General features: G+C 74.0%; 36 protein-coding genes. 11 read left to right on the forward strand and 25 right to left on the reverse strand.

Annotated elements, in window-relative coordinates; all coding sequences use genetic code 11:
- Positions 1 to 321: 321 nt before the first annotated feature.
- The 3 genes from ACIQBJ_RS34795 to ACIQBJ_RS34805 form a co-directional block, all read right to left on the reverse strand.
- Positions 322 to 1,113: a DUF3710 domain-containing protein gene (locus ACIQBJ_RS34795; protein ID WP_400718750.1), complete on the reverse strand. Its 792-nt coding sequence runs from the start codon at positions 1,111 to 1,113 to the stop codon at positions 322 to 324.
- Positions 1,114 to 1,267: 154 nt separating this feature from the next.
- Complete coding sequence (gene dut / locus ACIQBJ_RS34800) at positions 1,268 to 1,735, reverse strand: dUTP diphosphatase (RefSeq protein WP_400718752.1); 468 nt, start codon at positions 1,733 to 1,735, stop codon at positions 1,268 to 1,270.
- Positions 1,732 to 2,328: a PaaI family thioesterase gene (locus ACIQBJ_RS34805; protein ID WP_400718753.1), complete on the reverse strand. Its 597-nt coding sequence runs from the start codon at positions 2,326 to 2,328 to the stop codon at positions 1,732 to 1,734. Before ACIQBJ_RS34805 ends, dut begins: the two co-directional genes overlap by 4 nt.
- Positions 2,329 to 2,422: 94 nt before the next feature.
- On the opposite strand from ACIQBJ_RS34805, the gene ACIQBJ_RS34810 reads away from it, so the two are divergent.
- On the forward strand, positions 2,423 to 2,872 hold the full coding sequence (locus ACIQBJ_RS34810) for a DUF3093 domain-containing protein (RefSeq protein ID WP_400718754.1): 450 nt from the start codon (positions 2,423 to 2,425) through the stop codon (positions 2,870 to 2,872).
- Between the two features lie 261 nt (positions 2,873 to 3,133).
- Here ACIQBJ_RS34810 and ACIQBJ_RS34815 read toward each other — a convergent pair whose 3' ends face one another.
- From ACIQBJ_RS34815 to ACIQBJ_RS34830, 4 genes are all read right to left on the reverse strand, one after another.
- Complete coding sequence (locus ACIQBJ_RS34815) at positions 3,134 to 3,433, reverse strand: DUF4193 domain-containing protein (RefSeq protein WP_014138508.1); 300 nt, start codon at positions 3,431 to 3,433, stop codon at positions 3,134 to 3,136.
- Positions 3,434 to 3,982: 549 nt separating this feature from the next.
- A complete protein-coding gene (locus ACIQBJ_RS34820) occupies positions 3,983 to 4,960 on the reverse strand; it encodes an acyl-ACP desaturase (RefSeq protein WP_400718755.1) in 978 nt (325 codons plus the stop codon).
- Between the two features lie 156 nt (positions 4,961 to 5,116).
- On the reverse strand, positions 5,117 to 6,418 hold the full coding sequence (locus tag ACIQBJ_RS34825; protein WP_400718756.1) for a sensor histidine kinase: 1,302 nt from the start codon (positions 6,416 to 6,418) through the stop codon (positions 5,117 to 5,119).
- 43 nt (positions 6,419 to 6,461) lie between these two features.
- A complete protein-coding gene (locus ACIQBJ_RS34830; protein WP_099903185.1) occupies positions 6,462 to 7,115 on the reverse strand; it encodes a response regulator transcription factor in 654 nt (217 codons plus the stop codon).
- 467 nt (positions 7,116 to 7,582) lie between these two features.
- On the opposite strand from ACIQBJ_RS34830, the gene ACIQBJ_RS34835 reads away from it, so the two are divergent.
- The gene (locus ACIQBJ_RS34835; protein ID WP_400718757.1) at positions 7,583 to 7,768 is read left to right on the forward strand and encodes a hypothetical protein; all 186 of its coding nucleotides are present in this window, start codon (positions 7,583 to 7,585) and stop codon (positions 7,766 to 7,768) included.
- A gap of 111 nt (positions 7,769 to 7,879) precedes the next feature.
- Here the strand turns inward: ACIQBJ_RS34835 and ACIQBJ_RS34840 are convergent, their stop codons facing one another.
- Together ACIQBJ_RS34840 and ACIQBJ_RS34845 are read right to left on the reverse strand one after the other, a co-directional pair.
- A complete protein-coding gene (locus tag ACIQBJ_RS34840) occupies positions 7,880 to 8,680 on the reverse strand; it encodes an inositol monophosphatase family protein (protein WP_400718758.1) in 801 nt (266 codons plus the stop codon).
- 71 nt (positions 8,681 to 8,751) lie between these two features.
- Positions 8,752 to 9,894, reverse strand: coding sequence for a ferrochelatase (locus ACIQBJ_RS34845; RefSeq protein ID WP_400718759.1), 1,143 nt, complete (start codon positions 9,892 to 9,894; stop codon positions 8,752 to 8,754).
- A gap of 161 nt (positions 9,895 to 10,055) precedes the next feature.
- Here ACIQBJ_RS34845 and ACIQBJ_RS34850 point away from each other — a divergent pair, with 161 nt between their 5' ends.
- Together ACIQBJ_RS34850 and ACIQBJ_RS34855 are read left to right on the forward strand one after the other, a co-directional pair.
- Positions 10,056 to 11,303 carry an MFS transporter gene (locus ACIQBJ_RS34850; RefSeq protein ID WP_400718760.1) on the forward strand — a complete coding sequence of 416 codons (1,248 nt, stop codon included), beginning with the start codon at positions 10,056 to 10,058 and terminating at the stop codon, positions 11,301 to 11,303.
- 313 nt (positions 11,304 to 11,616) lie between these two features.
- Positions 11,617 to 12,918, forward strand: a complete 1,302-nt coding sequence (locus ACIQBJ_RS34855; protein WP_400718761.1) for a D-arabinono-1,4-lactone oxidase — start codon at positions 11,617 to 11,619, stop codon at positions 12,916 to 12,918.
- 7 nt (positions 12,919 to 12,925) lie between these two features.
- Here the strand turns inward: ACIQBJ_RS34855 and ACIQBJ_RS34860 are convergent, their stop codons facing one another.
- Entirely contained in the window at positions 12,926 to 13,756 is an 831-nt protein-coding gene (locus ACIQBJ_RS34860; RefSeq protein ID WP_400718762.1) for a hypothetical protein, read from the reverse strand.
- A 438-nt stretch (positions 13,757 to 14,194) separates the two neighbouring features.
- On the opposite strand from ACIQBJ_RS34860, the gene sepH reads away from it, so the two are divergent.
- Positions 14,195 to 15,289: a septation protein SepH gene (sepH, locus tag ACIQBJ_RS34865; RefSeq protein WP_400718763.1), complete on the forward strand. Its 1,095-nt coding sequence runs from the start codon at positions 14,195 to 14,197 to the stop codon at positions 15,287 to 15,289.
- Positions 15,290 to 15,545: 256 nt separating this feature from the next.
- On the opposite strand, the gene ACIQBJ_RS34870 is transcribed toward sepH, so the two are convergent.
- The 5 genes from ACIQBJ_RS34870 to ACIQBJ_RS34890 all read right to left on the reverse strand — a co-directional run bounded on the left by ACIQBJ_RS34870 (position 15,546) and on the right by ACIQBJ_RS34890 (position 21,785).
- Entirely contained in the window at positions 15,546 to 16,376 is an 831-nt protein-coding gene (locus ACIQBJ_RS34870; RefSeq protein ID WP_400718764.1) for a sulfurtransferase, read from the reverse strand.
- A gap of 80 nt (positions 16,377 to 16,456) precedes the next feature.
- Entirely contained in the window at positions 16,457 to 17,104 is a 648-nt protein-coding gene (locus ACIQBJ_RS34875) for a thymidine kinase (RefSeq protein WP_400718766.1), read from the reverse strand.
- Between the two features lie 44 nt (positions 17,105 to 17,148).
- Complete coding sequence (locus ACIQBJ_RS34880; protein WP_400718767.1) at positions 17,149 to 18,303, reverse strand: alkaline phosphatase family protein; 1,155 nt, start codon at positions 18,301 to 18,303, stop codon at positions 17,149 to 17,151.
- An 8-nt stretch (positions 18,304 to 18,311) separates the two neighbouring features.
- Positions 18,312 to 18,896 carry a DUF5998 family protein gene (locus ACIQBJ_RS34885; RefSeq protein WP_400718768.1) on the reverse strand — a complete coding sequence of 195 codons (585 nt, stop codon included), beginning with the start codon at positions 18,894 to 18,896 and terminating at the stop codon, positions 18,312 to 18,314.
- A 114-nt stretch (positions 18,897 to 19,010) separates the two neighbouring features.
- Positions 19,011 to 21,785 carry a GNAT family N-acetyltransferase gene (locus tag ACIQBJ_RS34890; RefSeq protein WP_400718770.1) on the reverse strand — a complete coding sequence of 925 codons (2,775 nt, stop codon included), beginning with the start codon at positions 21,783 to 21,785 and terminating at the stop codon, positions 19,011 to 19,013.
- A 155-nt stretch (positions 21,786 to 21,940) separates the two neighbouring features.
- Here ACIQBJ_RS34890 and ACIQBJ_RS34895 point away from each other — a divergent pair, with 155 nt between their 5' ends.
- A complete protein-coding gene (locus tag ACIQBJ_RS34895) occupies positions 21,941 to 22,219 on the forward strand; it encodes an HPr family phosphocarrier protein (RefSeq protein ID WP_400718771.1) in 279 nt (92 codons plus the stop codon).
- Positions 22,220 to 22,280: 61 nt separating this feature from the next.
- On the opposite strand, the gene ACIQBJ_RS34900 is transcribed toward ACIQBJ_RS34895, so the two are convergent.
- The 3 genes from ACIQBJ_RS34900 to ACIQBJ_RS34910 form a co-directional block, all read right to left on the reverse strand.
- A complete protein-coding gene (locus tag ACIQBJ_RS34900) occupies positions 22,281 to 23,474 on the reverse strand; it encodes an RtcB family protein (protein ID WP_400718773.1) in 1,194 nt (397 codons plus the stop codon).
- Positions 23,475 to 23,795: 321 nt separating this feature from the next.
- Entirely contained in the window at positions 23,796 to 25,163 is a 1,368-nt protein-coding gene (locus tag ACIQBJ_RS34905) for a M16 family metallopeptidase (protein WP_400718795.1), read from the reverse strand.
- 17 nt (positions 25,164 to 25,180) lie between these two features.
- On the reverse strand, positions 25,181 to 26,506 hold the full coding sequence (locus tag ACIQBJ_RS34910) for a M16 family metallopeptidase (RefSeq protein WP_400718775.1): 1,326 nt from the start codon (positions 26,504 to 26,506) through the stop codon (positions 25,181 to 25,183).
- A 237-nt stretch (positions 26,507 to 26,743) separates the two neighbouring features.
- Between ACIQBJ_RS34910 and ACIQBJ_RS34915 the strand changes: the two genes are divergently transcribed.
- Positions 26,744 to 29,191 carry a DNA topoisomerase (ATP-hydrolyzing) subunit A gene (locus tag ACIQBJ_RS34915; protein ID WP_400718777.1) on the forward strand — a complete coding sequence of 816 codons (2,448 nt, stop codon included), beginning with the start codon at positions 26,744 to 26,746 and terminating at the stop codon, positions 29,189 to 29,191.
- Between the two features lie 62 nt (positions 29,192 to 29,253).
- The gene (locus ACIQBJ_RS34920; protein ID WP_400718779.1) at positions 29,254 to 30,153 is read left to right on the forward strand and encodes a sucrase ferredoxin; all 900 of its coding nucleotides are present in this window, start codon (positions 29,254 to 29,256) and stop codon (positions 30,151 to 30,153) included.
- Between the two features lie 7 nt (positions 30,154 to 30,160).
- Here the strand turns inward: ACIQBJ_RS34920 and ACIQBJ_RS34925 are convergent, their stop codons facing one another.
- A complete protein-coding gene (locus ACIQBJ_RS34925) occupies positions 30,161 to 32,455 on the reverse strand; it encodes an ATP-binding protein (RefSeq protein WP_400718781.1) in 2,295 nt (764 codons plus the stop codon).
- A gap of 217 nt (positions 32,456 to 32,672) precedes the next feature.
- Here ACIQBJ_RS34925 and ACIQBJ_RS34930 point away from each other — a divergent pair, with 217 nt between their 5' ends.
- Both ACIQBJ_RS34930 and ACIQBJ_RS34935 read left to right on the forward strand, forming a co-directional pair.
- The gene (locus tag ACIQBJ_RS34930; protein WP_400718783.1) at positions 32,673 to 34,589 is read left to right on the forward strand and encodes a PP2C family protein-serine/threonine phosphatase; all 1,917 of its coding nucleotides are present in this window, start codon (positions 32,673 to 32,675) and stop codon (positions 34,587 to 34,589) included.
- Positions 34,586 to 35,005, forward strand: coding sequence for a response regulator (locus tag ACIQBJ_RS34935; protein WP_400718785.1), 420 nt, complete (start codon positions 34,586 to 34,588; stop codon positions 35,003 to 35,005). Before ACIQBJ_RS34930 ends, ACIQBJ_RS34935 begins: the two co-directional genes overlap by 4 nt.
- Positions 35,006 to 35,108: 103 nt before the next feature.
- On the opposite strand, the gene ACIQBJ_RS34940 is transcribed toward ACIQBJ_RS34935, so the two are convergent.
- From ACIQBJ_RS34940 to ACIQBJ_RS34965, 6 genes are all read right to left on the reverse strand, one after another.
- Positions 35,109 to 36,713 (reverse strand): cation acetate symporter, encoded by a 1,605-nt coding sequence (locus ACIQBJ_RS34940; RefSeq protein WP_400718787.1) that lies wholly within the window; start codon positions 36,711 to 36,713, stop codon positions 35,109 to 35,111.
- Positions 36,710 to 37,132 carry a DUF485 domain-containing protein gene (locus ACIQBJ_RS34945; RefSeq protein ID WP_400718789.1) on the reverse strand — a complete coding sequence of 141 codons (423 nt, stop codon included), beginning with the start codon at positions 37,130 to 37,132 and terminating at the stop codon, positions 36,710 to 36,712. The genes ACIQBJ_RS34940 and ACIQBJ_RS34945 overlap by 4 nt, the downstream gene beginning before the upstream one ends.
- A 113-nt stretch (positions 37,133 to 37,245) precedes the next feature.
- Positions 37,246 to 37,911 (reverse strand): response regulator, encoded by a 666-nt coding sequence (locus ACIQBJ_RS34950; protein ID WP_400718796.1) that lies wholly within the window; start codon positions 37,909 to 37,911, stop codon positions 37,246 to 37,248.
- Between the two features lie 62 nt (positions 37,912 to 37,973).
- Positions 37,974 to 39,134, reverse strand: coding sequence for a sensor histidine kinase (locus ACIQBJ_RS34955; RefSeq protein WP_400718790.1), 1,161 nt, complete (start codon positions 39,132 to 39,134; stop codon positions 37,974 to 37,976).
- A gap of 100 nt (positions 39,135 to 39,234) precedes the next feature.
- Positions 39,235 to 39,717 carry a DUF1453 domain-containing protein gene (locus tag ACIQBJ_RS34960; RefSeq protein WP_400718792.1) on the reverse strand — a complete coding sequence of 161 codons (483 nt, stop codon included), beginning with the start codon at positions 39,715 to 39,717 and terminating at the stop codon, positions 39,235 to 39,237.
- 140 nt (positions 39,718 to 39,857) lie between these two features.
- Complete coding sequence (locus tag ACIQBJ_RS34965) at positions 39,858 to 42,005, reverse strand: type IIA DNA topoisomerase subunit B (RefSeq protein ID WP_400718798.1); 2,148 nt, start codon at positions 42,003 to 42,005, stop codon at positions 39,858 to 39,860.
- Positions 42,006 to 42,458: 453 nt separating this feature from the next.
- Between ACIQBJ_RS34965 and ACIQBJ_RS34970 the strand changes: the two genes are divergently transcribed.
- On the forward strand, positions 42,459 to 42,689 hold the full coding sequence (locus ACIQBJ_RS34970; RefSeq protein WP_400718794.1) for a hypothetical protein: 231 nt from the start codon (positions 42,459 to 42,461) through the stop codon (positions 42,687 to 42,689).
- The last annotated feature ends 154 nt before the right edge of the window (positions 42,690 to 42,843 follow it).

The following is a 42,843-nucleotide window of genomic DNA, read 5'->3' on the forward strand; positions in this document are numbered from 1 at the left end:
CAACCAACCGATACCGGCTGGCCGGGGATGTCAACATATCTGGCGTTGACTTTTGGCACGCTGTTGAGTTCTCAAGGAACGGACGCTTCCTTCGAGCCGCATTCCTGCGGACCCTCCGGGCGCTTCGTTCTTTCGTGTTCCCAGCTTATCAGAGGTTTTCGCCACCGTTTCACCGGTGTTTCCTCGAACTCGCTTTCGTTCGCCCCTCTCGGCGCGACTCCGGAACTGTACGGGGACCGGCGCCCGCAAAGCAAATCCGCCCCCGCGCCGTTCGGGCGCGGGGGCGGGGGCGGAGCTGTCGTACGCGGGGCGTCCGGGAGGTCAGTGGACCTCGGTGATCTCGGGGCCGCGGGAGAACGGGTCGATCGAGCCGCCGGCGTAGGGGGACTCGACGTCGGCCGAGGTGGCGGCACCGTCGGCGACCATCTGGGCGTCCTCGGGGAGCTTGAGGACGATGGGGTCGCGGGGGGCCATCGGGGACTCGCCGCGGACCACGACGGTCTGGCGGAAGACCTCTTCGAGCAGGCCGGCCATCTCGGGCTGGACCGCGGCCTGGCCGGAGATCACGCCGCGGAGGAACCAGCGGGGGCCGTCGCAGCCGACGAAGCGGACCAGCTGGACGCCCTGGGTGCCGTCCGGGAGCTGGACCGGGACCTGGGCGCGGAGGTGCCAGCCGAGCGTGCCCTCCTCCTCCTCGACGGCGCCGCCCTGGCCGGTGATGCCGCCGGCGATCTCCTCGCGGACCTCGCCCCAGATGCCCTCGGACTTGGGGGCGGCGAAGGCCTGCAGCTGGATGGCGCTGTTGCCGAGGACCAGGGTGGCGGCGACGATCGCGTCACCCGCGACCTCGACCCGTAGCTCCATCCCCTCGACGCCGGGGACCAGGAGGCCGCCCAGGTCGACGCGGCCCTCTTCCGGCTTCTCCAGCTCGGAGATGTCCCACGGCCCGTCCGGACGCGGGGCCGGCGGCAGGCCGATCCGCTCGGCCGGGTCGGGTTCGGTGTCGTTCTCGCTCTCGATGGAACCCTCGACGTCATCGGCCGTCTCGTCGGCGCTGATGGCGTCCTCGGCGAGCTGCTCGACAGCGTCCTCGCTCTTGCGACGACGGAACACGGTCACTGTCCTTCCCGGTCCAAGACCGAATCCAAGACCGAACACGAATACCTGTGCTACCTGCTACCCATCGGACCGGCCGAAAACCGTTGCTACCGCACCGCTTCCACCCGCTCGTCGTGCCGCCCGGCCGGAGCCGGGGCCGCGGCGCATGCTAGACCGCGGCATGACCGCCGGTCGAGCCGAACCCGCCTTCGGCGCGGACCGAGCCCGGGAGTTCGCCCACTTCGTGGAAGCGGGCCTTCTCGACCTGCTGGACGACCAGCTGGGCGATCCGGTCGCCCCGCTTGAAGACGACGGGCTCTCGGGGGTCCAGGTTCACGACGATCACCTTGATCTCACCACGGTACCCGGCATCGACCGTCCCCGGGGCGTTCACCAGTGCAACTCCGCAGCGGACGGCGAGTCCGGACCGCGGGTGCACGAACGCCGCGTAGCCGTCCGGTAGCGCGATCGAGATGCCGGTGGGGAGCAGGACCCGTTCGCCCGGCTGGAGTTCGGCGTCGACGGTGGTGCGCAGGTCGGCTCCGGCGTCCCCGGGGTGCTCGTAGGCGGGGAGCGGGATCTCCGGGTCGAGGCGGCGGATCAGGATGTCGACGGGCGGGCGGACGGGGTCGGTCACGGGTTCACCTCGAAGGCTCGGGCACGCTTGATCTGGTCCGGGTCGTCCAGGATCTTCTGCACGTCCTCCGGACGACCGTGCGTGGTGAAGTGTTCCAGCTTCACCTGGATGAAGAGTGCCTGTGCCCGAATGGCGACCGGTCCGTCGGGGCCGCCGATCCGGCCCTCGGCGGCGCTGTAGACCTTGCGGCCGTGGACGCCCGTCACCCGTGCGTGGATGTGCAGCACGGAGTCGACGGGGACGGGGCGGACGAAGTCGGTCTCCAGGCGGCCGGTGACGGCGGGGGCGCCGAGCAGCCAGTTGAGCGTGCCGAGGGTCTCGTCCATGGCGGTGACCAGGACGCCGCCGTGGGCCAGGCCGGGGCCGCCCTGGTGGGCCGGCTTGACGGTGAACTGCGCGGTGACGTCGAGGTGTTCGCCGGCCACGGCGGTGAGCTGGAGGCCCTGGGGGTGGTGCGGACCGCAGCCGAAGCACTCATCGTAGTGGGAGCCGATGACGGTGCCGGGCGCGGGCGCCAGCGGGGAGCGCTCGGGCAGCCGGGCGTCCGCGGGCGGGGTGGTGGGGGTGGTGGGGGTGGTGATGGGTCCGTTCACGGCGCCGACCCTACCTGCCGGTAGCTTTCCGGGACAGGCGCGGCGAGGGGGCCCTGCGGGCCGGGGCGGTGTGGGGCGTGCCCACAATGGGGGCATGTACGAGGAACGTCTCACCGTCCCGCGGTCCTGGTGGCTGCTGTCCGTGGCGCTCGGGCTCTCGCTCGGGCTGATCCTGCTCCGGTTCAGCGGGGTCGCCGCGCTGCTCGGGCTGGTGGTGGGGGTGGCCGCGGGGGCGGCGGCGCTGAGCAGCTACGGCTCGGCGCGGATCCGGGTGGTGCAGGGGTCGCTGGTGGCCGGGCAGGCCCGGATCCCGGTGAGCGCGCTGGGGGAGGCCGAGGTGCTGAACCCCAAGGAGGCGGTGGCCTGGCGTTCGGTGAAGGCCGATCCGCGGGCGTTCATGCTGCTGCGCAGCTACGTGCCGACGGCGCTGAAGGTGGCGGTGACCGATCCGGCCGACCCGACGCCGTACCTGTACCTGTCGACCCGGTCCCCGCAGCGGCTGGCGGACGCCCTGGAGGCCGCGGCCGGCGGCCGGGGGCGCTGAGCCCGGCGGGTCGAGAGTCTCCCCGCGCGACGGCCCCGAGAAGGCCGGAAGGGACGGTCCCACCTGCTGGTGGGACCGTCCCTTCCGGTTTCGGTCTGTCGGCGGGCCCCGTGAGGGTGCTCGGGGGCTCGCCCGCTGCCGGGTGCGACCGCTCGGGGCGGTCGCTGTTGCTGCCTCCGGTACTGCTGCTCAGTACCGGACGGGGCGGCGTTCCGGGCCGACGGAGGGGTCTCGCCCGCCCGGGCAGGTGCCGCTCCGTTTTCAGGCCCCGCAGTCCCGGCAGATCGGCTGGCCGTTCTTCTCGCTGTAGAGCTGGCTCCGGTGGTGGACCAGGAAGCAGCTCATGCAGGTGAACTCGTCGGCCTGCCGGGGCAGGACGCGCACCGAGAGTTCCTCGTTGGAGAGGTCGGCGCCCGGAAGCTCCAGACCCTCGTTCGCGTCGTACTCGTCAACGTCGACGGAGCTGGAGGCCTTTTCGTTCCGGCGGGCCTTCAGTTCCTCGATGCTGTCCTCGTTGAGGTCGTCATCGGTCTTGCGTGGGGTGTCGTAGTCCGTTGCCATTGTTTTCGCTCTCCCCCTTTGGGTGTGTGCGGTATCTCCAGCGCACGTAACGCCTGGGGGGCCGGTCTTGTGCCCGACCCGAGGCCGAGATTGTGCCTTACTTCAAGCCCTGTTACTCAATCGACACTCATCCGGAAGCCCGCGAGGGCGTTCGAACACCGCCCGAACGAGACCCCCCGTGCGGGTGAACCCGTGCAGGCCGGAGGCTCTCCGCCGTCACGGTCCGTGGTGGTTCGAGAACGTCCGACCCCTCAATTGGGCGGCGGCGCGGGCTTCTTGACGGGGGATCGGATCTTCGTCCGCGCAACGGGGCCGTGACCGAGCGCGATCGGCCCGCCCGAACGGGTGATCACTCTTCCGGGTCGCCCGGATGGCCCCGCCGGGCGAGTGTGAGGTTCGTCACATTGGACGCGCCGGCGGGCTTTTCCTGCGAAAACGGGCCTTTCGGCCCGACCTCGTCGGGCCGGATTGTCCGCATACCGATCGGAACGTCCACCGGGGCCGGTCCGGGTGGGTCCGGACCGGCCCCGGTGGGCGGTGGCGGCGGGGTCAGCCCCGGGCGGCGGCCGCGGCGGCGCGGCGGGCCAGCAGGGCGGCCTGGCGCTCGTCGAAGCGGGTGGCCTGGGTGTCCAGGCCCGCCAGGAAGGCTCCCAGCTCCTCCTGGGCCTGCAGGCCGACCGGGCCGAGGCCGGTGACCTCCATGACCTTCAGGTGGCGCAGCACGGGCTGCAGGACGTCGTCGTGGTGGATCCGCAGGTTGTAGATCCCGCCGATGGCGATCTGGACCGCGGAGCGCTCGAAGCCGGGCATGCCGTGGCCGGGCATCCGGAAGTTGATCACCACGTCGGCGACGGCCCGCATGGCCTGGTCGGGGGCGAGTTCCAGGGCGGCCTTCAGCAGGTTCCGGTAGAAGACCATGTGCAGGTTCTCGTCGTTGGCGATCTTGGCCAGCAGCTGGTCGCAGAGCGGGTCGCCGGAGTGGTGGCCGGTGTTGCGGTGGGCGATCCGGGTGGCCAGCTCCTGGAAGGCGACGTAGGCGACGGACTGCAGCATGCTGTGCGCGTTGTCGGACTCGAAGCCCTCCGACATGTGCGCCATCCGGGCCCGCTCCAGCTCGACCGGGTCGACGGCGCGGGTGGCCAGCAGGTAGTCGCGGATCGCTATTCCGTGCCGGCCCTCCTCGGCGGTCCAGCGGTGCACCCAGGTGCCCCAGGCGCCCTCGCGGCCGAACATGCTGGCGATCTCGTGGTGGTAGCTGGGGAGGTTGTCCTCGGTCAGCAGGTTGACCACCAGGGAGATCCGGCCGAGCGGCGTCACCTTGGACTGCTCGATCGACCACGCCTCGCCGCCCAGCACGCCGTCGAAGTCCCGCCCCTGGCTCCACGGCACGAACTCGTGCGGCATCCACTCCTTGGCCACCTTGAGGTGGCGGTTGAGCTCGGTCTCCACGACCTCTTCGAGCGCGAGGATCAGCCTGGCGTCGGTCCAGGCGGTCGTGGCGGTGCGCTGCACGGGGGCGATGGTCACGGCGTTGCTCCTGCGGAGGGGGCGGGCTGACCTACGGCTGCGTAGGTTACGACACCGTAAGTTGTTCCGGCCGGAAATGACAAGCCGCCCCTGTCCAGCGCTTATGTCGCTTTGACACGGCTGGGCGGGGGCGGCGGGGCGGAGGCGCCGGGCGGGCTAGGGGATGCGGACCTGGACCCGCAGGCCGCCGCCGGGGCGGGCGGTGGCCTCGATGGTGCCGCCGTGGGCGCGCACCACCGAGCGGACGATCGAGAGGCCCAGGCCGACGCCCTTGTCGCTGCGGGTGCGGTCGGTGCTCTTCAGGCGGCGGAACGGCTCGAAGATGTGCTCCAGCTCGTAGCCGGGGACCACCGGGCCGGTGTTGCTGACCACCAGCTCGCCGCCCCCGCCGCGGACGGCGGAGCTGGTGATCTCCACCCAGCCGCCGGGGCTGTTGTAGCGGACGCCGTTCTGCAGCAGGTTGAGCGCGATCCGCTCCAGCAGCACGCCGTTGCCGTGCGCGGGCGCGGGCGCCAGTTCGGCGCGCAGCTCGACCTCGCGGTTGTCCGCCTCCGGGCGGGCCTGCTCCATGGCCCGCTGGGCCACCTCGGCGAGGTCCACCGGGCGGCGCTCGGTGAGCTCGTTCTCGCTGCGGGCCAGCAGCAGCAGGCCCTCGACCAGCTGCTCGCTGCGCTCGTTGGTGGCCAGCAGGGTCTTGCCGAGCTGCTGCAGGTCGGGCGACGCCTCCGGGTCGGCGAGCTGGACCTCCAGCAGGGTGCGGTTGATCGCCAGCGGGGTGCGCAGCTCGTGCGAGGCGTTGGCGACGAAGCGGCGCTGGGAGTCGAAGGCGCGGTCCAGCCGCTCCAGCATCTCGTCGAAGGTGTCGGCGAGCTCCTTGAGCTCGTCGTCGGGGCCGTCCAGGTCGATCCGGCGGTGCAGGTCGCTGCCGGCCACCTCGCGGGCGGTGCGGGTGATCCGGCCCAGCGGCTGGAGCACCCGGCCGGCCACCGCGTAGCCGACCGCGAAGGCGATCACCGCGAGGAAGACCAGCGCGGTCAGGGCGCGGCGCAGCAGGGTGGACAGGGCCTGGCTGCTGTTGACGTCCTGGAGGTTGCTGATCGCCCGGTCCAGGGCGGCCTGGTCGCTGATCTCCTGGCCGTTGACGGAGATCGCCACGCCGCGGCCGACGGTCAGGTGCGGCAGCTGGGGCTGGTCGAAGGCGGAGCGGACGAAGTAGTACATCAGCAGCAGCAGGACGACGCCGGCCATCAGGAACATCCCGCCGTACAGCAGGGTGAGCCTGATCCGGATGGTGGGGCGCAGCGACAGCCAGGCGAGCAGGCCGTCGCCGGGGTGGTAGGTGTCGTCGGCGCGGTCGCGGGCGGGGCGGCGCGGGGGGCGCGTCGGCCGCGGGGGCACCTGGGCCGGGCCCGGGGCGGGCGCGCCGGGGGCCCCGCCGGGGAGTGGCGGGGTGGTCATGGCCGGAAGTCCTCTCAGACGGTGGGTGGTTCGGTACCCGGGGTCACACCCGGTAGCCGGAGCCGGGGACGGTGACGATCACCGGCGGGTCGCCGAGCTTGCGGCGCAGGGTCATCACGGTGACCCGGACGACGTTGGTGAACGGGTCGGTGTGCTCGTCCCAGGCCTTCTCCAGGAGCTGCTCGGCGGAGACCACGGCGCCGCCGGCCCGCATCAGGACCTCCAGCACCGCGAACTCCTTGGGAGCGAGCTGGACGGGCTTGCCGTCCCGGATCACCTCGCGGCGGCCCGGGTCCAGGCTGATCCCGGCGCGTTCCAGCACCGGGGGCAGCGGGACGGTGGCGCGGCGGCCCAGCGCCCTTACCCGGGCGACGAGTTCGCTGAAGGCGAACGGCTTGGGGAGGTAGTCGTCGGCGCCGATCTCCAGGCCCTCGACCCGGTCGCTGATGTCCCCCGAGGCGGTCAGCATGATCACCCGGGTGGCCAGGCCCTGCTCGACGATCCGGCGGCAGACGTCGTCGCCGTGGACGAGCGGAAGGTCCCGGTCGAGCACCACCACGTCGTAGTCGTTGACCGCGATCCGCTGGAGCGCGGCCTCCCCGTCGTAGACGACGTCGACCGCCATGGCCTCCCGGCGCAGGCCGGTGGCGACGGCTTCGGCGAGCAGCTGCTCGTCCTCGACGACGAGTACCCGCACGGTGGTTGTCCCTTCTGCTGGAGCGGCCCAGGCCGTGGGTTGCCCGTGCGGGCCGTGGTGCGCCGGGCGCGGATTCGGGCAGACGAATCCGACGGTGTCTCCATCCTGCCTGGTCGCGCGGTAAAGCAGTCGTAAGTCCGGGACACGGGTGGCGAAAACGGAGGCGGCGGCTGCCGATTGGACTGTGACCCGGGCAACTTTCCCGGGGCGCGAGGTTTCCCGGGGCCGGTGGTGGGGAGGACAGCTGACACACCGCGGTGCCCTCCTGTCGGAGCATCGTGGCCACCACCCGCCGAGTGCCCCATCCGCACCGGCCAGGTATCGAAAGCCACCGGGTCGCGGCTCCAGCGCCGCACGAGTGCAGGACCGGACAGTCCCGTCCGGTCCGGGCACCCGGCCGGGGTTTGCCCGATTCCGGCCGGGGGGCCGCTCGGGCCGTGCCCGTCCGACACAGTAAGGGGGCCCGTATGGACGCCTTCACCACCGGAATCCTTCAGCGGATCAAGAACGCCGAGCAGGATCTGAACCGGGCGATCGAGTCCGGGGACGAGTTCCTGGCCGAGGTCGAGCAGTCCGAGCTGGAGGACCTCCAGCGCCTCGCCACCGAACACGGCGTGGACCCGGCCATCGGCATCCACCGCTCCGCCGCCTGATCCCTTCCCCTGCACCGGCGAGCCCTGGCACGGTCCCCGTGCCGGGGCTTCTCGCTGTCCGGGGCCGGTCCGCCGGGGCCGGACGGTCGGGGCGGACCGGCCGGGGCCCGGTCAGTCGTGCCAGGCGCCGAGTTCCTCCAGCCGGGCCCGGAGCGGCTCGAACACGCCGGGCGGGGCGGCGACCGTCAGCTCGCCGTCGGCGGGGAGGCCGGGGCGGGAGCCGGTGAGCGCGCCGGCCTCCTCGGCGATCAGCAGGCCGGCGGCCCGGTCCCAGGGGGCCAGGCCGCGCTCGAAGTAGCCGTCGAAGCGGCCGGCGGCCAGGTCGCACAGGTCGACGGCGGCCGCGCCGCCGCGCCGGATGTCGCGGACCTCGCCCATCAGGGCGTGCAGCACCTCGGCCTGGTGCACCCGGCGCTCGCGCAGGTAGCCGAAGCCGGTGGCGACCAGCGCCTGCCCCCAGGCCGGGGCCGGGCGGACCGCGAGCCGGCGGTCGCCCAGGAAGGCGCCGCCGCCGCGGACCGCCCGGAACAGCTCGCCCCGGGCGGGCACCGCGACCACGCCGACGACCGCCTCGCCGTCCAGTTCGGCGGCCACGCTGACGGCCCAGGAGGGCAGCCCGTACAGGTAGTTGACGGTGCCGTCGAGCGGGTCGACCACCCAGCGGACCCCGCTGGTGCCGGGGCGGTCGGCGCCCTCCTCGCCGAGGTAGCCGTCGTCCGGGCGGCGGGTCGAGATCAGTTCCAGCACCAGCTTCTCGGAGGCCAGGTCCATCTCGGTCACCACGTCCACCGGGCTGCTCTTGGTGGCGGCCACCCCGAGGTCCGCGGGGCGTCCGTCGCGCAGCAGTTCACCCGCCCGGGTGGCGGCCTCGACGGCGAGGGCGAGCAGGTCCTGCAGCAGGTGGTCGGTCACGGGTCTCGGTCCTCCGGGGCGGTGCGTCGGGCGCGGGGTGGTGCGGGGCGGTACGGGGCCGGTGCGGGGGCTCAGCGCTGGGCCGCGGCCGGGCGCGGGGCGCGCGGGTTGGGGCAGCAGGCGGTGGCGCACACGTCGTGGCCGGGGCCGAACCCGCCCAGGGCGCACCGGGTGACCGGCTCCCCCCGCTCGACGGCGGCCCGCTCCAGCACCAACTCCCTTACGGCGGCGGCGAATCGGGGGTCGGCGCCGACGGTGGCGGCCCGGGCGACCGGCAGGCCGAGCTCGGCGGCCCGGGCCACCGCCTCGGTGTCGAGGTCGTACTTGACCTCCATGTGGTCGGAGACGAAGCCGATCGGGACCATCACCACGGCCGCGGCTCCGTCCGCGTGCCGGGCCGCCAGGTGGTCGCAGATGTCGGGTTCCAGCCAGGGGATGTGCGGGGCGCCGGAGCGGCTCTGGTAGACCAGCTCCCAGGGCCGTCCGGTGACGCCGGTCCGTTCGGTGACCGCGGCGGCGATCAGCCCGGCCACCTCCAGGTGCTGGGCGACGTACGCGCCGCCGGGGGTGCCGCGGGCCGGGTCGTCGGGGGCGCCGGAACTCTCCGCCATCGCGGTCGGGATCGAGTGCGTGGTGAACGCCAGCTGGGCCTTCTCCCGTACCCCGTCCGGGAGTTCGGCCAGGGCGGCGAGGGTGGCGTCGATCATCGGCTCGACGAAGCCGGGGTGGTTGTAGAAGTGCCGCAGCTTGTCGACGACCGGTTCGGGCCGCCCCTCGGCGGCCAGCGCGGCGAGCGCGTCGGCCAGGTTCTCCCGGTACTGGCGGCAGCCCGAGTAGCCGGCGTACGCGCTGGTGGCCAGCACCAGCACCCGGCGGTGCCCGGCGTCGGAGATCTCCCGCAGGGTGTCCACCAGGTACGGGGCCCAGTTCCGGTTGCCCCAGTACACCGGCAGGTCCAGGCCGTGGTCGGCGAAGTCCGCGCGCAGCGCGGCCAGCAGGTCGCGGTTCTGGCCGTTGATCGGGCTGACGCCGCCGAACAGGAAGTAGTGCTTGCCGACCTCGGCCAGCCGCTCCTTCGGGATGCCCCGCCCCCTGGTGACGTTCTCCAGGAACGGGACCACGTCCTCGGGGCCCTCCGGCCCGCCGAAGGAGAGCAGCAGCAGGGCGTCGTACGGCGCCGGATCGGTCGGGCTCGGGGTGCTGGTGTCGGACATGCTCCGATCCTGCCACTCGCCGGGGCCCGGTCGGCGCACCGCCGGGGCGGGCGGGATTTCGGGGTGCGGGTCACGGATCGCCGTTCGTAAGCTGTCCGAGGGATAGTTGTGCATTACCGATAGTTGCGTCTTCCCCCCATCCGAGCCGACGGAGCCACCCCGTGCTGTCCAGTTACCGCCAGATATTCGCCGCCCCCGGCTCACTGGCCTTCTCCGCGTCCGGGCTGATCGCCCGGCTGCCGATCTCGATGACCGGGATCGGCATCGTCACGATGCTCTCCGAGATGCGGGGCACCTTCTGGCTCGGCAGCGCGCTCTCCGCCACCCTGGCGGTCGCCGCGGCGGTGCTCGGCCCGTGGGTCTCCCGGCTGGTCGACCGGCACGGCCAGCGCCGGGTCGCGCTCCCCGCCACCCTGGTCACCGTGCTCTCCGCCGCCGGGCTGCTGCTCGGCGCCCGCGCGGGCGCGCCGGACTGGACCCTGTTCCTGTTCGCCGCGGGCATGGGCGCGATGCCCAGCACCGGCTCGATGGTCCGCGCCCGCTGGGCCCACCTGTACCGCGACGAGCCTCCGAAGCTGCACACCGCGTACTCCTTCGAGGCCGTCGCCGACGAGCTGTGCTTCATCGTCGGCCCGATCCTCGCGGTCGCGCTGGCCACCACGGTCTTCCCCGAGTCCGGCGTGCTGCTCGCCGGGGCCTTCCTGGTGGTCGGCATCCTGCTGTTCACCGCGCAGCGCCGCACCGAGCCGCCGGTCCACCCGGCGGCGCGGCACACCAGCGGCTCCGCGATCGCCAACCGGGGCCTGCAGACCCTGGTGCTCACCCTGGTCGCCACCGGCGGCGTGTTCGGCTCGGTCGAGGTGGTCACCGTCGCCTTCGCCAAGGCCCAGGGCCACACCGGCGCGTCCGGCCCCGTGCTGGCCGTGTACGCCGCGGGCTCCTGCCTGGCGGGCGCGGTCTTCGGCACCCTGAAGCTCGCCGGGTCGATGGCCCGCCGCTTCCTGGTCGGCGTCACCGCGATGGCGGTCAGCATGGTGCCGCTGATCCTGGCCGCGCAGCTGCTGCACGGCACCGCCGCGCTGATCGGCGTCGGCGCCGCCCTGTTCCTCTCCGGCCTGGCCATCTCCCCCACCCTGATCACCGCGATGGCCCTGGTCGAGCGGCTGGTCCCCGCGGCCCGGCTCACCGAGGGCATGACCTGGACCACCACCGGCCTCGCCATCGGCGTCGCCCTCGGCTCCTCGGCCGCCGGCCTGGTGGTCGACGGCGCGGGCGCGGTCCACGGCTACTGGGTCCCGGTGGCCGCCGCGGCCGCCGGCGGCCTCGCCGCGTACGCCGGCCTCCCCCGGCTCCGGCGGCAGCTCGCCGCGGTGGAAACTCCCGCGGCGGCGGAGCCGGTCGCGCGGTAGGACTTTTAGGGGCCCGCTGGGAGCGAAGCTCCAGGGGCCCGGGGAACGGCGGAGCCGAGAGGCGGGTGACCGACGGGCCGCGAGGTGCCACCCCGTTTCGGGCCGAAGGTCCTCGGCGAAAGCCCCGTTGCGCCCCCCTGTGTTCCGGCGATCAGCCACTCGGCCCCGCCGTTCCCCGGGCCCCTGAATGCTTCGCCTGCCGCAAAGTTCCCCGGGTCTGCACCCGTAGACCTGTGAGTGGGTTGTGACTACGCTCCCCGTACCCACCGGTAGAACCGGAAGGTAGGACACGCGCGAGCGGGAGGCTCTGGAGATGACCGAGGTCTGGCGGAACTGGGCGGGGAACCAGAGCGCGCGGCCCGCGCAGGTGGTGGCGCCCGGGTCGGTCGAGGAACTCGCGGCGGCGGTGGTCGCGGCCGGGCGGGCCGGTCGTCCGGTGAAGGCGGTCGGTTCGGGCCACTCGTTCACGGCGATCGCGGCGGCCGGGGACGCGGTGATGGTGCGTCCGGACAACCTGACCGCCGTGCGCGGGATCGACCGCGGGGCCGGGACGGTCACCGTCGAGTCGGGCCTCCCGCTGCACCGGCTGAACCGGCTGCTCGCGGCGGCCGGCCTCTCGCTGACGAACATGGGCGACATCGAGGTGCAGACGGTCGCGGGGGCGACCAGCACCGGCACCCACGGCACCGGCCGGGACTCCGGCTCGCTGGCGGCGCAGATCCGGGAGGTCGAGATCGTCCTCGCCGACGGCTCGGTGCGGACCTGCTCGGCGACCGAGGACGCCGAACTGTTCCAGGGGGCCCGGCTGGGCCTGGGCGCGCTGGGCGTGGTGAGCGCGCTGACCTTCGCGGTGGAGCCGATGTTCCTGCTGTCCGCGCACGAGAAGCCGATGGGCTTCGAGGAGGTGCTGCGCGGCTTCGACGACCTGACGGCCGTGAACGAGCACTTCGAGTTCTACTGGTTCCCGCACACCGACCGCTGCTCGACCAAGCGCAACAACCGCAGCCAGGGCCCGGCCGATCCGCTGCCGCGGTTCAAGGCCTGGCTGGACGACGACTTCCTCTCCAACACCGTCTGGGAGGGCGCCTGCCGGGTGGGCCGGGCCTTCCCGGCCGCCGTCCCGACGATCGCCGGCCTCGCCAGCCGGGCCTGGTCGGAGCGCCGGTTCACCGACCAGCCGTACAAGGTCTACACCAGCCCGCGCAAGGTGCGGTTCGTCGAGATGGAGTACGCGGTGCCGCGCGAGGCGGCGACCACCGTGCTGCGCGAACTGAAGGCGCTGGTCGAGCGATCGGACTGGCGGATCAGCTTCCCGGTGGAGGTCCGGATCGCCCCGGCGGACGACCTGTGGCTGTCCACCGCGAGCGGGCGGGACAGCGTGTACATCGCCGTCCACCTGTACCGGGGCACCCGGGAGATGGGCTACTTCACCGAGGTGGAGCGGCTGATGACGGCCCATCAGGGCCGCCCGCACTGGGGCAAGCTGCACACCCGGGACGCCGAGTACCTGGCCTCGGTCTACCCGCGCTTCGCGGACTTCACCGCGCTGCGCGACAAGGTCGACCCGGAGCGCCGGTTCGCCAACGACTACCTGCGCCGGGTGCTCGGCGCCTGACCGCCCGTCAGCCCGCGGCCGCTCCCCCGGTCGGCGGGGCTTCCGCCCCGGCCGGGGTCGCCGCCGGGGCGGACGGGGCCGCGGTGGCGGCCGGGGGCGTGCCACCGGCGCTCGGCGAGGGCTGCGCGGAGCCGGACGGCTCGGGCGAGCGGCTGGGCGCGACCGGTCCGCGCGAGGCCGGGCTCGACGGGGACGGGGACGGGGCCGGGTCGGCCGTCCGGGAGCCGCTGCCGGGGGACGGCTCGGCCGGGGTCTTCGGCGTCCGGTCCGCGCCACCGCCGGACGGGCGGGACGGGTTGAACGAGGTTCCGCCGCCGCCGTCCTGACCGGTGGTGATGTCGTGCAGCGGTTTTCCGGCCGCGAGTTCCACCCCCACGATCGGGACCATCGCCACCGCGAACACCAGCGCCGAGACCGCCGTGACGGACTTCCAGGTCCAGCGGCGTTTCGCCCGCAGCACCTGCGGCGCGTTCCACTCCGCGGAGATGGCGGCCGAGTTGCCGGCCGAGTTGTCGGCGGGCATTCCGTTCGCCGCGCCGGCTCCCGGCGGTGTCGCGGTCCGCGATTCGGCGCCGCGTTCCACCGCGTTGCGCAGTTGTTCCCCGGTGCGTTTGAACAGGTGCTGGAAGAGCGCGCTTCCGGTCGTCGCCCCCACCGAGACGACGGCCGCGCCGAGTATCGTTCCGTACACTCCGAGTTCCGACGCGAGTACGGCGCCGACCACCGTCGCCAACGCGCTCGCCGCGACCTGGGTGACCGTCAGATCGAGCCGCCTGCCGCCCTCCTTCTCCACCGCACCGGCCGGTGCGTGGTCGAACTTCTCCCTCTGCTGCGGCATCCCTGTCCCTCGGTCGGCGTGTCGGAATTTCGAACAAGTCGCTCCATCTTGCCCAAAGAAGGACACAAGGGTCGAAAATCCGGTTCTCGCCGGTCGATATATGTGAAGATGATCACCGTCCGTTGATCACAGGCCCGCCAATGGGGTGCTCGCTCTTGAGATTCCGCTGATTCGCGGGAGACTTGAGCGGCGAGCCGCCCCTCCGGATGCCACGAATGGAGTACTGTTCGTGGAGCCTGAGCCTTCGGTACCCCCTGTCGACGACCCGTCGAACAGCGGCCCGGGCGCCCGGGTGCGATGTCGACCGTCGACGTGGCAAACAGGCAACCGTGCCACAGCGGCGCGCCCGGGCGAAAGCCCGACACGCCGGGTAACTCTGCAAGGTTGTGGCCACTCGCCAGCGGGCAGGCCACACTCAGTACGGGAGCAGCGACGCAGGTGACGTCGGCAGGCACCACCCGGGAGGTAACCGTGCCCGAACTGCGCGTCGTGGCCGTCAGCAACGACGGCACACGGCTGGTGCTCAAGGCTGCCGACAGCACGGAGTACACCCTTCCGATCGACGAGCGGCTGCGCGCCGCCGTCCGGGGTGACCGGCCGCGGCTCGGCCAGATCGAGATCGAGGTGGAGAGCCACCTCCGCCCCCGTGACATCCAGGCGCGGATACGAGCCGGTGCGTCCGCGGAGGACGTCGCCCAGGCCGCCGGCATCTCGGTGGACCGGGTCCGCCGCTTCGAGGGCCCCGTGCTCGCCGAGCGCGCCTTCATGGCGGAGCGCGCCCGCAAGACCGCGATCCGCCGCCACGGCGAGTCCACCGGCCCCCAGTTGGGCGAGGCCGTCGCCGAGCGGCTCGCGCTGCGCGGCGCCGAGAAGGACACCGAGCGGTGGGACTCCTGGCGCCGGGACGACGGCACCTGGGAGGTCATCCTCGGGTACCGCGCCGACGGCGAGGTGCGGCGGGCCAGCTGGTCCTACGACCCGCCGCGGCGGCTGGTGCAGCCGAACGACGACGAGGCGCGGGCACTGATCGGCGAGAACGTGGAGCGCGAGGAGGACTCCGTCTTCCCGTTCATCCCGCGGATCGCCCGGCTCCCGCACGACCGTCCGGCCCGCCCGATGATCGAGCGCCCCTCCCCCGACCGCATCATGCAGGTGCGCGAGGTCCGGGAGGCCCGCGAGGCGGTCGCCGCGGCCTCCGCCGCGCCCGAACGCGACTCCCTCACCAGCCTGTTGGACGTGGTGCCGTCCTACCGCGGCGACCTCACCCCGATCGGCCCGAACGTCGAGACCGCGGTCGCCGAGGAGGTCGAGGAGATCGTCGTCGAGGAGACGGCGGCTCCCGCCGCCAGCATCGGCGCGGGCTCCGCGTACGCGGACATCCTGATGCCGCGCTCGGTGGCCCCGCACCGGGACCGACTGGTCGGCACCACCGACCGCCAGGCCGAGGCGGACGGCGTCCGGCCGGGGCGGCGGGCGACGGTGCCGAGCTGGGACGAGATCGTCTTCGGGTCGCGCCGCAAGAAGCCCGAATAAGCACTGCCGCCCAGGGGCCCGCAGGGCTTCGCGTTCCCCGGGCCCCTGGGCTCCGCGGGAGCGAAGCTCCAGGGGCCCGGGGAACGGCGGGACCGAGGGGCGGGTGACCGACGGGCCGCTGTGCGCCGACCCCGTTTCGGGCCGAAGGTCCTTGGCCGACGCCCCGTGGCGCCCCACTCTCCTCCGGCCCTCAGCCCCTCGGCCCCGCCGTTCCCCGGGCCCCTGTTGTGTTCCCCTGTGTGTGCCTAGAAGTTGCTCATGAGGTCTCGACCGGGTTGGCCGGGTTCGCGGACCACTCGCTCCAGGAGCCCGGGTAGAGGGCGATGCCGTCGTGGCCGGCCAGGGCGAGGGCGAGGAGCTGGTGGGCTGCGGTGACGCCGGAGCCGCAGTAGACGGCGGTGCGGGCGGGGTCGGTGACGCCGAGGGCGGTGAAGCGGGCTGCCAGGGCGGGGACGGGGAGGAAGTGCCCGTCGGCGGTGAGGTTCTCGGCGGTGGGGGCGGAGGCCGCGCCGGGGATGTGGCCGGCCCGGGGGTCGATCGGCTCGGTCTCGCCGCGGTAGCGCTCCCCCGCCCGGGCGTCCAGCAGCAGGCCGGTGCGGGCGAGTTCGGCCGCACCGCCCGCGTCCACGGTGGGCAGGTGGCCGGGGTCGACCTTGAAGTCGCCCGCGCCGGGGGCGGGGGTGTCGGTGGTGAGCGCGTGCCCGGCGGCGCGCCACGCGGCGAGGCCGCCGTCGAGGACCCGGACGTCGGGGTGGCCGGCCCAGCGGAGCAGCCACCAGGCGCGGGCGGCGGAGAGCGCGGGGCCGGCGTCGTAGGCGACGACGGGGCGGTCCGCGGTGACGCCGGCCCGGCGGAGGGCGGCGCCGAGGCGGTCGGGGTCGGGCAGCGGGTGGCGGCCGGCCGGGCCCGGCGGGTCGGCGAGTTCATGGTCGAGGTCGACGTAGTGCGCGCCGGGCAGGTGGCCGGCCGCGTACTCCTCGGCTCCGGGCGGGCCGCCGAGCGCCCAGCGGATGTCGAGCAGGACGGGGGGCCGGTCGGAGTCGAGGGCGGCGGCGAGTTCGGCGACGCCGATCAGGGGCGAGGTCATGCCGCCATTGTGGCGTGCGGGCACGGCCGGTGGGGCGGGGTCGGCGTTCGCGTCACCGGGGGAAACGTCCCGGCGGGACGTCAGCCCTCGAAGGGGAGGACGTCCGGGGAGAGGACGGCGGCGCGGGCGGTGGCGGCGGTGAGGCGGCGGCGGTGGTGGCGGCGGCAGAGCACCTCGTAGCCGATCTCGTCCTCGTTGACGGCGACGTCGCCGACCACGACCTGGGCGCCCTCGACCACCATGACGCCGCCGACGGTGCGGGCGTTGTGGGTGGCCCGGGCGCCGCACCAGCAGAGGGCCTCGACCTGGAGGACCTCGACCCGGTCGGCGAGTTCGATCAGACGCTGGGATCCGGGGAAGAGCCTGGTGCGGAAGTCGGTGGTGATCCCGAAGGTGAACACGTCGATGCCCAACTCGTCGACGATGCGGGCGAGTTGGTCGATCTGCCCGGCGGAGAAGAACTGGGCCTCGTCGCAGATCAGGTAGTCCACCCGGCCGCCGGCCGAGAGCAGCTGGACCACGTACGCCTGGAACTCGAAGTCCTCGCCGACCTCGACCGCGTCGGCGCGCAGGCCGAGGCGGCTGGAGATGGTGGCGGCGCCGGCCCGGTCGTGGCGGGTGAAGATGATGCCCTGGCGGCCGCGGGCGGTGTGGTTGTGGTCCATCTGCAGGGCCAGCGTCGACTTGCCGCAGTCCATCGTGCCCGAGAAGAACACCAGTTCAGCCATGGTGGAGCGTCAGCCTTTCGGGCGAGGGGGTCGGCGGGCCGGGCTCAGCCGCGGACTTCGAGCAGCGGGACGAGCTGTTCGACGGGGGTCATCGAGCCGTGCAGGCCGATCATCTGGGACTCGCCGGGCTCGCTGCGGGTGGCGATGATCGCCACGTCGTCGCGGGCGGCGGCGACCACGTCGCCGATCCGGGGCAGCACGCGCTCGTCCACCTCGGGGCCGAACCACCCTGCGGCGACGGCCTGTTCGCGGGTGGCGACCCACATCTGCTCGCCGAGCACCTCGCTCCAGACGGCGTACACGTCGCCGGCCGCGCCGGGGTGGGCGTAGACGTGCCGGGCCCGGCCCTCGCCGCCGAGCAGGGCGACACCGGCCGACAGCTCCCAGTCCTCGTCGAAGTCGATCCGGTTCTCCGGGGCGATGTCGATCATGCCGTGGTCGGCGGTGACGTAGAGAGCGGAGCGCGGCGGGAGCTGGTCGGCGAGGCGGCGGGCCATCCGGTCGACCGTCGAGAGGGTGAGCCGCCACTCGTCGGAGTCGACGCCGAACCGGTGCCCGGCGGCGTCGAGTTCGCTCAGGTACGTGTAGACCAGGGCCCGGTCGTGCTCGGCCAGCCAGGCGGCGGCCCGGTCCATCCGCTCTTCGGCGGTGGTGCGGCCGAGGAAGGTGCCGCCGGAGAGCGCGACCCGGGTCAGCGGGGTGGAGGCGAACAGCGGCGAGGAGACCTGGGCGGTGGCGATGCCCGCGAGGTGGGCCTGCTCGAAGACGGTGGGGTAGGGCTGCCAGGCCTGCGGGTCGACCGGCGGGTTCCAGCGCAGCTGGTTCATCAGCCGGCCGGTCTCCGGGATCGCCACGGTGTACCCGGCCAGGCCGTGCCGGCCGGGCGGCAGGCCGGTGCCGACCGAGGCCAGCGAGGTGGCGGTGGTGGACGGGAAGCCCGCGGTGATCGGGGTGCCGCCGGGCATCAGCGAGGTGAGGAACGGCGCCCAGTCGGGGTTGGCCCGGATCAGCTCCCAGCCGAGGCCGTCGACCAGGAAGACGCAGACCCGGTCGGCGGGTTCGAGCGGCAGCGTGCCGTGGAACCCGGGAACGCCGAGGCCGGCCGCCAGCGTGGGCAGCAGGTCGCTGAGCGCGGCGCTGCCGTAGCGCGGGGCGGGGGCGTCGGCCGGGTCGAGCAGCTCGTAGACGTCGTCGTGCATGTCCCGGCTCAGCCGTTGGCCACGGTGGCCTCGGACAGTGCCCGGGCGAACACCAGCGCCTGGGCGACCGTCTCGGGGCCGTCGCCGGCCTCGCTGACCCGCAGCGAGAGGTCGTCGGCGGTGGCGGAGCCGGTGTAGCCGTGGTCCGCCTCGCAGTTGGGGTCGGAGCAGCCGGCCGGCTCCAGGTCGAGGCGCTGGACGGCGCCCCAGCCGATGGTGAGGACGACCTCGCGCGGCGGGGTGCCGGGGGTGTACGTCTCGGGGTTGGCGACCATCCGGCTGACCACCACGGAGTTGATCCGGTCGAGCCGGACCGTCTCGGTGGAGGTGGTGGCGTAGGGGACGGGGGTGGCCGCGTCGCCGTTCTGCTCGTCGGTGTGGCTGACCACGAACCGGGACGCGGTGAGCACCAGCACGGTGACGTGCCGGCGGACCTCGTTGGCGTCGAAGGTGGTCTCCTGGTGCACCAGGTACGAGCTGATCGGCTCGGGGCCCACCGCGGACTCCACCGCCTCGGAGACCAGCGCCGGGTAGTAGCCGCTGCGCTCGATCGCGGACCGCAGGTCCTGCGTGGTGGTTCCGGTCTTCGCCATATCTCCATCCTGGCATGTCCCGCCGCTCCGGCGGGTGGCACTGCGCCGGGTCGTTCCGGTCCGCCGCCGGGCCGGTGGTCGCCCGCTCCCGGCCGGGCGGGCAACCACGCAAGATTACAGGGTGCTCATGACGCGCGGCCCCAGATCGGTGCGGACCGGCAGCGGGGCGATCCGGACCCGGGCGCCGAGCACCGCGAGGCCGTGCGGGGCGACCACGACGGGCTCCAGGTCGACCGAGGCCACCTCGGGGAGGTCGTCGACCAGCCGGGAGACCCGGAGCAGCAGTTCCTCCAGCGCGCCGGTGTCCACCGCCTCGGCGCCGCGCCAGCCGAACAGCAGCGGGGCGGCCCGGACCTCGCGGATCAGTTCGGCCACGTCCCGGTCGGTGGCGGGCACCAGGCGGTGCGCGACGTCGCCGAGCAGTTCGGCGGGGGCGCCGGCCAGGCCGAAGGACAGGATGGTGCCGACGGCGGGGTCGACGGCCGCGCCGATCACGGTGTCGACGCCGCGCGGGGCGAGCCGCTGCACCACCAGGCGGGCCTCGGCGGCACCGCCGAGCAGCGCGTCCAGTTCGCGGTGGGCGCGGCGCAGCTCGGCCTCGCCGGTCAGGTCGAGCCGGACGCTGCCGAGGTCGGGGCGGTGCCGCAGGTGCTCGGCGGTGGCCTTGAGCGCGACGGGGTAGCCGAGCGTGGCGGCGGCCCGGACGGCGCTGTTCTCGTCCGGCGCGGAGAGCGTGGGGCTGACCGGGACGCCGTAGTGGCGGAGCAGTTCGGCGGCCTCGGCGTCCGGCAGGGTGACCCGGGCGCCGCCGGCCTGCAGCCGGGCGGCGGCGGCCTCCCGGCCGGCCAGCACCCGCTCGACCAGGGCCCGGGCGGCGGCCTCGTCGACGCCCTCCAGTTCGGGGACCCGGGCGGTCTCCTCGGCCTCGGCGTTGCGCCGGCGCCACTCGGCGTAGCGGACGGCGTCGGCGAGGGCGTGCACGGCGCGTTCGGGGGCGGGGTAGGCGGGGACGCCGCCGGCCCGCAGCCGGGCGACCAGGCCGGGCAGGGCGAGGTGGGCGAGCAGCAGCGGTTTGCCGAGTTCCCGGCCGCGGTCGGCGGCGTCCAGCAGGGCCTGGGCGATCTCCGGGTCGTCCTCGACCTGCTCGGGGGCGGCGGCGGGGCCGTGCACGCCGATCGGCGGGATGGCGACGGCGATGACGGCGTCCACCCGGGGGTCGGCGAGGGCGGTGTGCAGTGCGATCCGGAAGTTCTCGCCGCTGGCGCCGGTGGTGAGGTCGACGGGGGTGCGGGGGTGCAGTCCGGCGCTCAGGCAGGTGTCGTAGGTGAGCAGGCCGAGCGAGTCGGAGTTGCCGACCACGGCGACCCGGCCGCCGGCCGGGAGCGGCTGGCCGGCCAGCAGTTCGCCGGTGTCGAAGAGTTCGGTGATGGTGTCGACCCGGATCACGCCGGCCTGCTGGAACAGCGCGTCGACGGTGCTGTCGCGGAGCCGGGTGGCGGCGGGCTGGACGGCGTGGCCGGGCGGCAGGCTGCCGGTGTGCCGGGCGCCCTTGAGCACCACGACGGGCTTGCCGGCGGCGAGCCGGCGGGCGATCCGGGTGAACTTGCGCGGGTTGCCGAAGGACTCGAAGTAGAGCAGCACCACGTCGGTGGCCGGGTCCTCCTCCCAGTACTGGAGCAGGTCGTTGCCGGAGACGTCGGCGCGGTTGCCGACCGAGGCGAAGGTGGAGAGGCCGAGGCCGCGCCGGTGGGCGGCCTCCAGCAGGGCGACGCCGATCGCGCCGGACTGGCAGAACACGCCGAACCGGCCGCGGGCGGGCAGCACGGGGGCGAGCGAGGCGTTCAGCCGGTGCTCGGGGTCGGTGTTGATCAGGCCGAAGGCGTTCGGGCCGATCACCCGCATCCCGGCGGCCCGGGCCTGCCGGACCAGGGCGCGCTGCTGCTCGCGGCCGTCGGGGCCGGTCTCGGCGTAGCCGGCGGTGACCACCACCAGGCCCCGGACGCCGTGCGCGCCGCACTCGGCGACGACGGCGGGGACGGCGGGTTCGGGAACGGCGATCACCGCGAGGTCGACCGGTCCGGGGATGTCCAGCACGGAGCGGTGGGTCGGGACGCCGTCCAGCACGGTGCCGGGTTCGGCGCCCCGGTTGACGGCGTGCACGGGGCCGTCGAAGCCGGCCAGGGCGTCCCGCAGCAGGGCCCGGCCGACGGACTGCGGGTTGCGGCCGACGCCGATCACGGCGATCGAACGGGGTGTCAGCAGCCGCTGCACGGACCGGGCTTCGGCCCGGTGCTCGCGGGCCCGCATGACGGCGAGCGAGGCGGCGGTGGGCTCCAGGTCGAACTCCAGGTGCACCACGCCGTCGGCGAAGCTGCGCCGCTGGGTGTAGCCGGCGTCGGTGAAGACCTTGACCATCTTGCGGTTCTCCGGCAGCACCTCGGCGGTGAACCGGCGGATGCCGCGCTCCTGGGCGACGGCCGCGATGTGCTCCAGCAGCGCGGAGGCGATGCCCCGGCCCTGGTGGGCGTCCTGGACCAGGAAGGCGACCTCGGCGTCGGTGCCGGTGGTGGACGGCATGCCGTCCTTGTCGGTGCGGTCGTAGCGGACGGTCGCGACGAAGCGGTCCCGGACGACCAGGGCCAGGCCGACCCGGTTGACGTAGTCATGGTGGGTGAAGCGGCGGACGTCCTTGTCGGACAGCTGCGGGTAGGGGGCGAAGAAGCGGAAGTACTTGGACTGGTCGGAGACCTGTCCGTAGAACTCCACCAGCCGGTCGGCGTCGTCGGGCGTGATCGGCCTGATCCGGGCCGTCCCGCCGTCGCGCAGCAGGACGTCCGCCTCCCAGTGCTGCGGGTAGCCGTTGTCCTCGGGTGCGTGCTCGTGCTCCACGGTCGTCAGGGTAGTCGTCGGCGAGCCTGATGGCGCCGGGCGTGCCGGGCACGGCACTCTGGCGGTGCCGCGCCGCCGGGCCGTCTCCGGGCCGGCGTGCAACACTGGTCTAGACAACCCTGCACCACCTGCACCACCGGAAAGGCACCTCTCTCATGGCTGAGCGCCGCGTCACCATCGGTTGGGCCGAGGGCCTGCACGCCCGTCCCGCCTCCGTCTTCGTCAAGGCCGTCACCTCCACCGGCGTCCCGATGACCATCGCCAAGGAAGGCGGCACCCCGGTCAACGCCGGCTCGATGCTGGGCCTGCTCGCGCTCGGCGCGGCCGGCGGCGACGCCGTGGTGCTGGCCTCCGACGCCGAGGGCGCGGACGCCGCGCTGGACCGGGTCGCCAAGCTGGTCCAGGAGGGCCTGGACGAGCTCCCCGCGGCCTGACGCGACCGGGCGCCGCCGGGGGCCCGGCCCCCGACGGCGCTCCTTCGTTCCCGACGGGCCGTCAGCCCTTGACGCAGATCACCTGCTTGAGGTGCGCGACCACCTCGACCAGGTCCCGCTGCTGGGCGATGACCTTCTCGATCGGCTTGTACGCGCCCGGGATCTCGTCGACCACGCCGGAGTCCTTGCGGCACTCCACGCCCGCGGTCTGCTCCACCAGGTCCCGCGTGGTGAAGCGCTTCTTGGCGGCGTTCCGGCTCATCTTCCGGCCGGCGCCGTGCGAGGCCGAGTTGAACGAGGCCGCGTTGCCGAGGCCCTTCACGATGTACGAGCCGGTGCCCATCGAGCCCGGGATGATGCCGTACTCGCCGGAGCCGGCCCGGATCGCGCCCTTGCGGGTGACGAGCAGGTCGACGCCGTCGTAGCGCTCCTCGGCCACGTAGTTGTGGTGGCAGGAGATCATCTCGCCGAACACGGCCCTGGCCTTGGGCAGTTCGCGGCGGACCGCGTCCTGGAACAGGGCCATCATCAGCGCCCGGTTGTGCTGGGCGTACTCCTGCGCCCAGAACAGGTCGGAGCGGTAGGCCGCCATCTGCGGGGTGTCGGAGATGAAGACCGCGAGGTCGCGGTCGATCAGGCCCTGGTTGTGCGGCAGCGACCGGGCGATCGACATGTGGTGCTCGGCGAGCTCCTTGCCGATGTTGCGCGAGCCCGAGTGCAGCATCAGCCAGACCGCGCCGTCGTCGTCCAGGCAGAGCTCGATGAAGTGGTTGCCGCCGCCGAGCGTCGCCATCTGCTGGGCGGCCCGCTCGCGCCGCCAGCGGACGTCCGGCGCGATGTCGTCGAAGCGCCGCCAGAAGTCGTCCCAGCCGGCGGTGGACAGGCCGTGCAGCCTGCCCGGCTCGACCGGGTCGCTGTGCAGGCCGCGGCCGACCGGGATGGCCCGCTCGATCCGGTTCCGCAGGTGCGACAGGTCGTCCGGCAGGTCCTTCGCGGTCAGCGAGGACTTGACGGCCGTCATCCCGCAGCCGATGTCGACGCCGACCGCGGCCGGGCAGACCGCGCCCTTCATCGCGATGACGGAGCCGACCGTGGCGCCCTTGCCCAGGTGGACGTCCGGCATCACGGCGAGGCCGTGCAGCCAGGGCAGCGTGCTGATGTTGCGCAGCTGCTCCATCGCCTGGCCCTCGACGGTGGCCGGGTCGGTCCACATCCGGATCGGGACGCGGACGCCGGGAACCTCGGTGTACGACATGGGGGGTTCGACCTCCTGGGCCGGTGGGTTCGGGGTGCCGCACGAGAACGCCCGGTGCGGCGGCGGGGAAGCGTGAAGGGGGACGGCGCGAGACGGCCGCGGGGGACGGCTCAGGCCGCGGAGGCACAGCGCAGGGGCAGTCTCGGGGAGCGTCGTCGTGGCTCGACCCGCATGGTGACCGCCTCCTTCCGCGTGCGTTCCGACCGCGCGCCGATCGCGCCGTCGGGGGATATCTACCCACGCGGCGCCGACCGCGGGCAACGGATTAAAACAGCGAGGGGCCCGACGGGGCGGACGCTCCGTCGGGCCCCTCGGGGCGGGTCAGTTGGAGATGACCGTGACGTCCCCGATGCCGAGTTCCTTGACCGGCTCGGCGATCACCGAGGCGTCGCCGACCAGCACGGTGACCAGGCGGTCCGGCGGGAAGGCGGCGACCACCGCGCGGGTGGCGGCCTCGGTGTCCAGCTCGGCCAGCCGCCGGTAGAAGTCGGCCTGGTAGGTGTCGGGCAGGTACTGCTCGACCTGGTCGGCCAGGGTGGCGGCGACCGAGCCGGCCGTCTCGAACTTGAGCGGCGCGACGCCGACCAGGAACTGCACGGCCTCCTCGCGCTCGGCGTCGGTCAGGCCCTCGGCCGCCAGCGTGCGCAGGATGGTCCAGGTGTCCCGCAGCGCGGGCGCGGTGGACGCGGTGTCGACCGAGCCGCTGATCGCCAGCAGGCCGCGGCCGGAGCCGTCGGCGGCGGAGCGCAGCGGCTGGGCGAACGCCCGGACGCCGTAGGTGTAGCCCTTCTCCTCGCGCAGGACGCGGTCCAGCCGGGAGGTGAGGGTGCCGCCGAGGCAGTAGGTGCCGAGGACCTGCGCGGCCCACAGCGGGTCGTGCCGGTCGGGGCCGATCCGGCCGATCAGCAGCTGGGTCTGGACCGAGCCGGGCCGGTCCACCACGATCACCCGGCCGGTGTCGTCGCCGGCCACCGGGCCGTGCGCCGAGGGCTCGGCGGGCTCGGCGGTCCACCGGCCGAGGGTGGACTCCAGCAGCGCGGCCAGGTCGGTGCCGGTGAGGTCGCCGACCACCACCGCGGTGGCGGTGGACGGGCGCAGGTGGGCGTCGTAGAACGCCTTGACCGCGTCCCGGTCGATCCGCTTGACGGTGTCGGTGGAGCCCGGGCGCGGCCGGGACAGCCGGTCCTCGGCGGCGAACAGCGCGGCGTAGAGCGCCTTCGCGGCCCGGCGGGCCGGGTTGGCCTGCTCGTGGACGATCTCGTCGAGCCGGTTGGCGACCAGCCGCTCGATCTCGTCGGCGGGCAGCGCGGGGGCGCGCAGCGCGTCGCCGAGCAGGGTCAGGCCGCGCTCCAGGCGGGAGGCCGGGACCTCCAGCGAGACCCGGATCGCCGGGTGGTCGGCGTGCGCGTCCAGGGTGGCGCCGGCCCGCTCCAGCTCGCCGGCGAACTCCTCGGCGGTGAGCGTGTCGGTGCCCTCGGACAGCGCCCGGGCCAGGATCGAGGCGACGCCGTCCAGGCCCTCCGGCTCGGCGGCCAGCGGCGCGTCCAGCACCACGTCGACGGCGACCAGCTGCTGGCCGGGGCGGTGGCAGTGCAGCACCGTCAGGCCGTTGGCCAGGGTGAGGCGTTCGGGCGCCGGGAACGCCCACGGGGTGGGGGTGCCGGGCTGCGGCTGCGGGTGGAACTCCATCGCGGGGGTGTAGTCGCTCACGCCGCCGCCTCCTCGTCGCTGTCGTTGCTGTCGTCGTCACCGGTCGGTTCGTACACCAGGACGGCCCGGTTGTCGGGGCGCAGCCGGGCGGCGGCGACCGCCCGGACCTCCTCGGCGGTGACGTCGAGGACCTTCGGCAGCGCGCTGTTGACCAGCTTCGGGTCGCCGAACAGCACGGCGAAGCGGCAGAGTTCGTCGGCCCGGCCGGCCACCGTGGTGAGCCGGTCCAGCCACTCGCGCTCGATCTGGGCCTGGGCGCGCTCCAGCTCCTCGGCGGTGGGGCCCTCGGCGGCGAACCGGGCGAGCTCCTCGTCGACGGCGGCCTCGATCCGCTCCAGGGTGGCGTCGCCGCCGGCCTTGACGTCCAGCCAGCCGAGCGAGGGCGCGCCGGCCAGCCGGAGCAGGCCGAAGCCGGCCGAGACGGCGGTGCGGTCGCGGCGGACCAGCCGGTTGTAGAGCCGGGAGGACTCGCCGCTGCCGAGGATGGTGAGCGCCAGGTCGGCGGCGTCGGCCTCGCGGGTGCCGTCGTGCGGGAGGCGGTAGGCGGCCATCAGGGCGCGGGACGGGACGTCCTCGCGGATCAGCTCGCGCACCTCGGCGCCGAGGGTCTCCGGCAGGGTGCCGTCGCGCGGCGGCTGCTTGCCGTCGTGGCCGGGGATCGAGCCGAAGTACTTCTCCACCCAGGCGATCGTCTGCTCCGGGTCGAGGTCGCCGACGATCGACAGCACCGCGTTGTTGGGCGCGTAGTAGGTGCGGAAGAACGCCCGGGCGTCCTCCAGCGTGGCGGCGTCCAGGTCGGCCATCGAGCCGATCGGGGTGTGGTGGTAGGGGTGGCCCTCGGGGAAGGACAGCGCGGTGAGCTTCTCGAACGCGGTGCCGTAGGGCACGTTGTCGTAGCGCTGGCGGCGCTCGTTCTTCACCACGTCGCGCTGGTTCTCCATGGAGGTGTCGTCCAGGGCGGCCAGCAGCGAGCCCATCCGGTCGGCCTCCAGCCAGAGCGCGAGCTCCAGTTGGTGCGCGGGCATGGTCTCGAAGTAGTTGGTGCGCTCGAAGCTGGTGGTGCCGTTGAGCGAGCCGCCGGCGCCCTGGACCAGTTCGAAGTGCCCGTTGTTGGAGACGCTCGCCGAGCCCTGGAACATCAGGTGCTCGAAGAGGTGGGCGAGCCCGGTGCGCCCCTTGACCTCGTGCCGGGAGCCGACGTCGTACCAGAGGCAGACCGCGGTGACCGGGGTGAGGTGGTCCTCGGAGAGCACCACCCGCAGGCCGTTGGCCAGGCGGTGTTCGGTGATGGCGAGGCCGCTGGTGGGCGCGGGGTTGGCCATGCGGGGTCCTTCCCGTCGTCGGTTCCGGAGTGTCCGGGCCGGGGGCGTGTGACGCCCCCCATTGTGGTGCAACGCCGGGCGGTGCCGTCAGGTGTCCCGGCCGGGGACGCGTTCGCCAGCGGCGGAAGCGGCCCGGGTGACGGAGGGTGTCCCACCGAGGGTCCACAATGGGGGGCGTTCACGCCCGCGTCCGCCCACCCCCATGTCCCGCATGTACCGCAAGGGAGCCCCGCAGCGATGGCCCGCCGCAGTTCGCCCACCCCGCCGCCCGGTGACTTCGAGGAGCGGATCCTCGACGTCGATGTCGTGGACGAGATGCAGGGCTCGTTCCTGGAGTACGCCTACTCGGTGATCTACTCCCGGGCCCTGCCGGACGCCCGTGACGGCATGAAGCCGGTGCACCGCCGGATCCTCTACCAGGCCAACGAGATGGGGCTGCGCCCGGAGCGCGGCCACGTCAAGTGCGCCCGCCTGGTCGGCGAGGTGATGGGCCGGCTGCACCCGCACGGCGACGCCTCGATCTACGACGCGGTGGTGCGGCTGGCCCAGCCGTTCTCGATGCGGCTGCCGCTGATCGACGGCCACGGCAACTTCGGCTCGCTCGGCAACGACGACCCGCCGGCCGCGATGCGGTACACCGAGTCCCGGCTGACCGCGGCCTCGATGTCGATGGTCGAGTCGATCCACGAGGACACCGTCGACTTCGGCCCGAACTACGACGGTTCCGAGCAGGAGCCGCAGGTGCTCCCCGCGGCGTTCCCGAACCTGCTGGTCAACGGCGCGACCGGGATCGCCGTCGGCATGGCCACCAACATGCCGCCGCACAACCTGACCGAGGTGGTCGCGGCCGCCCGGCACCTGATCAAGCACCCGACCGCGGACCTCGACACGCTGATGCGGTTCGTCCCCGGCCCGGACCTGCCGACCGGCGGCCGGATCGTCGGCCTGAGCGGCATCCGGGACGCCTACGCGTCCGGCCGCGGCACCTTCAAGATCCGGGCCACCGCCTCGATCGAGGACGTGACGCCCCGCCGCAAGGGCATCGTGGTCACCGAACTGCCGTACACGGTGGGCCCGGAGAAGGTGATCGGCAAGATCAAGGACCTGGTCAACGCGAAGAAGCTGCAGGGCATCGCGGACGTCAAGGACCTCACCGACCGGGCGCACGGCCTCCGGCTGGTCGTCGAGGTGAAGAACGGCTTCGTCCCCGAGGCGCTGCTGGAGCAGCTCTACAAGCTGACGCCGATGGAGGAGACCTTCGGCATCAACAACGTGGCGCTGGTGGACGGCCAGCCGCTGACGCTGGGCCTGAAGGAGCTGCTGGAGGTCTACGTCGACCACCGGTTCACGGTGGTCAAGCGGCGCAGCGACTTCCGGCGCCGCAAGCGCCAGGACCGGCTGCACCTGGTCGAGGGCCTGCTGATCGCGCTGGTCGACATCGACGAGGTGATCGCGATCATCCGCAGCAGCGAGGACGCCGGCCAGGCCAAGGACCGGCTGATGGAGCGCTTCGGCATCTCCGAGACGCAGACGGCGTACATCCTGGACACCCCGCTGCGCCGGCTCACCCGCTTCGACCGGGTCGAGCTGGAGAGCGAGCAGGAGAAGCTGCTCAAGGAGATCGCCGAGCTGACCGAGATCCTGGAGTCCGACACGAGGCTCCGCTCCGTGGTGTCCTCCGAACTCGCCGCCGTCTCCAAGCAGTTCGGCACCGAGCGGCGCACCGTGCTGCTGGAGGCCGGCGCCGCGCCGGCCGCCGCGCCGGCGGTGCCGCTGGAGGTCGCGGACGACCCGTGCCGGGTGCTGCTCTCCTCGACCGGCCTGCTGGCCCGCACCTTCGACCTGGAGCCCGCCGACGGCGAGCCGGCCCGCGCCCGGCACGACGTGCTGCGCTCCGCCGTCCCCGCCACCGCGCGCGGCGACATCGGCGTGGTCACCTCGGCCGGCCGGGTGCTCCGCCTGCCGGTGATCGACCTGCCCGCGCTGCCCCCGGGCACCGCGACGCTGTCCGGCGGCGCGGCGGTCTCCGAGTTCCTCCGGCTGGAGGCGGACGAGCGGGTGCTCGCGCTGACCACGCTGGACGAGTCCTCGCCCGGCCTGGCGCTCGGCACCCTCCAGGGCGTGGTCAAGCGGGTGGTGCCCGAATGGCCCGCCAACAAGGACGAGTTCGAGGTGATCGCGCTCAAGGACGGCGACACCGTGATCGGCGCGGTCGAGCTGCGCACCGGCGAGGAGGACCTGGTCTTCCTCACCTCGGACGCCCAGCTGCTGCGCTACCCGGCGGGCCAGGTCCGGCCGCAGGGCCGCCCGGCCGGCGGCATGGCCGGGGTCAAGCTCGCCGACGGCGCCCGGGTGCTGTCCTTCGCCGCCGTCGACCCGGCCGAGGACGCGGTGGTGCTCACCGTGGCCGCCGCCTCGGGCACGCTGGCCGGCGAGGAGCAGACCAGCTGGAAGCTCACCCCGTTCGACCAGTACCCGCGCAAGGGCCGGGCCACCGGCGGCGTCCGCTGCCAGCGCTTCCTGCGCGGCGAGGACGGCCTCGCCTTCGCCTGGGCCGGCCCGCTGCCCGCCCTCGGCGCGACCGAGGCCGGCCAGCCCGTCGCCCTGCCGGAGCGCGACCCGCGCCGGGACGGCTCCGGCACCCCGGTCCCGTCCCGGATCGCCGCGGTCGGCAGCCGGATGTGACACCCCGTCACCGCGGGTGACAGGTGGGCGCCCCCGGCGGGGCGCCCACTAGGCTGGGGCCGGTGAGCACCTGCACCGCACTGTCGAGCGAACTGACCGAGCCGCTGTCCGCGACCGCGGCCACCGCCACCACCTGGCTGCTGCTGGAGCAGTCCGGGCCGTGGGGCGCCCAGGCGCTCACCGGGAGCCACCTCGACCCGGAGCTGGGCGCCGCGCTGGACCGGGCCGCGGAGGGCACCGGCGTCCGGGTCGCGCTGATCCGCCGGCCCGGGCGGCACGCCGACACCGACGCCACCGCCCGGCACGAGGTGCTGGTCGCGCACACCTCCCCCGCCGACCCGTGGGTCCGCCGGGCGCACCTCGCCTCCCCCGCCGACCTGCTCGGCCTGGACTTCGCCGCGCTCGGCGCGGGCGACCACGGCTCCTTCGGCGCCCCGCACGTCGGCGGCCCGATCGCCCTGGTGTGCACCAACGGGCGCCGGGACCGCTGCTGCGCGCTGCTCGGCCGCCCGCTGGTGGCGGACCTCGCCGCGGCCGGCCACAGCGAGGTCTGGGAGGTCACCCACCTCGGCGGGCACCGCTTCTCCCCCACCGTGCTGGTGCTGCCGCACGGCTACGCGTACGGCCGGCTGACCGCAGAGTCAGCCAAGGAGGTGCTGGCCGCGACGGCCGCCGGCCACACCGTCCCCGCGCACTCGCGCGGCCGCTCCTACTGGCCCCGTCCGTCGCAGGCCGCCGAGCAGGCGGTCCGCGAACTGACCGGCGAGAGCGCCGCCGACGCCCTGACGATGCGCCAGACCCGGGACGGCGAGGGCTGGACGGTCGAGGTCCGGCACGCCGACGGCCGCCGCTGGCTGGCCGTCGTCGCCGAGTCGCGCAGCGAGCCGCCCCGCCCGGAGAGCTGCGGCAAGGCCCCCGGCAACCCGTCCCGGATGGACGTGCTGGAACTGCGGGCGCTCTGACGCCCCGTCAGTCCCCCTCCTCCGCAGGGAGGGTGAAGCAGACAGCGATGCCGCCTCCCGGCGCGTCGTCGAGCCAGACCGTGCCGCCGTGCCGCTCGACGATCCGGCGGACGATGGCCAGCCCGGCGCCGGACCCGCCGCCGTGCTCGGTCGGCCGGTGCAGCCGGCGGAACAGGCCGAACACCAGCTCCCTCTGCGCCGGCGGCACGCCGATGCCGTTGTCGCGCACCACCACCGCCTCGACGGACGGGCCGCCGTCCGGCAGCGGGCGGCGCTCCGCCCCGACCTCGACGGTGCGCGGGCCCTCGGCCCGGGCGTACTTGGCGGCGTTCACCAGCAGGTTGACCAGCACCTCCTGCAACCGGTCCGGGTCCGCGCGGACGGTCGGCAGCGACCCGCGCAGCACCGTGATCCGCTGCTCGTCCAGCCTGGGTCCGGCCACCTCCAGGGCCCGGTCCAGCGCCTCGTCGAGCGGCACCGGCCGCCGGTCCAGGCCGATCTCGCTGACCTGGGAGTAGCGCAGCAGCGAGTCGAGCAGGTCGTCCATCCGGACGGCCAGCCGGCGCACGGTGTCCAGGTGGCGGCGGCTGGTGGCGTCGAGGTGTTCGCCGACGTCCTCGATGACGAAGCCGGCCGCGTTCGAGATCCCGCGCAGCGGCTCCTTCAGATCGTGGGCGGCGGCGTGCGCGAAGGCGTCGAGGTCGGTGTTGCTGCGCTGGAGTCGCTCGTTGAAGGCTCCGGTCCAGGCCGCGTGCCGGGCCAGCAGGCCGCCGATCACCCGGGCCGTTTCGTGGGCGGCCTCCAGGTCGGTACCGGTCCACGGAAGGCTGCGGTCGCGCACCGCCGCCCGGAACACCTCGGTGGAGCCGCGCGGCGTCAGCCGCTCGCCGTGCGGGCCGAGCCGGACGGGGAGCGCCGGGTCCGCGGCCCAGGTCCGGGTGGTCGCGCGCTCCCCGCGGCACCAGGCCAGGAATCCCTCGCCGAGCGGGAGCAGCAGCACTCCCGCCGGCTCCTCCGCCCGGTCGGACGGACCGTCGGCCCCCTCGGGCCCCGGGAGCAGTTCGGACAGCCGGTCGGTGCACCACGTCCCGGTCGGCGGCAGCTCCGCGGCGACCGCGCGCAGCAGGTGCAGGGTCCGCGGCCCCGGGGCCGCCCCCTCGACGCTGGTCCGGCCCGCCTGGTCGACCACCAGGCCGTCGGCGGCGACCAGTTCGGCCAGCGCCCCGGCGTGGGTGTGCAGCGCGGACGCGGACTCGCCGGGCGCCCCGGCGGGCAGGGCGTCCAGGACGGCTCGGACCCGCCGCAGCACCTCCGAGCGCTCGCGGTCGGCGACCGCGGCGAGCTGTACCGACAGCGCGCTGCCGAACAGCTCGCAGGCCGCCCGGACGTCGGGCGACAGCCAGCGCGGCTCCTCGCCGTGGCAGGCGATCAGTCCCCACAGCGCCTCGTCGGAGAGCACCGACACCGACATCGAGGAGCGGACCCCGATGTTGCGCAGGTACTCCAGGTGGTACGAGGAGACGGTGCGCAGCGCGGCCGCCGAGAGGTCGAGCGGCGGGTCCGCGGCCGGGCGGCGGGCGGAGTACAGCCCGGCGGTGCGGTCGTCGACGTCGCCGATCACCCGGATCCAGTTGGTCCGGTACAGCCGACGGGCCTGCGGCGGGATGTCACTGGCCGGGAACCACAGGCCGAGCCAGGGCTCCAGGTGGTCGGCCCGGTCCTCGGCGACCACCTCGCCGGGGCCCTCGGCGTCCTCGAAGCGGTAGGCGACCACCCGGGAGTAGCCGGTCAGGCCGCGCACCTCGCGCACCGCAGCGGCGCAGCACTCCGCCACGGTGGTGCACCGCTGGATGCGCAGCAGCGCCTGCTGGACCCGGCGGGCGAAGCCGGGGCCGGCCTCGGGACGGTCCGCGGGGCAGGGCTCGAGCTCCAGCACCAGCAGCCCGTCCCGGCGGTGGGCGCCCACGTCGAACGGGTGCGGCGCCCCCGCGGGCCGGCAGCGTTCGGTGAGCAGCCGGGCCGCCTCCCCCGCGGTGGCGGCCTCGGCCAGCACCGCGTCGCCGACGATCTCCCGGGCCGGGCGGCCGACCAGTTCGGCGGCGGGACGGCCGAGGTGGTCGGCGGCGTTGTCCGAGACGGTCTGCACGGTGCCGTCCTGCGGATCGACCGCGAGCAGGACCCCGAAGGACTGGACGCCGCCGAGCAGGTGGATCGGTTCCCGGATGCACTCCTCCAGGTCGAACCCGCCGACCGCCGCCTCCGCCTCCCGCGCCCGTGCGGACAGCCACCCGTCCTGCGCCATGCCCGGCTCCCTCGCTCGCGCCCGGCCCGGACGGCCGCGGTCACCGCCACCCTAGGGCGTGTCGGACGCCTCGTCCGGCGGCCTGCCCGGCCGGTCCGCGAGGGGCACTATCGTGGCGGACAAGGTCCTTCCGCCGACCGGCGCGCGTGTGGTGGGGCACCGGGGCCGCAGCGGTCCCGGTCGGTGGTGCGCACGGTCCTCGACGAAGGGAACGGCAGTGGAGGGTGTGGAGCGACGGGTCCGGACGCAGCGTGCGGACGCACCGCACCGCTCCCCCGGGTCGCGGGGCGGCCGCACCGGCGGGCCGGTGGGCGGCGGCTGGGCGGAGGGCCTGCACCGGATCTGGCGCACGGCCCAGACCTCGGCCGACGTGACGGCGCTCTCCGAGGAGCTGTACGACCTGCTGCTGGGGCACCCGGCGGCCGTGGTGGTGGTCGGCACCCGGTACAGCGCCGCCGGCCTCCCGCTGTACCTGCGCTCCAGCAGTGGGGCCGGACTGCTCCCGCAACGGGTGCTGGCGCCGCCGGGCGACGCCTGGGTGGGCCGGTCGGCCCCGGAGCCGGGCGCGGTGCGGGAGTTCGCGGTGGACTCCGGGCACGGCCGGGGCCGGCCCGAGCACCCGGCGTGGCGGGCGGCCGGCGCCGTCCGGATCGTGGAGTGCGCGCTGGCCCTGGAGGACGGCGACTGGGCGGCACTGTCGGTCGGACTGTCCGCGGACGCCCCGGCACCGGCGGAACTGGGCCGGCGCATCGTCCAGGTCTGCGAGGTGGTCACGGCCTGCAACGACCGGATCGTGCAGGAGCGGGAGAGCGCCCGGGTGCAGGCCAGGGACGCGCTGCTGGCCGAGGCCTCGCTGCAGATGGACGCCTCGCTGGACGTCGAGGAGACCCTGCAGCGGGTGGCCCGGATGACGGTGCCCGCGGTCGCCGAGGGCTGCCTGGTCCACCTGCGGCGGCCGGACGGGCTGGCCCTGGTCGCCTCGGCGCACCTGGCGGCGCGGGCCCGGGACCGGTTCACCGCCGCGGCCGAGGCCCCGGGCTGGGTGCGCGGGGTGCTGCCCGGCCTGTCCGCGCGGCGCGAGGGGACCGTGCTGACCGGCGAGCGGCTGGTCGGCACTCCGTTCGGCCCCGGTGCGGCCGTGCCCGCCCGGACGGTCACCGTGAACCCGCTGAGGGCCCGCGGCCGGCTGCTGGGCACCGTGACCTTCGTCTACGGGCGCGAGGCCGGGCAGGTCCCACCGCCGGTGTTCCTGGCCGACCTGGCGCTGCGGGCCGCCCTGGCGATCGACAACGCGACGCTGTACGAGGAGCGTCGGCAGAACGTGGTCTCGCTGCAGCGGCACCTGCTGCCGTCCGTCCTGCCGACCATTCCGGGGCTGCGGCTGGGCGCCGCGTACGAGGTCGGCGACGCCGCCCTGGAGGTCGGCGGCGACTTCTACGACGCCGTCCCCGGCAGCCGTTCGCTCTCCCTGGTAGTCGGCGACGTGTGCGGGCGCGGCGCGGAGGCCGCCGCCCTGACCGGCCTGGCCCGGCACACCCTGCGCACCCTGCTGGAGGACGACACGGCGCCGGCGCCCGCACTGACCCGGCTCAACCGGGCGCTGCGGGCGGCGGCCTCGCAGAAGTTCGTCACCGGCGTGGTCCTGTCGCTGACCCCGGCCGCGGACGGCTTCACCGTGCGGGTCGCCAACGCCGGCCACCCGCAGGCCCTGGTGCTGCGCGCCGACGGAACGGTGGCGCCGCTGGGCGGCACGGGCGGTCTGCTGCTCGGCGTGGTCGACGACTACGAACTGACCGAGCAGACCGACCTGTTGCGGCCCGGTGACACCGCGGTGCTGCTGACCGACGGGATCACCGAGTCCCGGAGCCCGGACGGCTCCTTCTTCGAGGAAGAACTGTCCGGCGCGCTCAGGGAGTTGACGGGACGTCCGCCGGACGAGCTGGCCGCGGGGCTGGCCCGGGCCGCGATCGGCTTCGGGCGGGGGACGGCGGACGACATGGCGGTGCTGGCGGTCCGGGTGACCTCCGGCTCCGAATCGAACAGCGAGTCGGGGCCCGGGGCGGGTGAGCGGCCGGAGCAGGGCCCGCGCGCCGGGGCGGGCGGGGACGAGAACGGGAAGCGGGGAGCGGCGTGACGGCGACGGTCGAGGGACTGGTCCTCGTGGTGGAGGACTCCGAGGAGGACATCGAGGCGATGGCCCGGGCGCTCGGGCGGTCGCACCCGCTGGTCCGGCTGGAGTTCGCCGACCGGCCGGAGGACGTCCCGGACCGGCTGGTCGACCCGGCGGCGGAGCGCCCGCTGCTGGTGCTGCTCGACCTCAACCTGCCCGGCTACAACGGCCACCAACTGCTCGGCGCCCTGCGCGGCCGCCCGGAACTGGCCGGGCTGCCGGTGGTGGTCTTCACCTCCTCGACCTCGCCCGCGGAGGTCGAGGCCTGCTACGCGGCCGGGGCCGACAGCTACATCTTCAAGCCGCTGAACTTCGAACTGTTCCGGACGGTGCTCGGCAGCACCATCGACTTCTGGCTCGGGAGCGACCGCCCCGCCTGACCGGCCCGGCCGCGGCGTGCCACCGCCCGGGGCGCTGTCGGCGCGCCCCGGGCGGTCGACGGAGGTGGTCGACGGAGGTGCTCGGTGGTGGGGGCGACGGCCGTCAGGCCGCGCCCGCGCCGGTCAGGGCGCGCACCTCCAGTTCGGCGAAGCCGTCCTCGTCGGCGCTCTCCCGGTCCAGCACGGTGCCCAGCCAGCCGGCCAGGAAGCCGAGCGGGATGGAGACCAGGCCGGGGTTCTCCAGCGGGAACCAGTGGAAGTCCACCCCGGGCAGCATCGAGGTCCTCGCACCGGAGACGACCGGCGAGAACACCACCAGCAGCACCGCCGGGACCAGGCCGCCGTAGACCGACCAGACCGCGCCGCGGGTGGTGAAGCGCTTCCAGAACAGCGAGTACAGCAGGGTCGGCAGGTTGGCCGAGGCGGCCACCGCGAAGGCCAGGCCGACCAGGAAGGCGACGTTCAGCTTCTGCGCGTACAGGCTGAGCACGATGGCGATCCCGCCGATCACGACGGCGGAGATCCGGGCCGCGATCACCTCCTCGCGCTCGGAGACCTGCCGCTCCTCGGGACGCCGCCAGGCCCGCGCGTACAGGTCGTGCGCGAAGGCCGCGGAGGAGGCCAGGGTGAGGCCGGCCACCACGGCGAGGATGGTGGCGAAGGCGATCGCCGAGATCACCGCGAACAGCAGCAGGCCCCAGGTGGAGTCCGGCCCGCCGCCCAGGTCGAGGGCGAGCAGCGGAACGGCGGTGTTGCCCGCCGAGTTGGCCGCCTTGACCGCCTTGGAGCCGACCAGCGCGCCCGCCCCGAGGCCGAGCACGATGGCCATCAGGTAGAAGCAGCCGATCAGGCCGATCGCCCACATCGTGGAGCGCCGGGCGGCCCGCGCGGTCGGCACGGTGTAGAACCGGCTGAGGATGTGCGGCAGGCCGGCGGTGCCGAGCACCAGGGCCAGGCCGAGGCTGACGAAGTCGAGCCGGCTGATCGGGCTGGACCCGTACTTGAGGCCGGGCTCCAGGTACTTCCGGCCGACGCCGCTGTGCTCCGCGGCGGCGTTCATCAGCGCGCCGAAGTCGCCGTGGAAGCGGGCCATCACCAGCACCGTGAGCAGCACCGAACCGGCCACCAGCAGGAAGGCCTTGACGATCTGGATCCAGGTGGTGGCGCGCATCCCGCCGACCGTGACGTAGACGATCATCAGGCCGCCGACCGCGACGATGGTCCACGCCTTGGCGGCGCCGCTGTCGGTGCCGAGCAGCAGGGCGACCAGGCTGCCGGCGCCGACCATCTGCGCGATCAGGTACATCAGGGTGACGACCATGGAGGCGAGCCCGGCCGCGGCCCGGACCGGGCGCTGGCGCATCCGCAGCGCCAGCACGTCGGCCAGGGTGTAGCGGCCGGCGTTCCGGACGAGTTCGGAGACCAGCATCAGCACGACCAGCCAGGCGACCAGGAAGCCGATGCTGTAGAGCACGCCGTCGTAGCCGTAGAGCGCGATCAGGCCGGTGACGCCGAGGAAGGAGGCGGCCGAGAGGTAGTCGCCGGAGAGGGCGAAGCCGTTCTGCAGCGGCGAGAAGTCGCGGCCGCCGGCGTAGAAGTCCTCGGCGGCGTGGCCGCGGCGGCCGACCCAGACGGTGATGGTCAGGGTGACGGCGACGACGACGGCGAACAGCGCCACCGCGAGGCCGTGGCTGGGGTGTGGGGTCATCGGAGTTGGTCCTGGGTGTCCCAGCGCAGTTCGAGGGCTGCTCGGTCGCGCTTGGTGCGGGCGTTGCGGGCGTAGAGCCAGGTGAGCAGGAAGGTGGAGACGAACTGGCCGAGGCCGAGCAGCCAGGCCAGGTTGAGCGGTCCGGCGACCCGGTGCCGCATCAGCTCCGGGGCGAACGCCTGGGCCGCCACGAACAGCAGGTACCAGGCGAGGAACCCGGCGCTGGCCGGGAACACGAACGAGCGGTAGCCGCGCCGGATCTCCTGGAAGGCGTCGCTGTCCTGGACGCTGCGGTAGACCTCGCGCCCGGCGCGCTCCGCGGGCGGGGCCGGTGGGACCGGTGGCACCGCCGCCCGCCGCTGCGCCACCGTCCGCGGCCGGGCGGCCGCGGCCCACCGGACTCGTTCCTGTTGGGCCACTGCCGACACCTCACCATTCCGGTCACTCCGACCGAACCATGATGGAGTGTCACAAACCACACCACGAAACCCGTGCAGATACGTTCACCCGAACCGGCGACAACAAGGTGGGTTTACGAACCGTCCGAAATTCCATGCTTGAAGGCGTACGCGACGGCCTGGGCCCGGTCCCGCACCGCCGTCTTGGCGAACAGGTTGTTGATGTGGGTCTTCACCGTCGCGGGGCTGACGAACAGCCGCCCGGCGATCTCCGCGTTGGACAGGCCGGCCGCGATCAGCGCCAGCACCTCGACCTCCCGCTGGGTCAACCCGTCGGGCAGCGGCGGCCGTTGGGACGGCGCGGGCGGCGCTGCCGGGGCCACCGGGGCCGGAGCGGCCGCAGCGGCGGGGGCGGCTCCGGGCACGGCTCCGGGCGCGCCGGAAAGCCGCTCCAGCAGCCGGAGTTGGACCTGCGGGGAGAGCCCGGCCGCGCCCGAGCGGACGTCCACCAGCGCGCGGGCGATCTCCTCCGCGCCGGCGTCCTTGGTCAGGAAGCCGCGCGCCCCGGCCTGCAGCGCGGAGAACAGCGAGTCGTCGTCGGCGTAGGTGGTGAGCACCACCACCTCGGTGCCGGGGTGCTCGGCCCGGACCCGGCGGGTCGCCTCCACCCCGTCGCAGCGCGGCATCCGCAGGTCCATCAGCACCACGTCGGGGGCGTGCTCGGCGACCAGCCGGAGCGCCTCCTCGCCGTCCGCCGCCGAGCCGACCACCGTGATCCCCGGCAGCAGGCCGAGCAGCATCACGATGCCCTCCCGCACCACGGTCTGGTCGTCGGCGACCACCACCCGGACCGGCCCGCCCGTCACGTCGGCACCCGCAGCAGCACGCGCCACCCTCCGTCCTCGGGGCCCGCCAGCAGTTCGCCGCCGAGCAACTCCGCGCGTTCGCGCATCCCGAGCAGACCGTACCCGTTCCCGCTGTCGCCCAGCACCGGGTCCGCCCCGTGCGGCGCACCGGAGTTGCGCACCGTCAGCTCCACCGCCCCGTCCAGGTAGGCGAGTCGGACCTCGACCCGGCCGCCGGGGGCGTGCTTGCGGGCGTTGGTGAGCGCCTCCTGCGCGGTGCGGCGCACCGCCAGCCCGGGCTCGGCCGGGACCGGCCGGGGCACCCCGTCCACCGTCAGCTCGGCCTCGGACTGCGCGGCCAGCTCCGCGACGAACTCGGCGACCGGGGCGAACTCGCCGCGCAGCGCGGACAGCGCCTGCCGGGTCTCCACCAGGCCGTCCTGGGCCATCCGCCGGGCCGAGACGATCCGCTCCCGGACCTCGGCCCGGTCGGCCCCGGCGTCCAGCATCAGCCGGGCCGCCTCCAGGTGCACCAGCTGCGCGGACAGGCTGTGCGCCAGCACGTCGTGGATCTCCCGGGCGATCCTGGCCCGTTCGGCCAGCGCCGCGCTCTCCGCCCGGGCGGCCTGCGCGGCCCGCTCCCCGGCCAGCAGGGCGCGCTGCGCGGACCTGGCCTGGCCGTCCAGCCGCAGCAGCCAGCCGAGCAGGCCGAGGCCGCCCGCGACGGCCAGCAGCACCAGCAGCGAGTCGTTCGAGCCGAGCCCGTAACTGCCCAGCGCCGCACCGGCGGTGAGCAGCCCGGCGGCCAGCGGCAGCCGGATCACCGCGAGCACCGCGAGGCCGCACCAGATCACCGCGGCCAGCGTCCGCGCCCCGCCCTCGTGCGCCAGCCCGGCGTAGACCAGCAGTCCGGCCGCGCAGGCCATCGCCGGCCAGAGCCGCCGCGCCCGGCAGGAGACGTACCAGCCGGTGAACAGCGCGGCGGCGGCGGCGATCCAGCCGAGCGGGATCAGCACCTGCCAGCCGCCGTAGTGCCGTTCGGCGTAGGTGCCGGACAGCACCGCGCCCAGCATCGCGGCCCGGCCGAAGAAGGACAGCACCGTCCGGGCCCGGGAGCTGTGCTCCCGGACCGGGGTGTCACCGGCGGGCCAGCGGGTCCAGCGTTCCAGCGTGCTCACCCGCTGATCCTCCCTCAGTGCGACCGGTCCGGTGCGACCGGGCGGGTCCGACCGGCCGGGTCCGACCAGCCGGATTCGACCGGCCGGATTCGACGGTCCGTCAGGCGGCCAGGCCGTGCCGCTTGTCGTCCAGCTGCCGGGCCCGCCAGGCCACCGTGGTGGAGCGGACCAGCAGGAGCAGCGCCAGCGACAGCATCAGCACGCTGCTGGACTGGTGGACGTGCAGCGCGGAGCCGACGCCGTACCAGGCGGCCCGGACCAGGATCGCGCCGACCCAGGCGAACACGGTGGCGGTCGACCCCTGGGTCCACAGCGCGCCGTCCGCGTCGCGCCACACCCGGGTGGTCCAGCCCCAGGCGCAGCCCATGCCGACGGTGGTGAGCAGCGAGCCGGCCACCAGCAGGGCGGCGGTCGCCCGGTGCGCGGGGTCGATCAGCACCGGGTCGCGCAGCGCGACGGCGGCCAGCACCAGCGGCAGCAGCCAGAACCGGCGTTCGGTGTCCAGCCGGCGGGCCCGCAACTGCCGGCCCACCACCAGGACGATCACGGCGACGGCGATCAGGACGTTGGACAGGGCGGTCATTTCGGGTGCCTTCCGGGCGGGGTTTCCTCGACACCCACCACGCTACGGAGCGCGGGTCGACGGTTCCTCGGAGCGAGGGTTGAACCGCAGGCCGAAGGGCTCTCCACCCGTGGGTGGAGAGCCCTTCGGCACGTGCTCGGTCAGGCGTCGATCCGGGACCGGTCCAGGGTGGCCGCCGAGTCGACGATGAACTCCCGGCGGGGGGCGACGTCGTTGCCCATCAGCAGGTCGAAGGTCTTCTCCGCGGACTCCAGGTCGCCGAGGTTGATCCGGCGCAGGATCCGGAACCGCGGGTCCATGGTGGTCTCGGCCAGCTGGTCGGCGTCCATCTCGCCGAGGCCCTTGTAGCGCTGGATCGGGTCCTTCCAGCGCAGGTTCTTGCCCTGGAACTGCAGCAGGGTGCGGCGCAGTTCGGCGTCGGAGTAGGTGTAGTGGTACTTCTCCTGGCCGCGCTTGGGGTTGGTCAGCTCGATCCGGTGCAGCGGCGGCACCGCGGCGAACACCCGGCCCTGCTCGACCATCGGCCGCATGTAGCGGTGGAACAGCGTCAGCAGCAGGGTGCGGATGTGCGAGCCGTCGACGTCGGCGTCGGCCATGAAGATGACCTTGCCGTAGCGCGCCTGGTCGATGTCGAAGGTCCGGCCGGAGCCCGCTCCTATCACCTGGATGATCGACGCGCACTCGGCGTTCTTGAGCATGTCGCTCACGGACGCCTTCTGGACGTTCAGGATCTTGCCGCGGATCGGCAGCAGCGCCTGGAACTCGGAGTTCCGGGCCAGCTTGGCGGTGCCGAGCGCGGAGTCGCCCTCGACGATGAACAGTTCGCTGCGGTCCACGTCGTCGCTGCGGCAGTCGGCCAGCTTCGCGGGCAGCGAGGAGGTCTCCAGCGCGGTCTTCCGGCGCTGCGCCTCCTTGTGCTGCCGGGCCGCGACCCTGGTCCGGGCCGCCGCGACGACCTTCTCCAGCACCGCCCGGGCCTGCAGCTTCTCGTCCTTCTTGGCCGAGGTCAGGAAGGCCTTCAGCTCCTTGGCGACCACCGCCGCGACGATCCGGTTGGCCGCCGAGGTGCCGAGCACCTCCTTGGTCTGGCCCTCGAACTGCGGCTCGGCGAGCCGGACGGTGATGACCGCGGTCAGGCCCTCCTGCGCGTCGTCCTTGGTGATGTCGTCCTCGGCGACCCGCAGCAGCTTGGCGGCCCGCAGTGCCTCGTTGACGGTCTTGGCGAGCTGCCGCTCGAAGCCGGTGACGTGGGTGCCGCCCTTGGGGGTGGCGATGATGTTGACGAAGGAGCGCTGGGTGGTGTCGTAGCCGGCGCCCCAGCGCAGCGCGATGTCCACCCCGAGTTCGCGGGTGACCTCGGTGGGCGTCATGTGGCCGAGCTCGTCGAGGACCGGGACGGTCTCCTTGAAGGTGCCCTCGCCGCGCAGCCGGAGCACGTCGGAGACGGCGCGGTCGGGGGCCAGGAACTCGCAGAACTCGCCGATGCCGCCGTCGAAGCGGAAGGTCTCGGTCTCGGGCTTGTCGCTCTCGGTGAGCCGCTCGTCACGGACCACGATGGTCAGGCCGGGGACCAGGAAGGCGGTCTGCCGGGCCCGGCTGTGCAGCGACTCCAGCGACAGCCGGGCGTCCTTGAGGAAGATCTGCCGGTCCGCCCAGTAGCGGATGCGGGTGCCGGTCCGGCCGCGCGGGGCCTTGCCCTTCTTGGTCATGCCGCTGCCGGGCTCGAACGCCGCGTCCGGGCCCTCGCCGGCGTACGCACCGGGGGTGCCGCGCCGGAAGCTGATCGCGTGCACCGTGCCGGAGCGGTCGACCTCCACGTCCAGCCGGGCGGAGAGCGCGTTGACCACCGAGGCGCCGACGCCGTGCAGACCGCCGGAGGCCGCGTACGAGCCGCCGCCGAACTTGCCGCCCGCGTGCAGCTTGGTCATCACCACCTCGACGCCGGACAGCCCGGTCTTCGGCTCCACGTCGACCGGGATGCCGCGCCCGTTGTCCCGGACCTCGACCGAGCCGTCCTGGTGCAGCAGCACCTCGATGTGGTCGCAGTGCCCGCCCAGGGCCTCGTCCACCGCGTTGTCGATGATCTCCCACAGGCAGTGCATCAGGCCGCGGCTGTCGGTCGACCCGATGTACATGCCGGGGCGCTTGCGGACCGCCTCCAGGCCCTCCAGGACGAGCAGATGCCGCGCGGTGTAGTCGGAACCGCCCTCGCCGGCCACCAGCGAGGACGGCACGGTCTTTTCTCCACTCACGCTCTGCACTCCTCCATGACGCTGACGGACACCCATGACGTTGACGGACACCCCCGCATGCTCTCAGCAACTGAGATCCGGGCCGTCGAGGTCCGCACACCTTGTACGCGCTGCGCGAACACGACTCCCGCCGCGCACGCGGGCCCCAGCCTCCCATCTCCTGCCGACACCACGGGTCCTGGCGGGTCCGGGCGGCGGGGAAGGGCTGCGGAGCTGCTGCGATGCGGTCAAACAGGGTTCGGGACGGGGCTTATGCTCCAACCCGGCGGAGGATTATGCTACGCGGACCTCGCACCCCGACCCGATCGGGCGTTCGAGGTGATGGGCGGGTCACGGGAATCGGTACGCATGAACCACCGGTGCCCGGGGCACGTCCTTCATCAACGAGACAGCAGAATCCTCAAAGAGAAAAGCCACGAGCGGGAACGAATTCGACCTGGTTGGATGTTGATCCTGGTACACAGCTCGTCGAGCTAGAGAAGAGGCGACGTGACTACTGTTCTGACCCCTGCGAGCCCGCTCACCGCGGCAGACCGCTGCGACCGGTGCGGCGCTCAGGCCTACCTGCGCGTCGTCCTCTCCAGCGGTGGAGAGCTGCTGTTCTGCGCCCACCACGGGCGCAAGTTCGAGCCCGAGCTCAAGAAGATCGCCGTCGAGATACACGACGAGAGCGACCGCCTCTCCGGCACCACGGCCACGGCCACGGAGAGCGAGCGCTGACGCCCGCGCTCGGCCACCGAGCTGCCTGAACGGCCGGGTGGTGCGCCCCCCGGGGGGGGCCCCCCCGCCGGGGGCGTGCCGGCGCCCGGAGCCGGGGGCCGCGCGGCCCCGCCCGCCCCCCGGACCAGCACCCTGCGCCCCGCCACCCCCCCCC

Origin of the sequence: Kitasatospora sp. NPDC088391, from assembly GCF_044753345.1 — a bacterium.
Classification (GTDB): Bacteria; Actinomycetota; Actinomycetes; order Streptomycetales; family Streptomycetaceae; genus Kitasatospora.

Bases quoted from the DNA above. Each gene is read 5' to 3' on its own strand.
- ACIQBJ_RS34810 (WP_400718754.1), top strand. From the start codon at position 2,423: ATGTACGAGGAACGTCTCACCGTCCCGCGGTCCTGGTGGCTGCTGTCC.
- ACIQBJ_RS34815 (WP_014138508.1), bottom strand. From the start codon at position 3,433: ATGGCAACGGACTACGACACCCCACGCAAGACCGATGACGACCTCAAC.
- ACIQBJ_RS34825 (WP_400718756.1), bottom strand. From the start codon at position 6,418: ATGACCACCCCGCCACTCCCCGGCGGGGCCCCCGGCGCGCCCGCCCCG.
- ACIQBJ_RS34835 (WP_400718757.1), top strand. From the start codon at position 7,583: ATGGACGCCTTCACCACCGGAATCCTTCAGCGGATCAAGAACGCCGAG.
- ACIQBJ_RS34845 (WP_400718759.1), bottom strand. From the start codon at position 9,894: ATGTCCGACACCAGCACCCCGAGCCCGACCGATCCGGCGCCGTACGAC.
- ACIQBJ_RS34855 (WP_400718761.1), top strand. From the start codon at position 11,617: ATGACCGAGGTCTGGCGGAACTGGGCGGGGAACCAGAGCGCGCGGCCC.
- ACIQBJ_RS34860 (WP_400718762.1), bottom strand. From the start codon at position 13,756: ATGCCGCAGCAGAGGGAGAAGTTCGACCACGCACCGGCCGGTGCGGTG.
- ACIQBJ_RS34870 (WP_400718764.1), bottom strand. From the start codon at position 16,376: ATGACCTCGCCCCTGATCGGCGTCGCCGAACTCGCCGCCGCCCTCGAC.
- ACIQBJ_RS34875 (WP_400718766.1), bottom strand. From the start codon at position 17,104: ATGGCTGAACTGGTGTTCTTCTCGGGCACGATGGACTGCGGCAAGTCG.
- ACIQBJ_RS34880 (WP_400718767.1), bottom strand. From the start codon at position 18,303: ATGCACGACGACGTCTACGAGCTGCTCGACCCGGCCGACGCCCCCGCC.
- ACIQBJ_RS34885 (WP_400718768.1), bottom strand. From the start codon at position 18,896: ATGGCGAAGACCGGAACCACCACGCAGGACCTGCGGTCCGCGATCGAG.
- ACIQBJ_RS34895 (WP_400718771.1), top strand. From the start codon at position 21,941: ATGGCTGAGCGCCGCGTCACCATCGGTTGGGCCGAGGGCCTGCACGCC.
- ACIQBJ_RS34900 (WP_400718773.1), bottom strand. From the start codon at position 23,474: ATGTCGTACACCGAGGTTCCCGGCGTCCGCGTCCCGATCCGGATGTGG.
- ACIQBJ_RS34905 (WP_400718795.1), bottom strand. From the start codon at position 25,163: ATGGAGTTCCACCCGCAGCCGCAGCCCGGCACCCCCACCCCGTGGGCG.
- ACIQBJ_RS34910 (WP_400718775.1), bottom strand. From the start codon at position 26,506: ATGGCCAACCCCGCGCCCACCAGCGGCCTCGCCATCACCGAACACCGC.
- ACIQBJ_RS34915 (WP_400718777.1), top strand. From the start codon at position 26,744: ATGGCCCGCCGCAGTTCGCCCACCCCGCCGCCCGGTGACTTCGAGGAG.
- ACIQBJ_RS34925 (WP_400718781.1), bottom strand. From the start codon at position 32,455: ATGGCGCAGGACGGGTGGCTGTCCGCACGGGCGCGGGAGGCGGAGGCG.
- ACIQBJ_RS34940 (WP_400718787.1), bottom strand. From the start codon at position 36,713: ATGACCCCACACCCCAGCCACGGCCTCGCGGTGGCGCTGTTCGCCGTC.
- ACIQBJ_RS34950 (WP_400718796.1), bottom strand. From the start codon at position 37,911: ATGCTGCTCGGCCTGCTGCCGGGGATCACGGTGGTCGGCTCGGCGGCG.
- ACIQBJ_RS34960 (WP_400718792.1), bottom strand. From the start codon at position 39,717: ATGACCGCCCTGTCCAACGTCCTGATCGCCGTCGCCGTGATCGTCCTG.
- ACIQBJ_RS34965 (WP_400718798.1), bottom strand. From the start codon at position 42,005: ATGGGTGTCCGTCAGCGTCATGGAGGAGTGCAGAGCGTGAGTGGAGAA.